General features: G+C 60.6%; 47 protein-coding genes and 2 pseudogenes (1 of these 49 cut by a window edge). 47 read left to right on the forward strand and 2 right to left on the reverse strand.

Going from position 1 to position 55,527, the window contains the following annotated elements; genetic code table 11:
• The 41 genes from J1G18_RS23275 to fliJ form a co-directional block, all read left to right on the forward strand.
• A protein-coding gene (locus J1G18_RS23275; RefSeq protein ID WP_007965507.1) for a flagellar basal body rod protein FlgF crosses the window boundary here: on the forward strand, positions 1 to 91 show its 3' end. Its footprint begins 650 nt before the window's first position; 91 of the gene's 741 nt are visible here — the last part of the coding sequence; the start codon falls outside the window, past its left edge; it ends in the stop codon at positions 89 to 91.
• A gap of 45 nt (positions 92 to 136) precedes the next feature.
• Positions 137 to 922 (forward strand): flagellar basal-body rod protein FlgG, encoded by a 786-nt coding sequence (gene flgG, locus J1G18_RS23280; RefSeq protein WP_003222804.1) that lies wholly within the window; start codon positions 137 to 139, stop codon positions 920 to 922.
• Positions 923 to 973: 51 nt separating this feature from the next.
• Positions 974 to 1,669 carry a flagellar basal body L-ring protein FlgH gene (gene flgH, locus J1G18_RS23285; RefSeq protein WP_027613958.1) on the forward strand — a complete coding sequence of 232 codons (696 nt, stop codon included), beginning with the start codon at positions 974 to 976 and terminating at the stop codon, positions 1,667 to 1,669.
• 27 nt (positions 1,670 to 1,696) lie between these two features.
• A complete protein-coding gene (locus J1G18_RS23290; RefSeq protein WP_161794916.1) occupies positions 1,697 to 2,785 on the forward strand; it encodes a flagellar basal body P-ring protein FlgI in 1,089 nt (362 codons plus the stop codon).
• Positions 2,786 to 2,796: 11 nt separating this feature from the next.
• A complete protein-coding gene (flgJ, locus tag J1G18_RS23295; RefSeq protein WP_098967804.1) occupies positions 2,797 to 4,083 on the forward strand; it encodes a flagellar assembly peptidoglycan hydrolase FlgJ in 1,287 nt (428 codons plus the stop codon).
• A 21-nt stretch (positions 4,084 to 4,104) separates the two neighbouring features.
• Positions 4,105 to 6,150: a flagellar hook-associated protein FlgK gene (flgK, locus tag J1G18_RS23300; protein ID WP_135295206.1), complete on the forward strand. Its 2,046-nt coding sequence runs from the start codon at positions 4,105 to 4,107 to the stop codon at positions 6,148 to 6,150.
• Between the two features lie 13 nt (positions 6,151 to 6,163).
• Positions 6,164 to 7,735, forward strand: coding sequence for a flagellar hook-associated protein 3 (locus J1G18_RS23305; protein WP_223008663.1), 1,572 nt, complete (start codon positions 6,164 to 6,166; stop codon positions 7,733 to 7,735).
• Positions 7,736 to 7,844: 109 nt separating this feature from the next.
• On the forward strand, positions 7,845 to 11,438 hold the full coding sequence (locus J1G18_RS23310) for a glycosyltransferase (RefSeq protein ID WP_098967809.1): 3,594 nt from the start codon (positions 7,845 to 7,847) through the stop codon (positions 11,436 to 11,438).
• Between the two features lie 214 nt (positions 11,439 to 11,652).
• Positions 11,653 to 15,306, forward strand: a complete 3,654-nt coding sequence (locus J1G18_RS23315; protein WP_223008665.1) for a beta strand repeat-containing protein — start codon at positions 11,653 to 11,655, stop codon at positions 15,304 to 15,306.
• A 96-nt stretch (positions 15,307 to 15,402) separates the two neighbouring features.
• Positions 15,403 to 17,409, forward strand: a complete 2,007-nt coding sequence (locus tag J1G18_RS23320; protein ID WP_223008667.1) for a calcium-binding protein — start codon at positions 15,403 to 15,405, stop codon at positions 17,407 to 17,409.
• A 255-nt stretch (positions 17,410 to 17,664) separates the two neighbouring features.
• Complete coding sequence (gene rfbF, locus J1G18_RS23325; protein WP_223008669.1) at positions 17,665 to 18,438, forward strand: glucose-1-phosphate cytidylyltransferase; 774 nt, start codon at positions 17,665 to 17,667, stop codon at positions 18,436 to 18,438.
• Positions 18,420 to 19,502: a CDP-glucose 4,6-dehydratase gene (gene rfbG / locus J1G18_RS23330; protein ID WP_223008671.1), complete on the forward strand. Its 1,083-nt coding sequence runs from the start codon at positions 18,420 to 18,422 to the stop codon at positions 19,500 to 19,502. Before rfbF ends, rfbG begins: the two co-directional genes overlap by 19 nt.
• The gene (locus tag J1G18_RS23335) at positions 19,499 to 20,059 is read left to right on the forward strand and encodes a dTDP-4-dehydrorhamnose 3,5-epimerase family protein (protein ID WP_223008673.1); all 561 of its coding nucleotides are present in this window, start codon (positions 19,499 to 19,501) and stop codon (positions 20,057 to 20,059) included. The genes rfbG and J1G18_RS23335 overlap by 4 nt, the downstream gene beginning before the upstream one ends.
• Positions 20,056 to 21,282, forward strand: coding sequence for a class I SAM-dependent methyltransferase (locus tag J1G18_RS23340; protein WP_223008675.1), 1,227 nt, complete (start codon positions 20,056 to 20,058; stop codon positions 21,280 to 21,282). The genes J1G18_RS23335 and J1G18_RS23340 overlap by 4 nt, the downstream gene beginning before the upstream one ends.
• Positions 21,279 to 22,130 (forward strand): NAD-dependent epimerase/dehydratase family protein, encoded by an 852-nt coding sequence (locus tag J1G18_RS23345; RefSeq protein WP_223008677.1) that lies wholly within the window; start codon positions 21,279 to 21,281, stop codon positions 22,128 to 22,130. Before J1G18_RS23340 ends, J1G18_RS23345 begins: the two co-directional genes overlap by 4 nt.
• Positions 22,127 to 23,197 (forward strand): class I SAM-dependent methyltransferase, encoded by a 1,071-nt coding sequence (locus tag J1G18_RS23350; protein ID WP_097090152.1) that lies wholly within the window; start codon positions 22,127 to 22,129, stop codon positions 23,195 to 23,197. The genes J1G18_RS23345 and J1G18_RS23350 overlap by 4 nt, the downstream gene beginning before the upstream one ends.
• 17 nt (positions 23,198 to 23,214) lie before the next feature.
• Positions 23,215 to 23,952, forward strand: a complete 738-nt coding sequence (locus J1G18_RS23355) for a cephalosporin hydroxylase family protein (RefSeq protein ID WP_027614220.1) — start codon at positions 23,215 to 23,217, stop codon at positions 23,950 to 23,952.
• A 55-nt stretch (positions 23,953 to 24,007) separates the two neighbouring features.
• Complete coding sequence (locus tag J1G18_RS23360) at positions 24,008 to 26,923, forward strand: glycosyltransferase family 2 protein (RefSeq protein ID WP_098967820.1); 2,916 nt, start codon at positions 24,008 to 24,010, stop codon at positions 26,921 to 26,923.
• Positions 26,924 to 26,953: 30 nt separating this feature from the next.
• The gene (gene pseB / locus J1G18_RS23365) at positions 26,954 to 27,955 is read left to right on the forward strand and encodes a UDP-N-acetylglucosamine 4,6-dehydratase (inverting) (RefSeq protein WP_098967822.1); all 1,002 of its coding nucleotides are present in this window, start codon (positions 26,954 to 26,956) and stop codon (positions 27,953 to 27,955) included.
• A complete protein-coding gene (pseC, locus tag J1G18_RS23370) occupies positions 27,952 to 29,109 on the forward strand; it encodes a UDP-4-amino-4,6-dideoxy-N-acetyl-beta-L-altrosamine transaminase (RefSeq protein ID WP_098967823.1) in 1,158 nt (385 codons plus the stop codon). The genes pseB and pseC overlap by 4 nt, the downstream gene beginning before the upstream one ends.
• Before the next feature lie 31 nt (positions 29,110 to 29,140).
• On the forward strand, positions 29,141 to 29,761 hold the full coding sequence (locus tag J1G18_RS23375) for a pseudaminic acid biosynthesis-associated methylase (RefSeq protein ID WP_098967825.1): 621 nt from the start codon (positions 29,141 to 29,143) through the stop codon (positions 29,759 to 29,761).
• Complete coding sequence (gene pseF / locus J1G18_RS23380; RefSeq protein WP_098967827.1) at positions 29,758 to 30,453, forward strand: pseudaminic acid cytidylyltransferase; 696 nt, start codon at positions 29,758 to 29,760, stop codon at positions 30,451 to 30,453. The genes J1G18_RS23375 and pseF overlap by 4 nt, the downstream gene beginning before the upstream one ends.
• Positions 30,450 to 31,955, forward strand: coding sequence for a UDP-2,4-diacetamido-2,4,6-trideoxy-beta-L-altropyranose hydrolase (pseG, locus tag J1G18_RS23385; RefSeq protein ID WP_223008679.1), 1,506 nt, complete (start codon positions 30,450 to 30,452; stop codon positions 31,953 to 31,955). The genes pseF and pseG overlap by 4 nt, the downstream gene beginning before the upstream one ends.
• Entirely contained in the window at positions 31,948 to 33,000 is a 1,053-nt protein-coding gene (pseI, locus tag J1G18_RS23390) for a pseudaminic acid synthase (protein WP_223008681.1), read from the forward strand. Before pseG ends, pseI begins: the two co-directional genes overlap by 8 nt.
• 227 nt (positions 33,001 to 33,227) lie before the next feature.
• Entirely contained in the window at positions 33,228 to 34,154 is a 927-nt protein-coding gene (locus J1G18_RS23395; RefSeq protein WP_096796272.1) for a ketoacyl-ACP synthase III, read from the forward strand.
• 85 nt (positions 34,155 to 34,239) lie between these two features.
• A complete protein-coding gene (locus J1G18_RS23400; RefSeq protein WP_135295217.1) occupies positions 34,240 to 35,529 on the forward strand; it encodes a motility associated factor glycosyltransferase family protein in 1,290 nt (429 codons plus the stop codon).
• A complete protein-coding gene (locus J1G18_RS23405; RefSeq protein WP_223008684.1) occupies positions 35,526 to 35,798 on the forward strand; it encodes a hypothetical protein in 273 nt (90 codons plus the stop codon). Before J1G18_RS23400 ends, J1G18_RS23405 begins: the two co-directional genes overlap by 4 nt.
• Positions 35,799 to 36,035: 237 nt before the next feature.
• Positions 36,036 to 36,887, forward strand: coding sequence for a flagellin domain-containing protein (locus tag J1G18_RS23410; RefSeq protein ID WP_007920059.1), 852 nt, complete (start codon positions 36,036 to 36,038; stop codon positions 36,885 to 36,887).
• Between the two features lie 73 nt (positions 36,888 to 36,960).
• Positions 36,961 to 37,320 carry a flagellar protein FlaG gene (locus tag J1G18_RS23415; protein ID WP_027614231.1) on the forward strand — a complete coding sequence of 120 codons (360 nt, stop codon included), beginning with the start codon at positions 36,961 to 36,963 and terminating at the stop codon, positions 37,318 to 37,320.
• An 83-nt stretch (positions 37,321 to 37,403) separates the two neighbouring features.
• A complete protein-coding gene (gene fliD / locus J1G18_RS23420; protein ID WP_223008686.1) occupies positions 37,404 to 38,873 on the forward strand; it encodes a flagellar filament capping protein FliD in 1,470 nt (489 codons plus the stop codon).
• Positions 38,874 to 39,002: 129 nt separating this feature from the next.
• Positions 39,003 to 39,401 (forward strand): flagellar export chaperone FliS, encoded by a 399-nt coding sequence (gene fliS / locus J1G18_RS23425; RefSeq protein ID WP_027614233.1) that lies wholly within the window; start codon positions 39,003 to 39,005, stop codon positions 39,399 to 39,401.
• A gap of 11 nt (positions 39,402 to 39,412) precedes the next feature.
• Positions 39,413 to 39,709 (forward strand): flagellar protein FliT, encoded by a 297-nt coding sequence (fliT, locus tag J1G18_RS23430; RefSeq protein ID WP_007966233.1) that lies wholly within the window; start codon positions 39,413 to 39,415, stop codon positions 39,707 to 39,709.
• A gap of 172 nt (positions 39,710 to 39,881) precedes the next feature.
• A complete protein-coding gene (locus J1G18_RS23435; protein WP_003222863.1) occupies positions 39,882 to 41,357 on the forward strand; it encodes a sigma-54 dependent transcriptional regulator in 1,476 nt (491 codons plus the stop codon).
• A gap of 125 nt (positions 41,358 to 41,482) precedes the next feature.
• On the forward strand, positions 41,483 to 42,676 hold the full coding sequence (locus J1G18_RS23440; protein ID WP_167734192.1) for a sensor histidine kinase: 1,194 nt from the start codon (positions 41,483 to 41,485) through the stop codon (positions 42,674 to 42,676).
• A 5-nt stretch (positions 42,677 to 42,681) separates the two neighbouring features.
• On the forward strand, positions 42,682 to 44,061 hold the full coding sequence (locus tag J1G18_RS23445) for a sigma-54-dependent transcriptional regulator (protein WP_223008688.1): 1,380 nt from the start codon (positions 42,682 to 42,684) through the stop codon (positions 44,059 to 44,061).
• A gap of 232 nt (positions 44,062 to 44,293) precedes the next feature.
• Positions 44,294 to 44,623 (forward strand): flagellar hook-basal body complex protein FliE, encoded by a 330-nt coding sequence (fliE, locus tag J1G18_RS23450; RefSeq protein ID WP_003222869.1) that lies wholly within the window; start codon positions 44,294 to 44,296, stop codon positions 44,621 to 44,623.
• Between the two features lie 15 nt (positions 44,624 to 44,638).
• On the forward strand, positions 44,639 to 46,426 hold the full coding sequence (gene fliF / locus J1G18_RS23455) for a flagellar basal-body MS-ring/collar protein FliF (RefSeq protein ID WP_027614236.1): 1,788 nt from the start codon (positions 44,639 to 44,641) through the stop codon (positions 46,424 to 46,426).
• Positions 46,419 to 47,438 (forward strand): flagellar motor switch protein FliG, encoded by a 1,020-nt coding sequence (gene fliG, locus J1G18_RS23460; RefSeq protein WP_007920042.1) that lies wholly within the window; start codon positions 46,419 to 46,421, stop codon positions 47,436 to 47,438. The genes fliF and fliG overlap by 8 nt, the downstream gene beginning before the upstream one ends.
• Positions 47,439 to 47,442: 4 nt before the next feature.
• Positions 47,443 to 48,249: a flagellar assembly protein FliH gene (gene fliH, locus J1G18_RS23465; protein WP_223008690.1), complete on the forward strand. Its 807-nt coding sequence runs from the start codon at positions 47,443 to 47,445 to the stop codon at positions 48,247 to 48,249.
• Positions 48,239 to 49,597, forward strand: coding sequence for a flagellar protein export ATPase FliI (gene fliI, locus J1G18_RS23470; RefSeq protein ID WP_047599980.1), 1,359 nt, complete (start codon positions 48,239 to 48,241; stop codon positions 49,595 to 49,597). Before fliH ends, fliI begins: the two co-directional genes overlap by 11 nt.
• 6 nt (positions 49,598 to 49,603) lie before the next feature.
• A complete protein-coding gene (gene fliJ / locus J1G18_RS23475; protein ID WP_095139370.1) occupies positions 49,604 to 50,053 on the forward strand; it encodes a flagellar export protein FliJ in 450 nt (149 codons plus the stop codon).
• 35 nt (positions 50,054 to 50,088) lie between these two features.
• Here the strand turns inward: fliJ and J1G18_RS23480 are convergent, their stop codons facing one another.
• Complete coding sequence (locus tag J1G18_RS23480; protein ID WP_095139371.1) at positions 50,089 to 50,436, reverse strand: hypothetical protein; 348 nt, start codon at positions 50,434 to 50,436, stop codon at positions 50,089 to 50,091.
• Between the two features lie 136 nt (positions 50,437 to 50,572).
• Between J1G18_RS23480 and J1G18_RS23485 the strand changes: the two are divergent.
• Positions 50,573 to 50,686: pseudogene (locus J1G18_RS23485) on the forward strand (flagellar FliJ family protein); the annotation flags it as partial.
• A 35-nt stretch (positions 50,687 to 50,721) separates the two neighbouring features.
• Here J1G18_RS23485 and J1G18_RS23490 read toward each other — a convergent pair.
• Entirely contained in the window at positions 50,722 to 51,072 is a 351-nt protein-coding gene (locus J1G18_RS23490; protein WP_166495474.1) for a hypothetical protein, read from the reverse strand.
• Between the two features lie 136 nt (positions 51,073 to 51,208).
• On the opposite strand from J1G18_RS23490, the pseudogene J1G18_RS28125 reads away from it, so the two are divergent.
• From J1G18_RS28125 to J1G18_RS23510, 5 genes and pseudogenes are all read left to right on the forward strand, one after another.
• Positions 51,209 to 51,319: pseudogene (locus J1G18_RS28125) on the forward strand (flagella biosynthesis chaperone FliJ); the annotation flags it as partial.
• 192 nt (positions 51,320 to 51,511) lie between these two features.
• Entirely contained in the window at positions 51,512 to 51,817 is a 306-nt protein-coding gene (locus J1G18_RS23495; protein ID WP_166495475.1) for an STAS domain-containing protein, read from the forward strand.
• A 5-nt stretch (positions 51,818 to 51,822) separates the two neighbouring features.
• Complete coding sequence (locus tag J1G18_RS23500) at positions 51,823 to 53,520, forward strand: fused response regulator/phosphatase (protein WP_223008692.1); 1,698 nt, start codon at positions 51,823 to 51,825, stop codon at positions 53,518 to 53,520.
• A gap of 37 nt (positions 53,521 to 53,557) precedes the next feature.
• Positions 53,558 to 53,905: an Hpt domain-containing protein gene (locus tag J1G18_RS23505; protein ID WP_316851795.1), complete on the forward strand. Its 348-nt coding sequence runs from the start codon at positions 53,558 to 53,560 to the stop codon at positions 53,903 to 53,905.
• Between the two features lie 106 nt (positions 53,906 to 54,011).
• Entirely contained in the window at positions 54,012 to 55,406 is a 1,395-nt protein-coding gene (locus J1G18_RS23510) for a flagellar hook-length control protein FliK (protein WP_098967846.1), read from the forward strand.
• Positions 55,407 to 55,527 lie beyond the last annotated feature (121 nt).

A 55,527-nucleotide genomic window follows, 5' to 3' on the forward strand; every position in this document is an offset into this window, starting at 1 on the left:
CCTGGCCAAGCAGTTCGAGTTGCACGTCAAGATGATGAACACCGCCAAAGACGACGACCAGGCCATGGCTCGGGTCTTGCAGATCAGCTAATTATCAGAACGTCGCGCCGTAAAACAGGCGCACGAGGAGAATCGAATGCTTCCGGCTCTATGGGTTGCCAAAACCGGTCTGTCCGCCCAGGACACCAACCTGACCACCATTTCCAACAACCTGGCGAACGTCTCGACCACGGGTTTCAAACGTGACCGTGCCGAGTTCCAGGACCTGCTGTATCAGATCAAGCGTCAGCCAGGCGCCCAGTCGACCCAGGACAGCGAACTGCCGTCGGGTCTGCAACTGGGTACCGGTGTGCGCATCGTCGGCACCCAGAAAAACTTCACCGCCGGCAGCCTGCAAACCACCGAGCAGCCGCTGGACATGGCCATCGACGGTCGCGGTTTCTTCCAGATCCTGCAGCCGGACGGCACCACGTCCTATACCCGTGACGGTACTTTCCACCTCGACTCCAACGGCCAGATCGTCAACGCCAGCGGTTTCGCCCTGGAGCCGGCCATCGTCATCCCGAACAACGCGCAGAGCTTCACCGTCGGCACCGACGGCACCGTGTCGATCACAGTGCCAGGCAACCCGGCCGCTCAGGTGATCGGCAACCTGCAAACCGCCGACTTCATCAATCCGGCCGGTCTGCAAGCAGTGGGCAACAACCTGTTCCTGGAAACCGCTGCTTCCGGCGCGCCGCAAATCGGCACCCCGGGCCTGAACGGTTTCGGTACCACGCTGCAGAACACCCTGGAAGGTTCCAACGTCAGCACCGTTGAGGAGATGGTCAACATGATCACCACTCAGCGCGCTTACGAGATGAACTCCAAGGTGATCTCCACCGCCGACCAGATGCTCTCGTTCGTAACGCAGAATCTGTAATCAAGTCTATGGGGCGGCCTGAGGTCGCCAGCAACACCGTGAGGTAGGGTCATGAAACGCTTCGTATCTGTTCTGGCATTGGGTGGGGTCGTCTCGCTCGCGGGCTGCGTCGCACCGACGCCCAAGCCCAATGACCCTTATTACGCTCCGGTGTTGCCACGCACGCCATTGCCGTCTGCGGCCAACAACGGCTCGATCTATCAGGCCGGCTTCGAGCAGAACCTGTACAGCGACCGCAAGGCATTCCGGGTCGGTGACATCATCACCATCACCCTGAACGAGAAGACTCAGGCCAGCAAAAACGCCAACTCGCAAGTGGCCAAGAACAGCAAGACCGGCATCGGCCTGACTTCGCTGTTCGGCGGCAGTGGCACCACCAACAACCCGTTGGGTGGCAATGACCTGAGCCTCGACGTCGGCTACAGCGGCGACCGCGCGACCAAGGGCGACAGCAAGGCGGCGCAGGGCAACACCCTGACCGGCTCGATCACCGTGACCGTGGCCGATGTGCTTCCAAATGGCATCATCGCCGTGCGCGGCGAGAAGTGGATGACCCTCAACACCGGCGACGAGCTGGTGCGCATCGCCGGTCTGGTGCGTGCCGATGACATCGCGACTGACAACACCGTGTCGTCGACCCGTGTCGCCGATGCGCGCATCACCTACTCGGGCACCGGTTCGTTTGCCGATGCGAGTCAGCCAGGCTGGTTCGACCGTTTCTTCCTCAGCCCGCTGTTCCCTTTCTAGGTGGCGACTTTGAATTTCAAGAGCCTCATGCTGGCTGCGGCCCTGTTGTCCGCAGCCTTTGGTGCCCACGCCGAGCGGCTGAAAGATATCGCCAGCATTTCCGGCGTGCGTTCCAACCAGTTGATCGGTTACGGCCTGGTGGTCGGGCTTAACGGCACCGGTGACCAGACGACGCAGACCCCGTTCACTCTACAGACCTTCAACAACATGCTGTCGCAGTTCGGCATCAAGGTGCCGCCGGGATCCGGCAACGTGCAGTTGAAAAACGTCGCAGCGGTGTCGGTCAGTGCCGATCTGCCGGCGTTCGCCAAACCGGGTCAGCAGGTCGACATTACCGTTTCTTCGATCGGTAACTCCAAGAGCCTGCGCGGCGGCACTCTGTTGCTGACCCCGCTCAAGGGTATCGACGGCAACGTCTACGCCATCGCTCAGGGCAACCTGGTGGTCGGTGGTTTCGATGCCGAAGGTCGCGACGGTTCGAAGATCACCGTCAACGTTCCGTCGGCCGGTCGTATTCCGGGTGGTGCTTCGGTGGAGCGTTCGGTACCGAGCGGTTTCAACCAGGGCAACAGCCTGACGCTGAACCTCAACCGTTCCGACTTCACCACGGCCAAGCGTATCGTCGACAAGATCAACGACATGCTCGGCCCTGGCGTGGCGCAAGCCATCGACGGCGGTTCGATTCGTGTGACGGCGCCGCTCGATCCGAGCCAGCGCGTCGACTACCTGTCGATCCTCGAAAACCTTGAAGTCGATCCGGGTCAGGCGGTGGCGAAAGTCATCATCAACTCGCGCACCGGCACCATCGTCATCGGCCAGAACGTGAAAGTTTCGCCGGCCGCCGTGACTCATGGCAGCCTGACCGTGACCATCACCGAAGACCCGATCGTCAGTCAGCCGGGCCCGCTGTCCAATGGGCAGACGGCCGTCGTGCCACGTTCGCGGGTCAATGCTCAGCAGGAAGCCAAGCCGATGTTCAAGTTCGGCCCGGGCACCACCCTCGACGAGATCGTGCGGGCGGTGAACCAGGTTGGCGCGGCACCGGGTGACCTGATGGCCATTCTCGAAGCACTGAAGCAGGCCGGCGCGTTGCAAGCCGACCTGATCGTGATCTGAGGACGGCGACCATGGATATGCGCAAAGGCAGTCTGGTGGGCACGGGCGATTCGGGTTCGTACTCCGACCTCAATCGTCTGAACCAGCTCAAGGTCGGCGACAAAAACAGCGATGCGAACATGCGCAAAGTGGCGCAGGAATTCGAATCGCTGTTCCTTGGCGAAATGCTCAAGTCGATGCGTTCGGCCACTGAGGCATTGGGTAAAGACAACCCGATGAACACCCCGGCGGCCAAGCAATATCAGGAAATGTACGACCAGCAACTGGCGGTGTCGCTGTCCCGCGAGGGCGGTGGGATCGGGCTGGCCGACGTGCTGATGAAGCAGATGTCGAGGAATAAACCGCTGGCACCGGGTGAGGCTGCAGCCGCGTCCGCCGCCAAGCAAGAGGCGGCGAAAGCCGCTGCGGTGCAGACCCCGATTGCCGCCGGCACCACCGCCACCAATGGGCCGTTATCACGGCTCAATGGCGAGCGTCCGTTGTGGGCCTCGCGTTCCGGGCGTGTGGCTACTACCGAAGCCTCGCACAGCAATGACATGGCAATGATCAACAAGCGTCGTCTGGCATTGCCGCCGAAACTGGCCGATCGTTTGCTCGCCGGTCTGGTGCCGTCCGCCACGCCGACCGCCACCAATGCCTTGCCACAACGTGCCGTGACCACGGCCGCCACCGGCGCCGGCCCGCTGTACAACGGCGACTGGCTGAGCCGTGCCGAAGACGCCAAGGCGTCCGGCGGGCAGATGCAGATTTACGGTCGGGCGATGGCGCAGATTCCGCTGGCGCCGGCCAAGCGCGCCTTCAGCTCCGCCGACGAATTCGTCAACACCATGTTGCCAATGGCCAAAGAAGCCGCCGCGCGTATTGGCGTCGATCCGCGTTATCTGGTGGCGCAAGCCGCACTGGAAACCGGCTGGGGCAAATCGGTCATGCGTGCCCAGGATGGCAGCAGCAGTCACAACCTGTTCGGCATCAAGGCCAGCAGCAACTGGACCGGCGATTCGGCCCGGGCAATCACCAGCGAGTTCCGCAACGGGCAGATGGTCAAGGAGACGGCGCAGTTCCGTTCCTATGCCTCGTACAAGGACAGTTTCCACGATCTGGTGACTTTGCTGCAGACCAATAATCGCTATCAAGATGTGGTGAAGTCGGCCGATAACCCAGAACAGTTTGTACGCGAGTTGCAAAAGGCCGGTTACGCGACCGACCCGAACTACGCGACGAAGATTTCGCAGATAGCCAAGCAGATGAACAGTTTCGAAAACTACGCTGCGGCCGGCGTTTCAACGACGCCTCTATAAACACACGGTAAGGTTTGAATCATGAGTTTGCTCAATATCGGGATGTCGGGGTTGTCCGCGAGTTCTTCCTCTCTCGCGACCACAGGTAACAACATTGCCAACGTCGACACCGCCGGTTATTCACGCCAGCAAACCGTGCAGAGCACCAAGTCCTCGCAGCAGTTCGGCAACGTCTTCATCGGTACGGGGACGACCCTGGCCGATGTGCGCCGGGTCTACAACTCTTACCTCGAAAACCAGCTGCATACCGCCACCTCGCTCAATAGCGAAGCGGCTGCGTACGGTGCCCAGGCCACTGCGCTGGATGCCTCGATGTCCGATACCAACACCGGCCTGACCGGTGTGCTGCAAAAGTTCTTTACCTCGATGCAGGGCGTGGCGACTTCTGCCACTGATGACACCTCCCGTCAGTCGGTGCTGACCGGTGCGCAGGCCCTGACCAGCCGTTTCAATGCGCTGGCCAAGCAGCTGAACGATCAGAACACCACGATCAATGGCAACCTGGGCGACATGACGTCCCAGGTCAACAAGCTGGCGACTTCGATTGCCAACCTGAACCAGAAGATCGGCGAGATTTCCACCAGCGGCGGCCAGCCGAACGATCTGCTCGACAGCCGTAACGAAGCGGTGCGTCAGCTCTCCGAGCTGACCGGTGCACAGGTCGTCGAGCGTGGCACCAGTTTTGACGTGTACATCGGCACCGGCCAGCCGCTGGTGATCGGCAACACCACCAACACCCTGAGCACCGTGCCGAGCAAGGACGATCCGACGCGCATGGCGATTCAGCTGGACCGCGGCTCAAGCGTGATCGACATCACGTCGGCCATGAGCGGTGGCGAAATCGGTGGCCTGCTGACCTATCGCAAAGAAGTGCTCGACCCTTCGCTCAATGAGTTGGGGCGTGTCGCGCTGGTGGTGGCCGATCAGGTCAACAGCCAGCAAGCCCAGGGCATCGACAAGAACGGTGACTTCGGCGCCGCGATCTTCAACAACATCAACAGTGCCGCGCTGGTCAGCCAGCGCAGCATTGCGCAGTCGACCAATAGCGCCGGCTCGGGCAACCTCGATGTCACCATCAAGGACACCGGCAAGCTGACCACCAGCGATTACCAGGTGACCTTCACCAGCGCCACCAACTATTCGGTCAAGCGCTCCGATGGCACCGACATGGGCTCGTTCAGCACCACGACCACGCCACCGCCGGTGATCGACGGCTTCACCCTGGCCCTCAACGGCGGCGCCCTGAGCGCTGGCGACACCTTCAAGGTGACACCGACCCGTAACGCGGCAAGCACTATTCAGACGGTACTGACCGATCCGAAGAAAATCGCTGCGGCAGCACCGCTGACCGGCGTGGCCAGTGCCAACAACTCCGGTACCTACACCCAGCCGACGCTGACCGATTCGTTCAACATCTACAACCCGGCGTCGCAGACCGAGTTGCAGAATGCGCTCAAATATTCGACGCCGGTCAAATTGGTGTTTGGTGCGGTCGCCAGCGGCAGCCAGTCGTACAACATGGTTGACGCCAAGGGCAACACCATCGGTTCGGGCACCATCGTGCCGGGGCAGGCCAACACCTTGAACCTCAAGGTCGGCATGGTCGACTCCACCGGTGCTCCGGTGATGGACACCACGGTCACGCCGAACGTGCAGAAGACCTTCACCGTACAGACCACCGTGGGCGCGACGCCGAAGTCCGGCGAAACCTTCACCATCAACCTGACCGGCGCGGCGTCTTCGGATAACCGCAACGCACAGACACTGGTTGGCCTGCAGACCAAGCAGACCGTGGACACCGGCAGCGGCAGCAAGGGCATCAGCCTGACCGACGCCTACAACAAACTGGTGACCAACGTCGGTACCAAGGCTGCGCAGAGCAAGTCCGACAATGAAGCCACCTCGGTGATCCTCGATCAGGCCAAGGGCGCGCGTGATTCGCTGTCCCAGGTCAACCTCGATGAAGAGACCGGCAACCTGGTCAAGTATCAGCAGTACTACACAGCGTCTTCGCAGATCATCAAAGCTGCGCAGGAAACCTTCGCCACGCTGATCAACAGTCTTTAAGGAGTCGTAATTCATGCGCATTTCCACCGCCCAGTATTACGCGACGCAAGCTGCTCAATATCAGCGCAACTACAGCAAGACGGTCGCGACCGCCAACGAAGCGAGCAGCCTGCAGCGCATCAACACCGCTGCCGACGATCCGATCGGCGCCGGTCGCCTGCTCAAGCTGGGTCAGCAAAGTGCGATGCTCGACCAGTATCAGGGCAACATCGACACCACCAAGAGCTCGCTGACCGTGCAGGAGTCGACGTTGAACTCCATCACCACGGCTCTGCAGCGCGCCAAGGAAATCGGCCTGGCCGCCAACAACGGTATCGCCACCGACGACAACCGCAAGGCGTACGCGGCGGAACTGAGCCAGATCCAGCAACAAGTGCTGGGCCTGATGAACTCCAAGGATGCCAACGGCAACTACCTGTTCTCCGGTTCCAAGACCGATACCGCGCCGTACTCGCAAAACGTCGACGGCACCTACACCTATAACGGTGACCAGACCCAGATCAACCTGGGCATTGGCGACGGTATGTCGGTCGCGACCAATACCACCGGTTGGGACGCCTTCCAGCAGACCATCAACACCAGCCGCACCCAGACCACCATGACCGCTCCGGCGCTGGATGACGGTCGTGTGGTGCTGTCCAACGGTACGGTCGGCACCGCAGCGACCTACAACGCCAAGTTCACGGCGGGCCAGCCATACACCGTGGATTTCATCAGCAGCACGCAGTTGAAAATCACCGATGCCCTGGGCAACGACGTGACGTCCGAGGCCAGCCAGAACGGCCTGATCAGCAACAGCAATGGTGCCAACCAGACCGTCAGCTTCCGTGGCGTCGACATGAAGTTGAACATCAACCTCAAGGCCGGCGACACCAACCCGGATGCGGTCATCGCCGGTCACAGCTTCCAGCTGTCGGCCACGCCTGATTCGTTCACTACCGCGCGCAGCCCGGGCAACCCGTCGACGGCGGTCATCACCGGCTCCAGCGTGACCAACCAGGCGGCGTACAGCGCGGCCTTCCCGTCGGGCGGCGGCGCGGTGCTGAAGTTCACCAGCGCCACCGATTTCGACCTGTACGCGGCCCCTGTGACCGCTGACAGCAAACCGGTGTCGTCGGGCACCATGGTCGGCAGCAACGCCACGGCCGCCGGTGTGACCTTCGCCATTGGCGGTACGCCGGGCGCGGGCGATCAATTCTCGATCCAGTCCAACAACCACCAGACCCAGAACGTGCTCGACACCCTGGGCCAGATGGTCACGGCGCTGAACCTGCCGGTCGACGGTGATCCGGTGGTCAAACAGAAATTCCAGGGGGCCATGGAGGCGGCGCTGGGCAACATCGACAGCGCGTCCAACCAGATTGGCGCTGCGGTGACCTCGATCGGTGCGCGCGGTCAGTCGCTGGATGACCAGGACACCACCAACCAGAGCCTGATCCAGGCCAACACCACGACCCAGGGTTCGATCCGTGATTCGGATCCGGCCGAGGTGATGACCCGCCTGACGTTGCAGCAGACCATGCTGCAAGCCTCGCAACTGGCGTTCAGCAAGATCAGTCAGTTGGGTCTGTTCAACAAGATCTGACATTGGACGGGCGCGCAGGCGCCCGTTTGTCTCGTCCTTCAGTTAATGTTTTTTTGCGGTTTCATGGGCTCGCTTTACCGAGCGGGCTCGTACCGCCTGTGAGCCCGCCGTGAATCCACTTCCTCTCGTCAGTCTGGTCATTCCCGCCTTCAATCCGCGCTTCTTCGAGCGGACCTTGAACAGTGCGGTGAGCCAGACTTATGGCCAACTCGAAATCATCGTTTGCGACGACAGCCGCGGCAGCGAGATTGAAGCCATCGTTGCGGCGGTAGTTGAGCAGTCCGGCGTCGCCGTGCGTTACGTGCGCAATCCACGAACGTTGGGGCTGGTCGACAACCTCAAGGCTTGTCTCGAGCAGGCGCAGGGCGAGTACATCAAGTTTCTGTGCGATGACGATCTGCTCTATTCCGCGTGCATCGAGCAGCAGGCCCATGAAATGCAGCGTGCAGAAGTCAGCCTGGTGGTGGCGCAACGGCTGCTCTGGGACGCAAACGACATCATTCTGCCGGCGCGCATCGAAAACACGCCGTTGTCGCCAGTCAGTGGCTTGCTCAAGGGCGACGACGTACTGGGCATCTTTGAAAAATTCCCGGTCAACGTGCTCGGTGGCTTCAGCAATGCGCTGATGCGTCGTGCCGACGTCGTCGAGCTGTTGCCGGCATTGACCGAGGACGGCGCCTGCTTCGTCGCAACGCTGGATTTTGCCCTGTATGTCTGCCTGCTGCGGCGCGGCAATCTGGCGGTGTCCAACAGCGTACTCAGTGCCGAACGCCTCTACCCGGAGCGTCTGAGTGCACAGCAACCGATGAAGGATGCTGCGCAAGTCGAGCGCGAGTGGATTTCGCAAATGCTCAAGGCGCGCAGCGGTGAATCGGCGCCTGCGCCGGGATGGGTGCGTTATGTTCCGTTGTCCCGCGCTGATGAGTTGCCCCGGGTCTGGCAAGAGTTGCCCCTGAGTCGAACCCTGGGTACCAAGCAGAGCCGTCAGGAGTGGGGAGTCGGCGTCAACAGCTTCAGCTTCGGCGAACTGTACGCGCAGTGGCTGGCATGTCGGGTGCTCACCGAGCAGCAACGCCACTGGTTGCCGGAAACGCTTGCCAGTTGGCCCTGCCAGCCGCGCATCGTGCCGATCATCATTGACGGGCAGGGCAGTCGCGATGGCCTGGAGCGCACATTGGAGGCGCTCGCCGCGCAGGATTATCCGCCAGAGCTGATCCTGGTCCTGTCCGTTTCGTGTGCCGAGGCGCGCCTTGATGGGCGCGTGTTCCACATGCCGTTGCAGGATGACGGGCTGGAGCAGATTAATACGTTGCTGCCGCAGCTCGAAGGGGCCGACTGGTTCTATCTGTTGCAGCCAGGCGATCGCCTGGTGGCGCCGGCGTTGCTGGTCATGGCCGACCGGATCGCGCACACCCCAACCCTGACATGTCTGTACAGCGACGAAGGCAGCCTGCGCAGCGGCGAGTCGGCAGAGCCTGCGTTCAAACCGGATTTCAACCTCGACCTGATGCGCAGTTATCCCTATGTCGGGCGCGCCCTGGCATTCAAGCGCGAGCGATTTCTGGCGCTCGGCGGCTTTGCGCCGACGTTTGCCGAACTGGCACCGCATGATGCGCTGTGGCGGATGGTCGAGAACGACGGCTTGCACGTCGTGGGACACATCGCCGAAGTGTTGCTCGAGTCCAAATTCGATCTCTCCCAGTGGCTGACCGAGCCCGGTGTCGTGGCGCAAAGCCCGCGGATTCTCGAAGCGCATCTGCAACGCCTGGGGATTGCCCATGACATCCGCCGTGGCGGCAGCGAACTGCTCAACCGCGTGGATTATCAGCATGCGCGACGACCGCTGGTGTCGGTGGTGATTGTCACTCAAGACCAGACGGCTGCACTGCAGCGCTGTGTTGAAACGCTGCTGGAAAAGACCGCTTACACCGAGTACGAATTACTGTTGGTCGACAACGGCAGCGAAAGCGCCGAGGCGCGGGTGTGGCTGGACGGCATGGCGCAACTGGGCAGCGAGCGAATTCGTGTGCTGAGCTATCCGCAAAAGGGTAATGCGGCGGCCGCGCACAACTTTGCGGTCAGCCATGCGCGTGGCGAGTATGTGTTGCTGCTCAATGCTTTTGCGGTGATCACTCAGGCCGACTGGCTCGACGAACTGCTCAATCATGCGCAACGCCCGGAAGTCGGCGTAGTCGGTGCGAAGCTGTTCAACCCGGACGGTGGTGTGCTGCACGCGGGGCTGATTCTCGGTTTGAACGGCCCGGTCGGTCTGCCGTTCTATGGCCAGCCCGTGCAGTCGGACGGGTACATGTTCCGCCTGCAAGCGGTGCATGACCTGAGCGCGGTTGGCGGCGATTGCCTGATGATTCGCAAGTCGGTCTTCGAGGTTGCCGGTGGGCTCGACGAACAGGATCTGAAGCAGACGTTGAACGTCGTGGATCTGTGTTTGCGGGTCGGCCGCGAAGGCTACCTGGTGGTATTGAATCCCCACGCCATGCTCGCAGTGGGCGCACGCCCGAGCGCCGCGGCGACGACTGAAGACGAAGCGCTGTTCGCCGAGGAAAGGGAAACCTTCTACCAGCGCTGGTTGCCAACCATCGCCCGCGATCCGGCCTACAACATTAACCTGACTCTGCAGGGTGTCGGTGCCACCAACTTCAGTCTTGAGCCTGGCCTGCGAACCGGTTGGAGTGCCTTTTCCAAAGCGCAGTTGCCGAATGTGCTGGTGGTGCCGATCAACGCCTCGGCCATCGGCCATTACCGCATGAGTCAGCCGATGATCGAGTTGCAGGCGGCTAACAGAGTCGAGGGGCGCATTTGCTACGGTTTGCCGTCGATCATTGATATCGAGCGCCAGTCGCCTGATGTGATCGTGCTGCAAGGGCGCTATTCGGAACACGCCATCGATGAAATCCCGCCTCTGAAAAAATACTTCAATGCGCGGCGCATCTTCGAGCTCGATGACTACGTCATCGACGTTCCCCATCGCAATGCGCACATCCGCAACATGCCGAGCAAGCAGGACATGGAGCGTATGGTGCGACGAGCCATCGGTCTGTGTGATCGTGTGGTCGTATCGACCCAGCCCCTGGCTAACGTGCTGTCCGACATGCACCACGACATTCGTGTCGTACCGAACATGCTGTCCAAGGACTTGTGGAGCCACTTGCGCAGTCAACGCCGCACCTCGAAGAAACCACGGGTCGGTTGGGGCGGCGGGACCAGTCACCACGGTGATCTGGCGGTGATCGCCGATGTGGTGCGCGAATTGGCCAACGAAGTCGACTGGGTTTTCTTCGGCATGTGCCCGGACGATCTGCTGCCGTACATGCATGAGTTCCATGGCGTGATCGATCTGGAGGTCTACCCGGCGAAGCTGGCCAGCCTGAACCTGGACCTGGCCCTCGCGCCGCTGGAATTCCACGTCTTCAATGACTGCAAAAGCAACTTGCGGCTGCTGGAGTACGGTGCCTGCGGCTATCCGGTGATCTGCACCGACACCGAGGCCTACCGTGGTTATCTGCCATGTACCCGGATCAAGACCAACAGCACGGACGAGTGGCTACAAGCGATCCGCATGCACCTGGCCGATCCGGATGCCAGTTACCGCATGGGTGATGAATTGCGTGAGGTGGTGCTGCGTGACTACGTGTTGCGTGGCGATAACCTGCGGTATTGGGAGTATGGCTGGCTGGCGGATTGATCTGCGTTCGGCTACCGGAAAAAGGCGACCTGAAGGTCGCTTTTTTTTGTCCGTGAAATGCGTGTCTGCGTTAAATGCCGACGGATTTGCGCGCGGATTAAAGCTTTGGTTTTTCCCTGTCGATATCAACGTATTCTCGATTTATCAATGTGCTTGGCGGGGGATGATCGCCACGCAAGCAGGGGCCGGTTCATAACAAGGCAAGGAAGAAGTAATGGCAGTTATAAACGGAACAAACGGCGCGGATACGCTGACCGGTACCAGTGGGGATGATGAAATCAATGGCCTGGCCGGCAATGATCTGATCAGGGGAAGTGCCGGAGCAGACAAGATCGATGGCGGTACCGGGACTGATACGGTGGACTATTCCACATCGGCTGATGGGATCAACGTCGACATCCGCTCTAATGCTGTCGGTCTTGCGGGCATCGGCGGCGACGCTCAGGGTGACACCCTGAGCGGCATTGAAAAGGTGATCGGCACGGCGTTCAACGACACCTTCAATCTCGATACGGCCACCGCGACGTTCGAGGGCGGAGCGGGGGATGATGTCTACGTTCTCAACGGCAGTGGCGGCACGGTTATCGAACAGTCGAGTGGCGGTAACGATGAAGTACGCAGCAACTTCGCCCAGATTTACCTGAGCGCCAACGTCGAGCGTCTGACCTATACCGGAACCGGTTCATTCACCGGTTGGGGCAATGCCAGCGACAACGTCATTACAGGAGGCGTTGGCAACGACTTCCTGTATGGCGGCGCGGGTGCTGATCAGTTTATCGGTGGTGCCGGTATCGACACGGTCGGCTATACCGATAGCACTGTCGGTGTCAGCATCAACCTGAAAACCGGCGTCAATTCCGGGATCGCGGCGGGGGATACCTACACCGGCATTGAACGAATCCTCGGCTCGAACGGCAACGATACATTCGTCGCCGATAGCCGGGTATTTGCCTTTGACGGCGGTGCGGGAACGGCTGACGTGGTGGATTACTCGACGTCTGTCGAGGCGATCAATGTCGATATCCGAGCTAATGCTGTCGGTCTCGCGGGCATTGGCGGCGACGCTCAGGGTGACACCCTGAGCGGCATTGAAAAGGTGATCGGCACGGCGTTCAACGACACCTTCAATCTCGATTCGGCCACTGCGACGTTCGAGGGGGGAGCGGGGGATGATGTCTACGTTCTCAACGGCAGTGGCGGCACGGTCATCGAACAGACGGGTGGCGGTAACGATGAAGTACGCAGCAACTTCGCCCAGATTTACCTGAGCGCCAACGTCGAGCGCCTGACCTATACCGGTAACGCGGCATTCACCGGTTGGGGCAACGCCAGCGACAACGTCATTACGGGGGGCATTGGCAATGACACCCTGTATGGCGGCGCGGGTGCCGACCAGTTCATCGGTGGTGGGGGTATCGACACGGCTGGCTATGCCGACAGCACTGTCGGTGTCACCTTGAATTTCAAGACCGGGGTCAACAGTGGCATCGCGGCGGGCGATACCTACACCGGCATTGAGCGAATCCTCGGCTCGGGCTTCAACGATACCTTCATCGCCGACAGTCGGGTGTTTGCATTTGACGGCGGTGCGGGAACGGCTGACGTGGTGGATTACTCGACGTCTGTCGAGGCGATCAATGTCGATATCCGAGCTAATGCTGTCGGTCTCGCGGGCATTGGCGGCGACGCTCAGGGTGACACCCTGAGCGGCATTGAAAAGGTGATCGGCACGGCGTTCAACGACACCTTCAATCTCGATTCGGCCACTGCGACGTTCGAGGGGGGAGCGGGGGATGATGTCTACGTTCTCAACGGCAGTGGCGGCACGGTCATCGAACAGGCGGGTGGCGGTAACGATGAAGTACGCAGCAACTTCGGCCAGATCTACCTGGGCGCCAACGTCGAGCGTCTGACCTATACCGGCAACGCTTCATTCATCGGCTGGGGCAATGCCAGCGACAACATTATTACCGGTGGTGCCGGCAATGACCTGTTGTATGGCGGCGCAGGTGCCGATCAATTTATTGGTGGCGCCGGCATAGATACCGCCAGCTACGGCGACAGTACTGTTGGCGTCAGCATCAATTTGAAAACCGGTGTCAACAGCGGCATCGCAGCGGGCGATACCTACACCGGCATTGAGCGAATCCTCGGCTCGGGCTTCAACGATACCTTCATCGCCGACAGTCGGGTGTTTGCATTTGACGGCGGTGCGGGAACGGCTGACGTGGTGGATTACTCGACGTCTGTCGAGGCGATCAATGTCGATATCCGAGCTAATGCTGTCGGTCTCGCGGGCATTGGCGGCGACGCTCAGGGTGACACCCTGAGCGGCATTGAAAAGGTGATCGGCACGGCGTTCAACGACACCTTCAATCTCGATTCGGCCACTGCGACGTTCGAGGGGGGAGCGGGGGATGATGTCTACGTTCTCAACGGCAGTGGCGGCACGGTCATCGAACAGGCGGGTGGCGGTAACGATGAAGTACGCAGCAACTTCGGCCAGATCTACCTGGGCGCCAACGTCGAGCGTCTGACCTATACCGGCACCGGGTCATTCACCGGTTGGGGCAACGCCATCGACAACATCATTACAGGGGGCAATGGCAACGACATCCTGTATGGCGGCGCGGGTGCCGACCGGTTCATCGGTGGTGCCGGTTTTGACACTGTCGGCTACGGCGACACGACTATTGGCGTCACCATCAACCTGAAAACCGGGGTTCACACAGGGATTGCAGCAGGGGATACCTACACCAGTATCGAAGCTTTGACCGGCACGATAGCCGGTGACATTTTCATCGCCGACGGCGCGGCCATGGCTTTTGACGGGTTAGTGGGTGCGGACATGGTCAGCTATGAACAATCCGACAGCGCCGTGACCATTGATTTGAAAACTAAGGTCAATGCGGGTGACGCGGCCGGCGATACCTACACCGGAATCGAGTTTTTCCAGGGCAGCAGCTTCAACGACACCCTGTCCGGAACCGCATTCGGTGACAACTTCATTGGTGGCTCCGGTGCGGACCTGATCGATGGGCGTGAAGGGCATGACACTGCCTGGTACATCAACAGCAAGGCCGCTGTGAACATCAATCTGCAGACCAACGTCAACGAAGGCGCCGATGCTCAAGGTGATGTGCTGCTCAATATCGAGCGAGTGATCGGCAGCCAATTCGACGATACGCTGACCGGAAGTTCGGCAGTCGATTTTCTTGAGGGCAGCACAGGCAACGACGTGATTTATGGCGGCGACGGGGCCGACTTCATTTATGGAGGCCTGGTTTCCCTGGCCGGGCCGTTAGCCAGTTCGGCACCCAATGCAGGGGCTGAGGCTGATGCGCTCTATGGCGGCAATGACAACGACACGATTCTCACCGCATCCAACGACACTGGCAGCCGTGCGTATGGCGAAGCGGGCGATGACACCATCACCGTAACTCATGGCATCGCTGATGGTGGTGAAGGCAATGACAAGCTGATCGGTACCGGCCTGGGCTTCTCGCTGTTTGGCGGCGTGGGCAAGGATAATCTGGTATTGCAGTCCGTCGGTTCGGCCTTCGGTGGTGAAGGTGACGATATCTACACCATCGACACTTCGGCATTGGTCAACATTCAGGACGACGGTACCAGCCGTGGCGACAAGATTGTGCTGTCGTACATTCGCGCTTCGGAACTGCAAGTCGACCGTGTCGGTGACGACCTCTACCTGCACCGTTACAGCGTTTCAGCCGGACAGACGCCGGATGAGGGCGTGCGCCTGAAGGATTGGTTTGCCGGTTCCGACACTATCGAGCAGATCGTGACGGCCGATAATCAGACCATCAATCTGCCGGCCAACAGTGATGCATTCGCGATGTTTGGCTGACCACTGAATCGCACACCTGCAATCGCAATGCGGCCGCAGGTGTGCGCTTGGCAGCTGAAGGACCAACCTGGTTTCAACCAAGCAAGGAAGAAGCAAATGTCAGTGATTTATGGAACGAGTGAAGCCGATGTCATGGGCGGCAATGAAGGCAATGACGAACTCTACGGACTGGAGTCGGATGATCAGATCTGGGGTACCACGGGGTCCGATCTGCTGGATGGCGGGGAGGGGTTCGATTCAGTGAGTTATCAGATGATGCCGAACGGCGTCAGCGTCGATTTCCGAGAGGGGCTGGCCACTGTCACCAAGGCGGACGGCTCCGTCGATACCCTGGTCGGCATCGAAAAAGTCATCGGCAGCTTTGACAATGACACCTTGGTCAGTTCGGTCAGCGGTATCACGCTGGAAGGTGATAACGGCGATGACGTGTACATCGTCGGTAGCGAAGGTGTGACCATCGTCGAAGCGGAACGCGGCGGTTACGACGAGCTGCGCACCAGCGTCAACACCCAGAGGATGGATCCGTTCCTGGACAAAATGATCTTCACCGGCACCGGCGACTTCAAGGGCTACGGCAATGCCGAGGCGAACGTGATTGTCGCCGGTGCAGGCAATGACGTGCTGTGGGGTGGCGACGGTGGCGATCAGTTCATTGGCGGCGAGGGCTTCGACACAGTCAGCTATACCGACAGCCTTGAAGGCGTCAGTATCGAGCTCTCGAGCATGTGGGGCGCCACCGGCATTGCATTCGGCGATACCTACTCGAGCATCGAGGCCGTGCGGGGTTCGAATTTCAACGATGTGATCTTCGCCGGCGCAAGCCCAATGGTCATGGACGGTGCCGATGGCTTTGACGCCGTCGATTACAGCCGTTCCAACGATGCGGTCAGCATCGAGTTTCGTGATGGCGAGGGCTTCGGTTCTGGCGGCTACGCCGAGGGCGACACCTTGATCAATGTGGAAAAGGTTGTCGGGACTAACCTGGACGATCACTTCACTGCTAACTCGGGCGGCGTGACCTTCGAAGGTGGCTGGGGCAGTGACGTCTATACGATCAACAGCGAGGGTGTGACCATCGTCGAGACAGACTCAGGCATGGGGTTTGACGAGCTGTACACCAGCCTGTCGGTCATGAAGATGGACCCGTTCATCGAGAAAATGACCTACACCGGTACAGCCGATTTCACCGGTTATGGCAATGATTCCGACAACTACATCTTCGGCGGCAGCGGCGATGACCTGTTCTACGGTGGCGCCGGACGGGATGTGTTCGTCGGCGGCGCGGGAACGGATATCGTCAGCTATGACGACAGCGATACGGGTGTGGTGGTCAACCTGTGGAGGATTGGCCAGAACGGTACGGCCGAAGGGGATATGTATTACGACGTCGAAGGTCTGCAAGGCAGTCGTTTCAACGATGTGATGGATGCCGGCCGCGAGGACGCGATCCTGGAAGGTGGCAACGGCGACGATGTGATCAATGGCAACGATGGCAACGATCACCTTTACGGCGGACTGAAGTCCGGTCTCGACGGTGATGTCGCGCAGGCGGACACACTGTCTGGCGGTTCGGGTGATGACGTCATCGTCAGCGCTGTGAATGACCTGGGTACAGTGGCCCACGGCGACGGAGGCAATGACACCATCACGGTCCACAACGGCAGTGCCCTTGGTGATGACGGTCATGACGTGCTCACCGGCACCGGCAACAGTTATCTGTTGTCAGGTGGCAGCGGCAACGACGTGCTGAATCTCAATCTTCCGGGGCAGTCCGGTACTGGCGGCACCGCACTGGGCGGTATGGGTGACGATATCTACATCGTGAACAGCACCGGGCTGGTATCGATTCAGGACGAGGGCTGGGATCTCAACGACACCCTGATCCTCAACACCATCACCAACGCCAGCCAGTTGAACGTCACCCGCATCGGCGATGACGCCTACCTGCACAGCGCCAACGACGGCAGCAGCGGTGTGCCGGACAACGGCGTGAAACTGGCGGGATGGTACGCCGGGTTCAACAACATCGAGCACCTGCAGACTGCCGACGGCCAGGTCTACGACCTGCCGGCGACGGTTGATGGGTTCGCCATGTTCGGCTGATCACTCGATCTGTTGATGCACCGCAATGAAAGGGATGAATCCGCTGCTGGATTCATCCCTTTTTTCATGCCTTACGGCGCACCCGACGCAGCGCTCGCGGAGCTGGCGCGTTTCCTGCAAGTCCCCCTCAAATCGCCATAAAACGAGCGCTCGCGGTCATCGCAGCGGCGCCGCAGGCGGCAAAAGGGTTAGCCAGACGGCCCGCATCGCTCAACAAAGCCATGCGCAGCCCGGTGACGAACGAGAGGGGAGACGATGAAGGCAGTTATTTTGGCGGGTGGCCTCGGCACGCGCATCAGTGAAGAGTCGCACCTCAAGCCCAAGCCCATGATCGAGATCGGCGGCAAGCCAATTCTCTGGCACATCATGAAGCAGTATTCCGCTCACGGGATCCACGACTTCGTGATTTGCCTTGGCTACAAGGGCTATGCGATCAAAGACTTCTTCGCCAACTACTTCCTGCACACCTCCGACGTCACGTTCGACATGCGCAATAACCGCATGGACGTGCACCAGAACTACAGCGAGCCGTGGAGCGTCACCCTGATCGACACCGGCGAGGAAACCATGACCGGTGGCCGTCTGCTGCGTGCCGGCCGTTACCTCAAGGATGAAGAGGCGTTCTGCTTCACCTACGGCGACGGCGTTTCCGACATCAACATTGCTCAACTCGTCGATTACCACAAAGCCCACGGTCGCCTGGCCACCGTCACCGCGGTGCAGCCGCCGGGACGTTACGGTGCCCTTGAGCGCCAGGGCGATCAGGTGCTCGGTTTCACCGAAAAACCGCGTGGCGACGGTGGCTGGATCAACGGTGGCTTTTTCGTGCTGTCGCCCAAAGTCCTGTCCTACATCGCTGGCGATGAAACCACCTGGGAAGCCGAGCCGCTGGCGCGTCTGGCAGAGGAAGAACAGTTGAACGCCTTCGAACACGAAGGCTTCTGGCATCCGATGGACACCCTGCGCGACAAGAACCACCTCGAAGCGCTGTGGCAGAGCGGGGAGGCCCCATGGAAGCAATGGGCCTGAGTGCGGATTTCTGGCGCGGCAAACGCGTACTGATTACCGGCCACACCGGTTTCAAAGGCAGCTGGCTGACCCTGTGGCTGCAAAGCCTCGGTGCGCAAGTCAGCGGTTTTTCGCTGGATCCGTCGACCGAACCGAGCCTGTATGAACTGGCGCGGGTTCACGAAGGGATCAACGATCAACGTGGCGATCTGCGTGATCTCGGCGCGTTGCTGGAGATCATCGCCGACACCGAGCCGGAGATCGTCCTGCATCTGGCTGCGCAGCCGCTGGTGCGTGAAGGCTATCGCGATCCGCTGGGCACTTACTCCAGCAACGTCATGGGCACGCTGAACCTGCTCGAAGCGATCCGTCAGGTCGGTTGCGTGCGCGCCTGCGTGCTGGTGACCACCGACAAGGTTTACGCCAACAAGGAATGGCTGTGGCCGTACCGCGAAGACGAAGCCCTCGGTGGCCACGATCCCTACAGCAGCAGCAAGGCTTGCTGCGAACTGTTGGCGCAGTCTTACGCCGCGTCGTTTTTCCCGGCTGACAAGTATGCCGAACACAGTCTGGCCCTGGCCACCGCGCGCGCCGGCAACGTCCTGGGTGGCGGTGACTTCGCCCCGGAGCGTCTGATTCCCGATGTGCTCAAAGCCTGGACTGCCGACGAGCCGGTGACCCTGCGTTATCCGCAAGCGGTGCGCCCGTGGCAGCACGCGCTGGAACCGCTGGCTGGTTACCTGCAACTGGCTGCCGGCCTCTACGAACAAGGCCCGGAATACGCCGGGGCGTGGAACTTCGGTCCGGGCGAGGCGGACATGTGCAGCGTCGGCGAAGTGGTCGAACTGCTCGCCAGTCGCTGGCCACAGGCACGCGGTCTGCGCATCGAAAAAAGCGAACTGCACGAGGCTGGTCTGTTGCGTCTGGACAGCAGTCGCGCCCGTCAGGTGTTGGGCTGGCAGCCACGCTGGACCTTGCAGCAATGCCTGACCCAGACCCTCGACTGGCATCTGGCGTGGCAGAACGGCGATGACATGCGCAACGTCACTCTCGGCCAACTGAACCTGTACCGAGGCGCGCTGTGAGCGAGTTTTCCTTGAAACCGTTGCCGCTGGCCGGGCTGTTCAGCGTCCAGCACAGACGCTTCGAAGATCAGCGCGGGCATTTCGCCCGGCTGTTTTGCGAAGGCAGCCTGAGCGCGTTCGGCAGCGAATTTCACATCCGCCAGATCAACCATTCCTGCACCCGTGAAAAGGGCAGCGTGCGCGGTCTGCATTACCAGAATGCCAATGCGCCGGAAGCCAAGCTGATCACCTGCCTGCGCGGTGAAGTGTGGGACGTGGCGGTGGATCTGCGTCCTGACTCCGAGACCTTTCTGCACTGGCACGCCGAGCACCTCAAGGCTGGCGACGGTCGCAGCCTGTTGATTCCGGCCGGGTTCGCCCACGGTTTCCAGACCCTGACCGATGACGCCGAACTGCTTTATCTGCACAGCGCCGATTACGCGCCGGAGCATGAGGGCGGCTTGTCGGTGAACGATCCACGGCTGGCGATCGCCTGGCCGTTGCCTGTCAATAATTTGTCAGCGCGTGATTCCAGCCATCCTGCGCTCGATCAACACTTTGCCGGAGTGCGTCTATGAACTGCCGTGGGTGCGCCGCACCGCTGAGCCTGCCGCTGATTGACCTCGGCACCTCGCCACCGTCCAACGCCTACGTGCATGCCGAGCGCCTGGAGCAGGCCGAACAGTGGGTGCCGCTCAAGGTCGCCGTGTGCCAGCAGTGCTGGCTGGTGCAGACCGAGGACTACACCCGCGCCGACAGCCTGTTCGACGCCGAGTATGCCTATTTCAGTTCGTTCTCCAGCACCTGGCTGGCCCACGCCGAGCGTTATGTCGCCGAGATGGTCGAGCGCTTTGCTCTGAGCGCCGACAGTCGTGTGGTCGAAATCGCCGCCAACGACGGTTACCTGCTGCAGTACGTCGCTGCTCGCGGCATTCCGTGTCTGGGTGTCGAGCCGACCCGCAGCACCGCGCAAGCGGCGCGGGAAAAGGGTCTGCAGATTCGTGAAGTGTTCTTCGGTCGCGACAGCGCTGCGCAGCTCCACAGCGAAGGCTGGGGCGCCGACCTGATGGCCGCCAACAACGTGCTCGCGCATGTGCCGGACATCAATGATTTCCTTGGTGGTTTCGCCACGCTGCTCAAGCCGACCGGCGTCGCCACTTTCGAATTTCCGCAACTGCTGACGCTGATGGCTGGCGCGCAGTTCGACACGCTGTACCACGAGCACTATTCCTACCTGTCGCTGACCGCCGTGCAGACCTTGTGCGAGCGCAATGGTCTGGAAGTGTTCGACGTCAGTCAGTTGAGCACTCACGGCGGTTCGCTGCGGGTGTTCGTGCAGCGCCAGGACGGAGAGCGTCGTGCTGTGCAGCCGGCGGTGCAGCAACAGTTGCAGGCCGAGCTGGATGCCGGGGTGAAAACCCCTGAGTACTACGCGACCCTCGCGCCGGCTGCCGAACGCATCAAGCATGAACTGCTGCGCTTTCTGTTGCAGGCCAAGGCCGACGGCAAGCGGGTGGTCGGTTACGGCGCGGCGGCCAAGGGCAACACCTTGCTCAACTACGCCGGGGTCAAACCGGATCTGCTGGCGTGGGTGGCCGATGCCAACCCGCACAAGCAGGGCAAGTTTTTGCCGGGCAGTCGGATCCCGATTGTCGCGCCGGCGCAGATCGACATCGAAAAACCGGACTACGTGCTGGTGCTGCCGTGGAACCTGTTGCACGAAGTCAGTCAGCAACTGGCGCAGGTGCGCCAGTGGGACGGGCGCTTCGTAATCGCCGTGCCTGAGATGAAAGTCCTGTGAACGTCCTGGTCACCGGGGCCACGGGCTTCGTCGGCCGGCATCTGGTCGCGGCGTTGCTCGCCCGTGGCTGCGCGGTACGTGCGGTGGCGCGTAATATCGAGACTGCGGCGAGCATGCCGTGGATCAGCGACGTCGAATTCGTTGCGGCGGATATTCACGCGGCGGATCTGGACATTGCGGCGCTCACCGACGGTATCGACGTCCTCGCGCACCTGGCCTGGCCGGGGTTGCCGAACTATCGGGCGCTGTTTCATTTCGAGCACAACCTGATGGCCGACTACCGCTTTATCAAAGGCGCGGTCGAGGCGGGTGTGGCGCAAGTATTGGTGACCGGCACCTGCTTCGAGTACGGCATGCAAAGCGGCCCGCTCGACGAAAGTGTCGAGCCGCAGCCGAGCAATCCTTACGGTCTGGCCAAACACACGCTGCAGCTGTTTTTGCAAAATCTGCAGCAGGAAAAACCGTTCACCTTGCAGTGGGCGCGTCTGTTCTATCTGCATGGCGAAGGGCAGAACCCCAACAGTCTGCTGGCAGCGCTGGACCGGGCGATCGATGCCGGGGAGGCGTCGTTCAACATGTCTGGCGGCGAGCAACTGCGCGACTTTTTGCCGATCGCCAGCGCCGCCGATTACCTCGCCACGATCGTCCATCAGCGCGATTTCAACGGCGTGATCAATTGCGCCAGTGGCCAACCGGTATCGGTGCGCGCACTGGTTGAACAACGGCTGCGCGAGCGCGGTGCGGCACTGAATCTGAACCTCGGCCATTACCCTTATCCGACCCATGAACCGATGGCGTTCTGGGCCGTGACCGAGCGTTTGCAACAGCTACTGGGAGAGCCGCAATGAGGCACGAGTTGTATCGGGTCACCGACCTGCCGGTGTTGCAGAACCGCACCTTCGCCGACCCGGAGTCGGCAAAGGCTTCGGCCAGCGCCGACATGCTGCTGGTGCAGGACGAGCGCAGCGGCCTGATCTTCAACGCCGCGTTCGATGCCGACAAGCTCAGCTATGACGCTGACTATCAGAACGAGCAGGCCCATTCGGGCCAGTTCCAGAAGCACCTGAGCGACGTCGAAGGCATCATCGCCAAACACTTCAAGGGCCAGGAGCTGATCGAAGTCGGCTGCGGCAAGGGTTACTTCCTTGAGTTGCTCAAGGGCCTCGGTTATTCGATCACCGGGATCGACCCGGCCTACGAAGGCGAAAACGCCGACGTGATCAAGGCGCCGTTCACCCGTGGTCTTGGCCTGGCAGCTGACGCCATTGTCCTGCGCCATGTGCTGGAACACATCGAAGACCCGGTGAGCTTTCTGGCGGTGATCGCCGAAGCCAACCAGGGCGGGCAGATTTACATCGAGGTGCCGTGCTTCGACTGGATCCTCGAGCACAAGGCCTGGTTCGACCTGTTCTACGAGCACGTCAATTATTTCCGCCTCGATGACCTGCGCCGGATGTTCGGCACCGTGCACGAGGCCGGTCATCTGTTCGGTGGCCAGTACCTGTACATCGTCGCCGATCTGTCGACGTTGCGCCTGACCCCGGAGCAACCGGTGCCACGCCTGACGCTACCGGACGGTTTCACCGCCAGCCTTGAGCGCGCGGTGCAGATCATTCAGTCCGCACCCGAGCAGGGTTCGGCGATCTGGGGCGCATCGTCCAAAGGCGTGATCTATTCGCTGTTCCTGCAACGCGCGGGTGTCGCGGTGGATCGTGTGGTGGATATCAACCCGGCCAAACAGGGGCGTTATCTGCCGCTGAGCGGCGCGCGAGTGTCCTCGCCGCAAGAGGCGATGGATGCGCTGCCCGAAGGCGCCCACCTGTTTGTGATGAACTCCAATTACCTCGAAGAAATCAAGCGGATGACCGGTGGACGCTACGTCTATCACGCCGTCGATAGCGCTTCGTTCCAGTGACCATTGAGACTTTGAACATGACCGACAACAGCATCAACCAAGCCTTCGAAGCCGAATGCCGCGAGCAGATCGCCCAGCAGGGTGACGACCAGAAACTCACTGGCCTGGCCCGTGATTTCTTCAACGAATCGGCCAAGCACAAATACAGCTACCACTTCTCGTGGATGGGCCGCCCGATCATCCAGCTGCCGCAGGACATGATGGCGATGCAGGAGATCATCTGGCAGGTCAAGCCGGATCTGGTCATCGAGTGCGGCATCGCCCACGGCGGTTCGATCATCTACTACGCCTCATTGCTGGAACTGCAAGGTCACGGTGAAGTGCTGGGCATCGACCTCGACATCCGCCCGCACAACCGTGAAGCGATCGAAAGCCACCCGATGGCCAAGCGCATCAAGATGATCGAAGGTTCGAGCATCGACCCGGCCATCGCCGCTCAGGTGCAGGCTGCGGCCAAAGGCAAGAAGGTCATTCTGGTGCTCGACTCCAACCACACCCACGACCACGTGCTCGAAGAGCTGCGCCTGTATGCGCCGCTGGTCTCGGTCGACAGCTACTGCGTGGTGATGGACACCGTGGTCGAAGACATGCCGGCCGATTTCTTCCCGGATCGTCCATGGGGCCCGGGCGACAATCCGAAAACCGCGGTGTGGAAGTACCTGGAAGAGAACCAGGACTTCGAGATCGACCAGCAGTTGCAGAACAAGCTGCTCATCACCGTGGCGCCGGACGGCTATCTGCGTCGCGTTCGTTAATTCGCACCATCACCAAAGCGTTATCTCGGCGAGTCGCCGGTTGTGGAGAGAAGTTATGCAAGGCAAGTACAGTTCTGAACTGGCGCTACCGCTCAACGAGCTGTTGACCGTGGTGCTGATTACTCACAATCGGCCGGCGTTCCTGCGTCGGGCGGTGAAGTATTACAGCAGCTTGCCCTGCCGGATCATGGTGCTCGACTCGACGGTCGAGCGGCCTGAAGGGGATTTTTCTGCCGTCGATTATCACCATGTACCGCAGTTCGCCTACTGGGGCATGCAGGCCAAACTGGCTTATGGTGTGGAGCAGCTGACCACGCCGTATATGGTGCTGGCGGCTGACGATGACTTCATCCTGCACGATTCGCTGGCCGAGTCCGTGAACTTCCTGCAGGCGAATCAGGACTACGGCATGTGCCACGGCTATTGCCTGATGTACCTGTCTCTGGCCCATGGCGTGAACTACTACCGTCGTGACAAGAAAGTCCAGGAAGACTATTCGTCCGAGCGGGCGCAGGATCGTGTCATCGATTACATGAGCCAGTACATTCCGCCGTTCTACGCGGTGACCCGTACTGACCTGATGAAAAACTGGCATTCGGCGTTGCCACCGGGTACCAATTTCCAATGGCAGGAAATCGGTCACGTCTATTACCTGCTGGCCAGTGCCAAGGCGCGGATCCTGCCGATGCCTTATGTGGTGCGTGAGATCAACTACGGTGTCTCCGAGCACAATACCGATGTGTATCACTCGCTGACCTACGCCGACGGCAAATCGGTCGCCGAGCGAGAGGCCTTTGCCGAGTTTCTCGCCTCTCTGCCAACCGCCATTCAAGAGCTCGACGCCGGACAGCTCAAGGCGTTTGTCCTGCAGAGTTTCGAGGCCATGGCCGACAGCTTGAAGACTGGGCGCGCACTGACTGCAGAACTGATTTTCGAATCCACTTGGAACCAGAACCTCAGGCATCCAGATCGTCGTTTCGGCCCGTTGCAGTACGTCGAGATGCCGTTTTACAACCAGCCGTTCTTTGATCGTCTGGAGCAGTTCGAATTCATGCTGCACGCCATGCCCGCCGGCCGTATGCAACTGGAAGGACTTGAAGGCATATGGACGCGTCAGGCGCACTTGCTGCAGGCACGCAACAACGATACCCCGGAAAGTGTGGTGGACCGTTTGTGGCAGGCGCATGACCTCAATGCTTTCAACCGGACCGTCGTCAAACGCCTTGCCGCGCATCTGAATGACATGGGTGAAGACGAAGCCGCCCAGTCGGTGCACGAATGGATCGCTCGGCTTGAAGCGCTGACGGTTGAAGATAATCAGGCAGTCTTTGAAAAAATGAAGTCCGGTCGCCTGCTGCAGTGGCTGGCCGCGCGTGAGCCGTCGGCGCAACAGGTCGAGTCGATCACTCGACAGCTGTCGGCCCATGACGGTGGCCCGCAGTTCGGCATTTTCCTGCTGGATCTGGATGACCAGATCGACAAGGTGCAGGTCTCGCTCGACAGTCTGCTCGAGGGGCACTGCAAAGCGTTCAAGATTGTGGTGTTCACCACGGGCGAACCGCCGGTAGCGACCACCGCGCAAAACACCCTGCACTTCGTGCGCGTCACCCAGAGCAACTATGTCGACAAGTTGAATCAGAGCGCCCAACAGTCACCGTGCGACTGGCTGCTGCTGGCGCAAGCGGGCGACGAGTTCACCGCTGGCGGCTTGTTGCGGGCCAGTCTGGAACTGATGTCCGCCACAGGTGTGCGTGCCGTGGCCACCGATGAAATCCAGCGCAAGGAAAACGGTGCGCTGGTCGACGTCTTCCGCCCGGGCTTCAATCTGGACCTGCTGCAAAGCATTCCAGCGCTGATGGCGCGTCACTGGTTGATTCGCCGCGAAGTGTTGCTCGAAGCCGGTGGTTATCAAGCGGACTTCAGCAAGGCACTGGAGCTGGATCTGTTGCTGCGCATCATCGAACAGGGCGGCATTGGCGGCCTGGCGCACCTCGACGAGCCACTGCTGATCACCCAGGCCTCGGTGCTGGAAGAGAATGCCCACGAACGTCAGGCGCTGCTGCGTCACCTGACCAATCGCGGATACAAGGCCAGGGTCACCTCGGCGACGCCCGGTACCTATCAGATTGATTACCGTCACGCCGAACAGCCGCTGGTGTCGATCATTGTGCCGGCCATCGATGACCTGCCGGCACTGCGTCGCTGCCTGGAAGGCGTGTTGCTCAGAACCCGTTACAGCCGCTATGAAGTGCTGATTGCAGCGAATCCGAATCAGTCGGCCGAGGTCAATGACTGGCTGGGCACGCTGCGTAACCCTAAAGTCAATGTGCTGCGTGCCGATCAGCCGCTCGGCGAGACGGCGTTGTACAACGCCGCCAGCGAGCAGGCGCAGGGTGAGTATCTGGTGCTGTTGGCCGCTGACAGCGAAATCGTCAATCCGAACTGGATCGACTCGTTGCTCAATCACGCGCAGCGTCCGGAAGTGGCTATCGTCGGTGCAAAACTCGTTGATCGTGACGGCAAGATCGCCCATGCCGGTTTGATTGTTGGTCTGAACGATGGCGTTGGCTCGCCTTTTATCGGTGAAAAACACGCCGCTGAAGGTTACATGCAGCGCCTGGCGGTCGAGCAAAACTATTCGGCGGTGTCGAAGGTGTGCCTGATGATCCGCAAAGAACTGTTCAATGCACTGGGTGGTCTGGACGAAGTGACGTTCGCCGACGGCTTGAGCGATGTCGATCTGTGCCTCAAGGCCGGTGATGCGGGTTACCTCATTGTGTGGACGCCGCTGGTGCAGGTTGTGCATCCGGGCCTCTTGCCGCAAGCGCCATCAGCCCTGGCTGCATTGCGTGAGAAGTGGGGCGGCGCCTTTGCGCAGGACAGTGCCTATAACGCCAATCTATCCCTCATCGGCAAAGGTTTTACCTTGGGTGAAAGCACGCCGGTCAACTGGTCGCAGTTACTCGCTTGAGTTCGTCGGACAAGCAACAGGAATCAGCACATGTTCAACGGTAAATCGATCTTCATCTCTGGCGGCACCGGCTCGTTCGGGCGCAAATTCATCGCCCGTCTGCTTGAGCAATACCAGCCCAAGCGCGTGGTGGTGTTCTCCCGCGATGAACTCAAGCAATACGAAATGCAGCAGACGTTCAACGCGCCGTGCATGCGTTACTTTCTCGGTGACGTACGCGACGCCGACCGTCTGCGGCAGGCCATGCGCGGCATCGACTACGTGGTGCACGCGGCGGCGCTCAAGCAGGTGCCGGCGGCGGAGTACAACCCGACCGAGTGCATCCGCACCAACGTCAATGGTGCGGAGAACATCATCGCCGCCGCCATCGACAATGGCGTGAAGAAAGTCGTCGCGCTGTCCACCGACAAAGCGGCCAGCCCGATCAACCTGTACGGTGCGACCAAGCTGCTGTCGGACAAACTGTTCGTCGCCGCCAACAACATAGCCGGCGAACAACAAACGCGTTTTGCCGTGGTGCGCTACGGCAACGTGGCGGGCTCGCGGGGGTCGGTGGTGCCGTTCTTCAGCAAGTTGATTGCCGACGGTGCGCAGGAGCTGCCGATCACCGACGAGCGCATGACCCGATTCTGGATCACTCTGGATCATGGCGTGCAGTTTGTCCTCGACAGCTTTGCGCGGATGCACGGCGGCGAAGTGTTCGTGCCGAAGATTCCGTCGATTCGCATCGTCGATCTGGCGCGGGGCATGGCCGAGCATCTGCCGCACAAGAACGTCGGTATTCGTCCCGGGGAAAAACTGCATGAACTGATGGTGCCGCTGGACGATGCGCGGATGACCCTGGAGTTCGCAGACCATTACACCATCCAGCCTTCCATCCGCTTTACCAGCGTCGATGTCGATTTCTCCATCGACAAGCTCGGCGAACGTGGGCGGCCGGTGAGTGAAGATTTCGAATACCGCTCCGACACCAATCCGCACTACCTCTCGGTCGGGCAGATCGCCGAGCTGCACGCGAAGTTGTCGGCATGATTCCCTACGGTCGGCAGAGCGTTGATCAGGCGGACATCGATGCAGTGGTCGAGGTGCTGCAATCGGACTGGCTGACTCAAGGGCCGACTATCGAGCGTTTCGAGCAGGCGGTGGCCGAACGATGCCAGGCGGATTTCGCGGTAGCGGTGTGCAACGCCACCGCGGCGCTGCACATCGCTTGCCTCGCGGCCGGCCTTGGCCCGGGTGATCGCTTGTGGACCACGCCGAACACTTTTCTGGCCTCAGCCAACTGCGGGCGCTATTGCGGCGCCGACGTGGATTTCGTCGACATCGATCCGCTGACCTGGAACCTCGATGCCTTCGCCCTCGCCGCGAAGCTCGATCAGGCCGAGCAGGACGGCACGCTGCCGAAAGTGTTGGTGGCGGTGGCGTTCTCCGGGCAGAGCTGCGACCTGCGCAAGATTGCCGAACTGGCCGAGCGCTACAACTTCACCGTGATCGAAGACGCCTCGCACGCGGTGGGCGCCAGCTACGCCGGGCGCCCGGTGGGTTGCGGGGAATTTGCGGCGATGACCGTGTTCAGTTTCCACCCGGTGAAGATCATCACCAGCGCCGAAGGTGGCATGGTCCTGACCAATCGCCCGCAACTGGCCGAGCGTCTGCAACGCCTGCGCAGCCACGGCATGACCCGCGATCCGCAGCAGATGAGCGAACCCAGCCACGGCCCGTGGTATTACCAGCAGATCGAGCTGGGCTTCAATTACCGGATCACCGAGTTGCAGGCGGCGCTGGGTCTGTCGCAACTGGCCAAACTGGACAGCTTCATCGCCCGTCGCCGCGAACTGGCGGCGCGTTACGACCGGTTGCTGGCCTACCTGCCACTGAGCTTGCCCAGCGCGCAGCCGGAGGCGGAATCGGCGTGGCACCTGTACGTGGTGCGCTTGCAGACCGAACGCATCGGCCTGACCCACCGTCAGGTGTTCGAAGGCTTGCGTGCCGCCGGCATCGGCGTGAACCTGCACTATATTCCTGTGCATTTGCAGCCGTACTATCGCGACCTGGGTTTTGCCGAAGGCGACTTCCCCGAAGCCGAGCGTTATTACGCCGAGGCGATCAGCCTGCCGCTGTATCCGTTGCTCAGTGATGAGCAGCAGGATCATGTGGTTGAGCAATTGCGCCGGCTGACCGAATAAACCCCGCTGCGGCGGCGAATGAGACTGTGCAATGCGTGATCTGAGTGAGCAGGAAAAATTCTGGCAGGGCGATTTCGGCAACCAGTACGTCGATCGCAACGTCGGTCAGCCGTTGGTCGCGGCCAACCTGGCGTTGTTCGCCAAGGCCCTGAGCCGCGCCGGGCGCATCGACAGTGTGGTTGAGCTGGGCACCAATGCCGGCAACAACTTGCAGGCGCTGCGTCAGCTGCTGCCGCACAGTGAATTGTTCGGCGTCGAGATCAATGAAAGCGCCTGTGCCCAGGCGCGGACACTGGGCATCGCGCAGATCTGGCACGGCTCGCTGTTCGATTTTCCCCGCGAGCGCAGCTACGACCTGACCCTGAGCAAAGGCGTGCTGATCCATCTGGCGCCGGAGCTGCTGCCGACCGCCTATGCGCAGTTGTATGCGTTAAGCCAGCGCTACATCCTGATCGCCGAATACTACAATCCGGCACCGGTGGAAGTGTCCTATCGCGGCAACAGCGGCAAGCTGTTCAAGCGCGATTTCGCCGGGGAAATGCTCGATCGTTATGCCGATCTGCACTTGCTCGATTACGGCTTTGGTTATCACCGTGACCCACAATTCCCGGTGGATGACATCACTTGGTTTCTGCTGGAAAAACGTCCTTGAACAGCGTCGCAATCATCCCGGCCCGTGGCGGCAGCAAGCGCATCCCGCGCAAGAATCTGTTGCCGTTCGATGGCGTGCCGATGATTGTCCGCTCGATCCATACGGCGCTCGACAGTGACCTGTTCGAACAGGTCGTGGTCAGTACCGATGACGCGGAAATTGCTGAGTTGGCGCTGGCCCACGGTGCGCAAGTGCCGTTCCTGCGCCCGGCTGAACTGGCGGATGATTTCACCGGCACCGCTGCGGTGATCGTGCATGCCTTGCAGCAACTGCCAGCCTTCGATTACGCCTGCTGCGTGTACGCTACGGCGCCGTTGTTGCAGGCGCGCTTCCTGCGGCAAGGATTTGAGCTGTTGCAGCAGCACCCGGACAAAGCCTTTGCGTTCTCCGTGTGCAGCTTTGGTTTCCCGGTGCAGCGGGCGCTGACGCTGGACGGGCAGGGCGCATTGACCGCGTTGTACCCGGAATTTCGCAACACCCGCTCGCAGGATCTGCCTGAAGCTTTTCAGGACGCCGGCCAGTTTTACTGGGGCCGTCGCGAGGCGTGGCTGCGCGGTGACGTGTTGTATTCAAGCGCCAGCCTACCGGTGCTTCTGCCGCGGCATCTGGTGCAGGACATCGATACGCCGCAAGACTGGAAACGCGCCGAATACCTCTACGCCGCGCTCAAGGCCGGCGGAGAGCTGCAATGAGAGTGCTGATCCGAGCCGACGCTTCGCCGACCATCGGCAGTGGCCACATCGCCCGTTGTCTGACGCTGGCGCGAGTGCTGCGCAAGCAAGGCAGTCATGTCGCCTTTGCCTGCCGCCGGTTACCGGGGCATCGGCTTGATGCCTTGGCTGCCGAAGGTTTCGAGACCTTCGCCTTGCCGGACGCCTACCCCGACGAAGACCCGCAGCAAGACATTGAATCGATGCTGCCGTGGCAGGCGGACGTTGAGGCGCTGGATGCCTTGCTGGCAGGTCACGCCGCATTCGACTGGATCATCGCCGACCACTACGGCCTCGATCATCATTGGCAAACCGCTGTCCGTCGTTGGGCGCCACGGATTGCGGCGGTGGACGATCTCGCCACCCGCCGTTACAGCGTTGATCTGCTGCTCAATCAGAACCTGTCCGGTCTCTGCGCAAACTATGCGCCGCTGCTGCCCGAAGACTGCCGCACCTTGCTCGGTCCGCGCTACGCCATGCTGCGCGAGGAGTTCGTCTGTCCGGCCATTGCGATCAAGCCCAAGGCGCACCGGGTGCTGGTGAATTTCGGTGGTTTCGATGCGGCGATGCAGACCCATCACGCGATGCTGGCGCTGCAGGACTTCGCAGAGCTGGAAGTGGATTTCGTCGCCGGTGCAGACAATCCTGCGTGGGCGCAAATGCAGGCACTGGCCGCAACACGGCCGCATTGGCGCCTGCACAGTTTCGTCAGCGATTTCCAACAACGCATGACCGAAGCCGATCTGTTTATCGGCGCCGGCGGCGGCACCAGTTGGGAGCGTGCAGCCCTCGGCCTGCCGACCCTCTGCATCGCGGTATCGAACAATCAGCAGGCCAACGGCGAAGTCATGGCGGCGGCGGGGGCGCATGTGTTCATGGGCGCCCGCGAGCAGGTCAGCGTCGAACAACTGCGCGACGCCATCGGTTTTGTCGTCGACAATTTTTATCTGCGCCAGAGCCTGGCCGAGCGTTCGCGGCAACTGGTCGATGGGCGCGGTGCATTACGCGTGGCGGCGGCGCTGGCCGGTGCGGTGCTCAAACTGCGCCCGGCGACCCTCGATGATGCGCAGTTGCTGTTCGACGGGCGCAATGCCGAGGCTGTGCGGCGCTGGTCACTGGACACGGCTGCAATCGAATGGCCGCAGCACCTGAGCTGGCTGAATGCGAGCCTGCGCAATCCGCAGCGTCTGCTGTTGATTGCGCAGGCCGATGACGGCGCGGTCGGCGTCTTGCGTTATGACCTGCGCGGCTTTGAAGCCGAAGTGTCGCTGTATCTGCTGGAAGGACGGCTCGGTCTCGGCTGGGGCAGGGCGCTGCTGGCGCGAGGCGAGGCGTTCGTCCGCGAGCACTGGCCGCAGATGACCGTTGTCACCGCTCAGGTGCTGCCGGGCAATCGCCCCTCTTTGAATGTGTTTCGTGACGCCGGATTCACCCAGAGTGCCTGCGCGTTCACCAAGGTTTTGAAGGATCACCGCGATGAGTAGTTTCAAGATTGGCGAGCGTCTGATCGGTGCCGATGCGCCGCCGTTCATCATTGCCGAGATGAGCGGCAACCATAACCAGTCGCTTGAGGTGGCCCTGCAGATTGTCGAAGCCGCCGCCAAGGCTGGCGCGCACGCCTTGAAGTTGCAGACTTACACCGCGCAGACCATGACCCTGGATCTGGCCGAGGGCGAGTTTTTCATCAAGGACCCGAACAGCCTGTGGGCCGGCACTTCGCTGTTCGACCTGTATGAGAAAGCTCATACCCCATGGGAGTGGCACGCGCCGATTTTTGCCCGGGCCAAAGCGTTGGGCATGCTCGCGTTCTCGACGCCGTTCGATGACACGGCGGTGGACTTTCTCGAAAGCCTCGATGTGCCGGCGTACAAGATCGCCAGTTTCGAAAACACCGACCTGCCGTTGATCCGCCGTGTGGCCGCGACCGGCAAACCGCTGATCATCTCCACCGGCATGGCCAGTATCGCCGAGCTCGACGAAACCGTGCGCGCCGCCCGCGAGGCAGGGTGCAAGGATCTGGTGCTGCTCAAATGCACCAGCACTTACCCCGCGACCCCGCTCAACAGCAATGTGCGCACGATCCCGCATCTGCGTGAACTGTTCGGTTGCGAGGTGGGTCTTTCCGATCACTCCATGGGCGTTGGCGTATCCGTGGCCGCTGTGGCGCTCGGGGCGACGGTAGTGGAGAAACACTTCACCCTCGACCGTTCGGCGGGCGGGGTCGACGCCAGTTTTTCGCTGGAGCCGGCGGAACTGGCCAGCCTGGTGGTCGAAACCGAACGCGCCTGGCAGGCCATGGGCCAAGTGCATTACGGCGTCACTGAGGCCGAGCGCAAGTCGCTGGTCTATCGCCGTTCGCTGTACGTCACTGCTGACATGGCGGCCGGTGAAGCCTTTTCCGGGGACAATCTGCGCGCCATTCGCCCAGGTCTCGGTCTGCCGCCCAAGCACACCGAGGCCGTCCTCGGTCGCCGCGCTCGTCAGGCGATCAAACGTGGCACGCCGCTGGACTGGTCGTTGGTCGAATAACCCGATCTGCAACCGATTCGGCAAAATAGCGTGACCTGCGAGTCATAACGCGCATCTTCACTGTATTGTATTGACCGGGGAGATGGCGCCTGGCCGTGTAATCGGTTCCAGTGATAGCCCTTTGCGCTCCCCGTGGCTGCCCGTTGTGGCGGCCGTTTTCTGTTTGTCGGCGCCCCTCGAATCCTTGCGAGCGGTGGTTTTGGGCTGTTTTTTATTGGGAAGCCGTAATGATTGGCATAAAAAGCATTGCGAGCTACGTTCCTGTAGCCGGCGTGGACAATTACGCACAAGGTGCAAAATTCGAGAAGGATGAAGAATTCATCCTCGGCAAAATCGGTTCGGCCTTCCTGCCGCGCAAAGACGCTGAACAGGAAACCTCCGATCTGTGCGTGGAAGCGGCCAATGCGCTGTTTGCCAGCAACCCTGAACTGAAGCGTGAATCGATCGACGCGCTGATCGTCGTCACCCAGAACGGTGACGAAGAAGGTCTGCCGCACACCGCTGCCATCGTCCAGGACAAACTCGGTCTGCCGACTAATGTCGCGGCATTCGATATTTCCCTGGGCTGCTCCGGTTACGTCTACGGCATCTACGCGATCAAGGGCTTCATGGAAGCCGCCGGTCTGAAGAACGGCCTGCTGATCACCGCTGACCCGTATTCGAAAATCGTCGACCCGGAAGACCGCAACACCACCATGCTCTTCGGCGATGCCGCCACCGCGACCTGGATGGGCGAAGATCCTTCATGGGCGCTGGGCAAGGCCAAGTTCGGCACCGACGGTTCCGGCGCACCGCACCTGAAAGTCACCGATGGCGTGTTCTTCATGAACGGCCGTCAGGTGTTCAACTTCGCGCTGCTCAAAGTCCCGGCGCACTTGCACGAATTGCTCGACGACTCCGGCCTCAAGGCTGACGACATCGACGCCTTCTGCATTCACCAGGGCAGTGCGGCGATTGTCGATGCCGTGGCCCGACGTTTCGAAGGCGAGCCGGAGAAGTTCATCAAGGACATGGTCGAGACCGGCAACACCGTGTCGTCGAGCATTCCGCTGCTGCTGGAAAAACACGTACTCGATTCCGACTGGCAGCGCATTGCCCTGAGCGGTTTCGGTGTCGGTCTGTCGTGGGGCTCGGCGATCATCTATCGTCCTTGAGTCGGTCAAAAACGGCGGATACAAAAATAGCGTTCAAGGTTACCCTTGAGCGCTATTTTTTTGCCTGAATGGAGCGCTAGGCGGCATGAGCGAGTTTTTCCAACCCAACGCCCAGGTCATCCAGCAACGCTGGCCGGCGTTGTTCGAGCGGCTGATGGCGGAAGACACCTCAGTCGTTCAAGCCGAACTGGTGCAGGGCTTGGGCTCGACGCTCAGTGTCAATGGCATTCAACTGACCAGTCGCCACGACCGCGTCCACGAAGCCCGCATCCAGGCTGCCAGCCTGGCGGAAAAATCGCAGTTGCATGTCTACGGCACTGGCCTCGGCGATTTGCCAACGGTGCTGCTGGAGCGCGCTGGCCTTGAGCGGTTGTACGTGCATATCCTCAATGGCGCGGTGTTCGCGCTGGTGCTGCAACTGCTCGATCAGCGCCCGTGGCTGGAAGATCCGCGTGTGCAGCTGTTCTATGCCGGTGATCTGTCAGACATCTGCACACCGTTTTTCGCCCTGCCGGCCGAGATGCTGCTGGCTGATGATTTCAACGCGAAGATCCGCGATCGGCTGGTCAGCGAAGTGCACCTGAATTTCAACAATCGCGAGTTCGATCCAAACTTGCCGTTCATTCAGCAGCGTCTGCAGGACTGTTTGCCGGTGTTGCTGGGCGATGATGATGTGGCGCAGTTGTTCGGCACGGCCAGTGGCCGGGAAATCTATGTGATCGGCACCGGGCCGACGCTGGAAGGGCATTTCCAGCGTCTGGCGGCGGTGCATGCGCAGGCTGAACGTCCATTGTTGATGTGCGTCGATACCGCTTACCGGCCACTGCGCGAACACGGCATCGTCCCGGATCTGGTGGTCACCATCGATCAGCGCATCAGCTTCCGGCATTTGCCGTTCGAGGACTCCGCCGGCATCCCGCTGGTGTATCTGCCTATGAGCGATCCTGCGGTGCTGACCGCCTGGAAAGGCAAGCGCTATGGCGGTTACTCGGCCAGCCCGGTGTACGCCGCGTTGCGTGAGCAATATCCGCGCGGACAACTGCATGTCGGTGGCAGCGTGATTCATCCGGCGGTGGATCTGGCGGTGAAGATGGGCGCGTCGCGCATTACCCTGTTTGGCGCTGACTTCGCCTTCCCGATGAACAAGACCCATGCTGGCTGGAATGACGGTGATCTGGGGCCAGGGGTCGATCAGGCGCGGCATTGGGTGCAGGACGGCCATGGCCAGCGGGTCAGCACCCAACTGAACTTTCGCGGCTATCTGTGTGTGCTGGAGCGCTATATCGCCGCGCATCCGCAGGTGCAGTTTTTCAACAGCAGTCGCGCGGGCGCACTGATCGCCGGGACGCAGTTCAATCAGGAGTTTGTGCAATGACAACGATTGAGCAGTGCGTCGACGAGTGCCGCCACTGCGCCGGGCTGTTTCGTCTAGGACGTGATGTCGAGGCGGCGCTGGATATGGTCGAGGTGTTCGAGGGCGCGCAGCAGTTGCTGATAACTGCGTCTGCGCCGATTCAGCAGGACTGGTCCTTTGTGCTCACGCACATGCTCGATTGTCAGGAGCGTCAGGACTGGCTGGGGTTGGCTGACTGGATGGAGTACGAGTTGATCGAAGTGTTGCAAAAAGCACGATCGGCAAACTGACCGACCGCGCTGGCCCGCGGCTTTGCGTGCGGGTCGGTTTTATGGCGTCATTTTTTCGCAGGTGGGAGGGCGCTAAGCCCTTGTTTTCTCGGGGGTGGCAGGGTGATGGCAAATTTTTTTCAAAAAGCCCTCAAGCAACTTGCCAACCCGACGATAACTATTACGAAGGTTCTCTAGGCCATTCCAGGCGGTTGCCAGGGCCGGAAGCCGCAGTACCCAACCAACGAGGAATTCGTCATGGCTTTAACAGTAAACACCAACACCACGTCGCTGAACGTTCAAAAGAACCTGAACCGCGCTTCCGACGCTCTGTCGACTTCGATGCAGCGCCTGTCTTCCGGCCTGAAAATCAACAGCGCTAAAGACGACGCTGCTGGCCTGCAGATCTCGAACCGTATGTCTTCGCAGATCCGTGGTAACACCCAAGCCATCCAGAACGCCAACGACGGTATCTCCGTTGCTCAGACCGCTGAAGGCGCTCTGCAAGCGACTACCGACATTCTGCAGCGTATGCGTGAACTGGCTGTTAAAGCACGTAACGGCACCAACGGCACTGCTGACCAGACCGCTACCAACGCTGAATTCGCTCAGATGTCTGACGAAATCACCCGTATCTCGGCTTCGACCAACCTGAACGGCAAAAACCTGCTGGACGGTTCGGCTGGTACTGTGACCCTGCAAGTTGGCGCAAACACTGGTTCGGCTAACCACATCGACCTGGTACTGAGCTCCAAGTTCGACGCCGTCAGCCTGTCGGTTGGTAGCGGTACTCTGTCCCTGACCGGTGCTACCGTAACTGGCGCTTCGCAGAACATCGACAACGCGATCACCGCAATCGACGCCGCTATCGCTGCAATCGGTGCAACTCGTGCCAGCCTGGGTGCTTCGCAAAACCGTCTGACCAGCACCATCCAGAACTTGCAGAACATCACCGAGAACACCACTGCTGCACAAGGTCGCGTACAAGATACCGACTTCGCCGCAGAGACTGCTAACCTGACCAAGCAGCAAACCCTGCAACAGGCTTCGACCTCTGTTCTGGCTCAAGCCAACCAACTGCCTTCCGCTGTACTGAAGCTGCTTCAGTAATTTCGGAATGAGTTTGGGCGGGAGGGTGCGCTGGTCGCGCTCTCTCGCTTTTTTACGTTAGGAGGTGATGAGCATGGACATGAGCGTAAAGCTTAACGTGTCTTATCCGGCTCCCAAGCCAGCGACGCCTGTTGCTGATAAGCCGTCGGAGACGCCAAAAGTTGCACCGGCCGACGCTCCGGTCGCTGACAGGAAAAGTCAGCAAACGGATGACGCCAAGTTGAAACTGGCCGTGCAAGAGATCGAGAAGTTCGTTCAATCGATCAAGCGTAACCTGGAGTTCTCGATCGACGAGCACTCTGGCAAGGTCATCGTCAAGGTGATCGCAAGCGAGACGGGTGAGGTCGTACGCCAGATCCCCTCCGCAGAAGCACTCAAGCTCGCAGACAGCCTCGCCAACGCAAGCCATGTGTTGTTCGACGCCAAAGTCTGATAGCTGGCATGAATAGTGTTTGTCTTTCTTGAATGACGCCTGGATGGGTCAAAAGTCTGGCAACAATCTGAAGGGAGATGCACATGGCAAGTCCAATTCTACCGGGTTCCGGACTGGGTTCCGGCCTGGACATCGGCGCGATCGTGACCGCGCTGGTCAACGCCGACAAGTCGCCGAAGCAGACGCAGATCGATTCCGCGACCAAAACCAATACCCTGAAGATTTCCGGTGTCGGCACGTTGAAGAGTGCGCTGACCGCGTACCAGACGGCGATGACCAACCTGGGCAGCAAGACCAACCCGGCATTTGCCGGCTTCACGGCGACCTCGAGCAACACAGCGATTCTCGGCGCCACCTCCGATAACACCGCGGTGTCGGGGACTTACAACGTTGTTGTCAATCAATTGGCCACTGGCTCGAAAGTCGCCAGCGCTTCTTTCGCCGGCGGTGCTGCCAGTGCCATTCCGAGTGGTACCCTGAAAATCAGTCAGAATGGCACTGATTACAATGTCACGATCCCGGCCAATGCGACCTTGCAGAGCACCCGTGACGCAATCAACACGGCTCAGGGCTCAAATGGTATTTCTGCCAACATCGTGACCGACAGCAGTGGTGCTTCGCGCCTGGTGATCAGCTCGAACAAGACGGGCGCCGGTACCGACCTCTCTGTCAGCGGGATTGCCGGTCTGGAGATCGACGGTACTCAGCCGATGGGTACCAATCCGGCGGCAGGCGCCTCTGGCAACGTCAATGGCCTTGCACAAGATGCCAAGGTGACCATCGACGGCCTGCAGGTTTCCAGCAAGAGCAATACGGTCAGTGGTGCAATCAGCGGCCTGACCCTGAATCTGACCACTGTCAGTCCTGAAGTTGGTGGCGTTGCCACGCCGACCGTTGTCAGCGTCGATACCAACACCAAGGGGCTGCAGGCGTCGGTTCAGGCGTTTGTTGACGCCTACAACACCCTGAAGACCACCATCGACACGCTTTCCAAGGCTACGCCTGATGAAGACGGCAAACTGACAGTGCAGGCGGCGTTTACCGGTGACTCGTTGCCGCGTTCGCTGATCGCCGACATCCGTGGCCAGTTGACTGCTCCTGCTGGTGCAAAGGGGTCTTTGTCCTATCTGTCGGAGATCGGTGTTATGACCGACCGCAACACCGGCAACCTGACGTTTGATACTGCTGCGTTCACCAAAACCATGGCTCAGCCCGGCAAGGCTGGCCAGGTGCAGCAGATGTTCACCGGGACCGACGACACCAACGGTCTGCTGGCGCGCATGAACAAGGCAGTGGATCCGTATCTGAAGGCGCCTGCCGGTAGCGCCCCTACTGCCGTAGGCCTGCTTGATCAGCGCATGTCCATCCTGAACAACAACACCCGGAACCTGACCAGTCAGCAACTGGCGCTGGATCTGCGAGTTGCCAACCTGACCAAGACGTTGACTGCCAAGTACAACGCCATGGACTTGCTGGTAGGGCAGATGAAGGCGACGGCGAGCAATATCACGTCGTTCTTCAGCTCGCTGAACGCTCAGCAGTCCGCGAAGTAACCTGCAAGAACGACAAAAACCCGGCTACGCTTTATCGGCGTGCGCCGGGTTTTTGTCTTTTGATCTAAAGTTCTGTGATTCGTTGGCGATACACTGGTTATACGAGTCATTGTGGCAATGAGGTAGAACATGAACCCAATGTTAGCCCTTCGGCAATATCAGAAAGTCGGCGCGCACGCCCAGACATCCGAGGCGAGCCCGCACCGTCTGGTGCAAATGCTGATGGAAGGCGGGTTGGCCCGCATCGCTCAGGCCAAGGGTGCCATCGAGCGCAAGGATATTCCTGGCAAGTGCACCTCGATCAGCAAGGCCATTGGCATTGTCAGCGGGCTGCGCGAAGGTCTGGATCTGGAAAAGTGTGCCGATGAACTGGCCGATCTGGACGGGCTGTACATCTACATGATGAAGCGTCTCGCCGAGGCCAACATCAACAGCGATCCGCGCATTCTCGATGAGGTCGCCGGCTTGCTGAGCACGGTAAAAGAAGGCTGGGATGCCATCGCCCCCGAGCCTGCTCCGCAGTTTTAAAGGAGAGCACCATGAGTCTTGTATTGCAGCGAATCGCCGATACCCGTGAAGCGCTGGTCAGTGCGCTGGCCGAACGCAACTGGGAAGCCATTGGCGAGCTGGATCTGGCTTGCCGTTCCTGCATGGAAGACGTCATGGCCGAGGCCTCGCTGGATGAGGAGGCCTTGCGCAGTAACCTTGAGGAATTGCTCCATGTCTACAAGGAGCTACTTGAGGCGGCCATGGGTGAGCGCCAGGCGATAGCCAACGAGATGTCGCAGATCACCCAAGCGCAAAAGGCGGCAAAGGTTTACCATCTGTTTGGTTAATTAACCCCCAGTTAATCCAGACATGTGCGCCATAAATTTGACTGTGCACGGTTTTTTGACTTAACTAGTGGCTGTTTTCAGATTTCAGGCGTCTACAGGCACAAGGTGTCCTGCAAGCGTCTCGCTTGCCCCATTTTTCGGGCATTGAGTTGACTAGGGAAGTTGCTATTGCATGTGGCGTGAAACCAAAATTCTGCTGATCGATGACGATAGCGTCCGCCGCCGCGACCTGGCGGTGATTTTAAATTTTCTCGGCGAAGAAAATTTACCCTGCGGCAGCCATGACTGGCAGCAGGCTGTCGGCTCTTTGTCATCGAGTCGTGAAGTCATCTGTGTACTGATCGGGACGGTAAATGCTCCGGGTGCACTTTTGGGCTTGTTAAAGACACTCTCGACGTGGGATGAGTTCCTTCCGGTTTTGCTGATGGGCGATAATTCTTCCGTCGACCTGCCGGAAGACCAGCGCCGCCGGGTGCTTTCGACCCTGGAAATGCCGCCCAGCTACAGCAAACTGCTCGACTCCCTGCACCGTGCCCAGGTCTATCGCGAGATGTACGACCAGGCCCGCGAGCGTGGCCGTCATCGCGAGCCCAACCTGTTCCGCAGCCTCGTCGGCACCAGCCGGGCGATTCAGCATGTCCGGCAGATGATGCAGCAAGTGGCCGATACTGACGCCAGCGTGCTGATCCTCGGCGAGTCCGGCACCGGCAAGGAAGTGGTTGCGCGCAACCTGCATTACCACTCCAAGCGTCGCGACGCGCCATTTGTGCCAGTCAACTGCGGGGCGATCCCGGCAGAGCTGCTGGAAAGCGAACTGTTTGGCCACGAGAAGGGCGCCTTCACCGGTGCGATCACCAGCCGTGCCGGGCGTTTCGAACTGGCCAACGGCGGTACGCTGTTCCTCGACGAAATCGGCGATATGCCGCTGCCGATGCAGGTCAAGCTGCTGCGCGTGCTGCAGGAGCGCACCTTCGAGCGCGTGGGCAGCAACAAGACCCAGAGCGTCGACGTGCGCATCATTGCCGCGACCCACAAGAATCTCGAAAGCATGATCGAGATCGGCACCTTCCGCGAAGACCTCTACTATCGCCTGAACGTGTTCCCGATCGAGATGGCGCCGCTGCGTGAGCGCGTCGAAGACATCCCGCTGTTGATGAACGAACTGATCTCGCGCATGGAACACGAAAAGCGCGGTTCGATCCGTTTCAACTCGGCGGCGATCATGTCGCTGTGCCGTCACGGCTGGCCGGGCAACGTCCGTGAGCTGGCCAACCTGGTCGAGCGCATGGCGATCATGCATCCGTACGGGGTGATCGGCGTGGTCGAGTTGCCGAAGAAATTCCGCTACGTCGACGACGAAGACGAGCAGATGGTCGACAGCCTGCGCAGCGATCTCGAAGAGCGCGTGGCGATCAACGGTCATACGCCGGACTTCACCGCCAACGCGATGCTGCCGCCGGAAGGCCTGGACCTCAAGGACTACCTCGGCGGTCTGGAACAGGGCCTGATCCAGCAGGCGCTGGACGACGCCAATGGCATCGTCGCGCGTGCCGCCGAACGCCTGCGCATTCGTCGCACCACGCTGGTGGAGAAGATGCGCAAGTACGGCATGAGCCGGCGCGAAGGAGACGAACAGGCGGATGATTGACGCCTGTTTTTCAACGCCTTCATTTATAAGCAGTTTTTTTTAGGCACGGGTATTGCTACATCCCTCGCAACGTTCCGTTTAACTGACGGTCAGCCAAGCGAGAGAACACAATGCCCCACGCCCAGATGTCATCTGCCTCCCATGCCGAGGGGCAACCGTCGTCCGTAGAGCAGGCGAGCCGTCAGGGTCTGGAGCACGCGTTCGCGCTGTTCAATCAGATGTCCAGTCAACTGACCGATTCCTACAGCATGCTTGAAGCCCGGGTTACCGAGCTCAAGGGCGAGCTGGCGGTGGTCAGTGCCCAGCGCATGCAGGAGCTGGCCGAAAAAGAACGCTTGGCCAACCGTCTGCAAAACCTCCTCGATCTGTTGCCCGGTGGCGTCATCGTGATCGACGGCCACGGCATGGTGCGCGAAGCCAACCCGGCGGCGATCGATTTGTTGGGGCTGCCGCTGGAAGGCGAGTTGTGGCGCCACGTCATCGCCCGTTGCTTCGCCCCGCGTGAAGACGACGGTCATGAAATTTCTCTGAAAAACGGTCGACGCCTGTCGATTGCCACCCGCTCGCTGGATGCCGAGCCGGGGCAGTTGGTGCTGCTCAACGACCTGACAGAAACCCGCCACCTTCAAGATCAACTGGCGCGCCACGAGCGTCTGTCGTCGCTGGGACGGATGGTCGCCTCGCTGGCCCATCAGATCCGCACACCGTTATCCGCCGCTTTGCTCTACGCCAGTCATTTGACTGAGCAGGAATTACCGGTCGCCACCCAGCAGCGTTTCGCTGGCCGCCTCAAAGAGCGCCTGCATGAGCTGGAGCATCAGGTGCGCGACATGTTGGTGTTCGCCCGTGGCGAGCTGCCGCTGACTGATCGCATCACCCCCAATGCCTTGATGCAATCGCTGCAGGCGGCGGCGCTGACCCATGTGCAGGATCTGCCCATTCGCTGGCAGTGCGACAGTCATGTCGGCGAATTGCTGTGCAACCGCGACACGCTGGTCGGGGCGATTCTCAATCTGATCGAAAACGCGATTCAGGCCAGCGATGGCAACGTGCGCCTTAAAGTGCACTGCTACACCCGCGACAACAGCCTGCGCCTGTGTGTCAGCGACAGCGGCAGCGGCATTGATCCGCTGGTGCTCGAGCGTCTCGGCGAACCGTTTTTCACCACCAAAGTCACCGGCACCGGGCTGGGCCTGACCGTGGTCAAGGCAGTGGCGCGGGCACATCAGGGAGAATTGCAGCTGCGCTCGCGAGTCGGGCGCGGCACGTGCGCGCAGGTGATCCTGCCGCTGTTTTCCGCTGTACACGGAGCTGAGTGAACGTCATGGGCATCAAGGTTTTGCTGGTCGAGGATGACCGCTCGTTGCGCGAAGCGCTGGCCGATACGCTGTTGCTGGCGGGCCACGACTACCATGCAGTCGGCAGCGCCGAAGAGGCGTTGCAGGCGGTCGAGCGCGAAGCGTTCAGTCTGGTGGTCAGCGACGTCAACATGCCCGGCATGGATGGCCATCAACTGCTCGGTTTGCTGCGTGCCCGGCAGCCGCAATTGCCGGTGTTGCTGATGACTGCGCACGGCGCGGTCGAGCGTGCGGTCGATGCGATGCGTCAGGGCGCGGCGGATTACCTGGTCAAGCCGTTCGAACCCAAGGCGTTGCTGGATCTGGTGTCGCGGCATGCTCTGGGCTGCATCTTTGTGACGGAGGGTGAAGGTCCGGTGGCGGTCGAGCCGGCCAGTGCGCAGTTGCTCGAACTGGCGGCGCGGGTGGCACGCAGTGATTCCACGGTGCTGATCTCCGGCGAGTCCGGCACCGGCAAGGAAGTGTTGGCGCGTTACATTCACCAGCATTCCCATCGTGCCAATCAGCCGTTCATCGCGATCAACTGCGCGGCGATTCCTGACAACATGCTTGAAGCCACGCTGTTCGGTCACGAGAAGGGCTCGTTCACCGGCGCCATTGCGGCCCAGGCCGGCAAATTCGAGCAGGCCGATGGCGGCACCATTCTGCTCGACGAGATTTCCGAGATGCCCCTGGGCCTGCAAGCCAAGTTGCTGCGGGTGCTGCAAGAGCGTGAAGTCGAGCGCGTCGGCGCGCGCAAGCCGATCACCCTGGATATTCGCGTGGTCGCCACCACCAACCGTGATCTGGCTGGCGAAGTGGCGGCGGGGCGTTTTCGTGAAGACTTGTTCTACCGCTTGTCGGTTTTTCCCCTGGCCTGGCGTCCACTTCGCGAGCGCACTGCCGATATCCTGCCGCTGGCCGAGCGGTTGCTGAACAAACACGTCAATAAAATGAAGCATGCGGCGGCGAAACTTTCGCCAGAAGCCCAGGCTTGCCTGACCCACTACCCGTGGCCGGGCAACGTGCGTGAGCTAGATAACGCGATTCAACGCGCGCTGATTCTGCAGCAGGGCGGTTTGATCCAGCCGCAGGATTTCTGCCTGACCGGCGCAGTGACCTACACCGCGGCGCTGGTGCAACCGCTGGTGCGCGAAATCGAAGTCGAGGCTGAATCCGCCGGGGCGCTGGGCGATGACCTGCGGCGCCGGGAGTTTCAGATGATCATCGACACCCTGCGCACCGAGCGTGGCCGGCGCAAGGAGGCTGCGGAAAAGCTCGGTATCAGCCCGCGTACCCTGCGTTACAAACTGGCGCAGATGCGTGATGCCGGGATGGACGTCGAAGGTTATCTGTTCGCTACCTGAAAGTTGTCGCAGTCAATTGTGGGAGCGAGCTTGCTCGCGAAAGCGGTGGGGCAGTTGCGAAAATGTCGACTGATTCTCCCTCTTCGCGAGCAAGCTCGCTCCCACAGTGATTTCACGGTGCCTTGATGGGCTTTTATAGAATAAGTCCGCCGAGCTGGCACCCTTGTTGCTAACACCTGTGTACCCGCCGAGTGAGTGTCAAAAAATTGCGGGCCGCCCAAGAGAGTAGACCATGAGCCAAGGTATTGAATTCAATCGGTTGATGATGGACATGAAGGCCATGAAAATGGACGCCATGGCCACGCCGAAATCGACTGCCGCCGTCCCTGAACTGGCAGGCAGCAGCTTTTCCGACATGCTCGGTCAGGCCATCAACAAAGTCAGCGATACCCAGCAGGCGTCGACTCAGTTGGCCAACGCATTTGAAATCGGCAAGAGCGGCGTCGATCTGACGGACGTGATGATCGCCTCGCAGAAAGCCAGCGTGTCGTTCCAGGCTCTGACCCAGGTGCGCAACAAACTGGTTCAGGCATATCAAGACATCATGCAGATGCCGGTTTAAGGACGAGATTGAGTCATGGCAGAAGCAGTCGCCGATAACGTTCCGGCCAAGGCCACCCCGATAGACGGCAAACCGCCGCTGTTCGGCCTGTCCTTCCTGGAAAACCTCTCCGAGATGACCATGCTGCGTCAGGTAGGCCTGTTGGTCGGCCTGGCTGCGAGCGTGGCGATTGGCTTTGCCGTGGTGCTGTGGTCGCAGCAGCCGGATTACCGTCCGTTGTACGGCAGCCTTGCCGGCATGGACGCCAAGCAGGTCATGGACACCCTGGCCTCCGCCGACATCCCTTACACCGTCGAGCCGAACTCCGGCGCCTTGCTGGTCAAGGCTGACGACCTGTCCCGTGCGCGGATGAAACTCGCGGCCGCTGGTGTCACTCCCAGCGACGGCAACATCGGTTTCGAAATCCTCGACAAGGAACAGGGTCTGGGCACCAGCCAGTTCATGGAAGCGACGCGTTACCGTCGCGGCCTCGAGGGCGAACTGGCGCGCACCATCTCCAGCCTGAACAACGTCAAGGGCGCCCGTGTGCATCTGGCGATTCCGAAGAGCTCGGTGTTCGTGCGTGATGAACGCAAGCCAAGCGCTTCGGTACTGGTCGAGTTGTACTCCGGACGTTCGCTGGAGCCGGGTCAGGTGGTGGCGATCATCAACCTGGTGGCGACCTCCGTGCCTGAGCTGAGCAAATCGCAGATCACCGTCGTCGATCAGAAGGGCAACCTGCTCTCCGATCAGGCGGAAAACTCCGAAATGACCATGGCCGGCAAGCAGTTCGATTACAGCCGCCGCATGGAAAGCATGCTTACCCAGCGCGTACACAACATTCTGCAGCCGGTACTGGGCAACGATCGCTACAAGGCTGAAGTGTCGGCCGACATCGATTTCAGTGCCGTCGAATCCACCGCCGAGCAGTTCAACCCGGACCAGCCGGCGTTGCGCAGCGAGCAGTCGGTCAACGAACAACGCACCGCCAGCAATGGCCCGCAAGGTGTGCCGGGTGCCCTGAGCAACCAGCCGCCGGCGCCGGCGTCGGCCCCGCAAACCACCGGTGGTGCGCAAGGCTCTACCGGCATGATTCAGCCAGGTCAGCCACTGGTCGATGCCAACGGTCAGCAGATCATGGACCCGGCCACCGGCCAGCCAATGCTCGCGCCGTACCCGGCGGACAAGCGTCAACAATCCACCAAGAACTTCGAGCTCGACCGTTCCATCAGCCACACCAAACAGCAGCAGGGTCGCCTGAATCGTCTGTCGGTGTCGGTGGTGGTCGACGATCAGGTCAAGGTCAATGCGGCCAACGGCGAAACCACCCGCGCGCCGTGGAGCGCCGATGAACTGGCGCGTTTCACCCGTCTGGTGCAGGACGCGGTCGGCTTCGATGCCAGCCGTGGCGACAGCGTCAGCGTGATCAACATGCCGTTCTCCGCCGAACGCGGTGAAGTGGTTGCCGATATTCCGTTCTACTCCCAGCCATGGTTCTGGGACATCGTCAAACAAGTGCTGGGTGTGTTGTTCATCCTGGTGCTGGTGTTTGGTGTGCTGCGTCCGGTGTTGAACAACATCACCGGCGGCGGCAAAGGCAAGGAGCTGGCCGGTCTGGGCAGCGACGTGGAACTCGGTGGCATGGGCGGCCTGGACGGCGACCTGGCCAACGACCGCGTGAGCCTCGGTGGTCCGCAGAGCATTCTGTTGCCGAGCCCGAGTGAGGGTTACGACGCACAACTGAATGCAATCAAGAGCTTGGTGGCCGAGGATCCGGGTCGCGTGGCTCAGGTCGTGAAAGAGTGGATTAACGCAGATGAGTGATAACCGAGCCGCAACCGTCAAACTGAACAAGGTCGACAAAGCCGCGATTCTGCTGCTGTCCCTGGGTTCGACCGATGCCGCGCAAGTGCTGCGCCACATGGGCCCGAAAGAGGTTCAGCGGGTCGGTGTGGCCATGGCCCAGATGGGCAACGTCCATCGCGAGCAGGTCGAGCAGGTCATGAGCGAGTTCGTCGACATCGTCGGCGACCAGACCAGCCTCGGCGTCGGCTCCGACGACTACGTGCGCAAAATGCTCACCCAGGCGCTGGGTGAAGACAAGGCCAACGGCCTGATCGACCGCATCCTGCTCGGTGGCAACACCAGCGGCCTCGACAGCCTGAAATGGATGGAGCCGCGCGCCGTTGCCGACGTGATCCGTTATGAACACCCGCAGATCCAGGCAATCGTGGTTGCCTACCTCGACCCGGATCAGGCCGGTGAAGTGCTCGGCAACTTCGACCACAAGGTGCGTCTGGACATCATCCTGCGCGTCTCGTCGCTGAATACCGTGCAACCGGCGGCGCTGAAAGAGCTGAACCAGATTCTCGAGAAGCAGTTCTCCGGCAACTCGAATGCCTCGCGCACCACCCTGGGTGGCATCAAGCGTGCGGCGGACATCATGAACTTCCTCGACAGCTCGATCGAAGGCCAGCTCATGGACTCGATCCGCGAAGTCGACGAAGACCTGTCCGGTCAGATCGAAGACCTCATGTTCGTGTTCAACAACCTCGCCGACGTCGACGACCGCGGCATCCAGGCGCTGTTGCGCGAAGTGTCCTCCGACGTGCTGGTGCTGGCCCTCAAGGGCTCGGACGAAGGCGTCAAAGAAAAGATCTTCAAGAACATGTCCAAGCGTGCGGCCGAACTGTTGCGCGACGACCTTGAGGCCAAAGGCCCGGTGCGCGTCAGCGACGTGGAAACCGCGCAGAAAGAAATCCTCACCATTGCCCGTCGCATGGCCGAAGCCGGCGAAATCGTGCTCGGTGGCAAGGGCGGCGAGGAAATGATCTAAGCCCATGGACAAGCATGACGAGTCAGTGACGGATCTGATCCGCGCCCGCGATGTCCGTGGTTTCGAATCCTGGGCACTGCCCAGCTTCGATCCGCCGAAACCGGAACCCGAGCCGGAACCGGAGCCCGAACCGCCGGAAATGGAAGAAGTGCCGCTGGAAGAAGTCCAGCCACTGACCCTGGAAGAACTCGAAAGCATCCGTCAGGAGGCTTACAACGAGGGCTTTGGCATCGGCGAGAAAGAGGGTTTTCACAGCGCCACGCTCAAGGTGCGTCAGGAAGCCGAAGTGGCGCTGGCGGCGAAACTGGCCAGCCTCGAGCAACTGATGACCCATCTGTTCGAGCCGATTGCCGAGCAGGACACGCAGATCGAAAAGTCGCTGGTCGACCTCGTGCAACACATCACCAAACAGGTGATCAAGCGCGAGCTGGCCATCGATTCCAGCCAGATCGAACACGTCATGCGCGACGCGCTCAAGCTGCTGCCGTTGGGCGTGGACAACGTGCGTCTGTACGTCAATCCGCAGGACTTCGAGCAGGCCAAGGCCTTGCGCGAGCGTCATGAGGAATCCTGGCGCATCGTCGAAGACGACTCGCTTTTGCCGGGCGGTTGCCGGGTTGAAACCGAGCACAGCCGCATCGACGCCAGCATCGAGACCCGCGTGACCCAGGTCATGGCCAAACTGTTCGACCAGTTGCACGAACAGGCTCTGCACCCGGCCGCGCCGGACCTGAGCCTGGACATTCCTGAAGAAAGCCAACTGACGGCTGCGCCTGAAGAGCCGCTCGCGGACACCCCCGATGCGCCTTGAACGCACCAGTTTCGCCAAGCGCCTCAGCACCTATGCCGAAGCCACTGAAATCGCCGGCGCGCCGATTCTCGAAGGCCGCCTGCTGCGCATGGTCGGCCTCACCCTCGAAGCCGAAGGCTTGCGTGCCGCCATGGGCACGCGCTGCCTGGTCATCAATGACGACAGCTATCACCCGTCACAGGTGGAAGCGGAAGTCATGGGTTTTTCCGGCAGCAAAGTCTTTCTGATGCCGGTCGGCAGCGTCGCCGGTATCGCCCCGGGCGCCCGTGTGGTGCCGCTGGCCGAAACCGGGCGCCTGCCGATGGGCATGAGCATGCTCGGTCGCGTACTCGACGGCGCCGGACGTGCGCTGGACGGCAAGGGCGGGATGAAGGCTGAAGACTGGGTGCCGATGGACGGCCCGACCATCAACCCGCTCAACCGCGACCCGATTCACGAACCGCTGGATGTCGGCATCCGTTGCATCAACGGTTTGCTGACGGTCGGGCGTGGTCAGCGTCTGGGCCTGTTCGCCGGTACCGGTGTCGGTAAATCGGTGCTGCTGGGCATGATGACCCGTTTCACCGAGGCCGACATTATCGTCGTCGGTCTGATCGGTGAGCGGGGTCGAGAAGTTAAAGAGTTCATCGAGCACATCCTCGGTGAAGAAGGCCTCAAGCGTTCGGTGGTGGTCGCCTCGCCGGCGGACGATGCGCCGCTGATGCGTCTGCGCGCGGCGATGTACTGCACGCGCATCGCCGAGTATTTCCGCGACAAAGGCAAGAACGTCCTGTTGCTGATGGATTCGCTGACCCGTTTCGCCCAGGCCCAGCGGGAAATCGCTTTGGCCATCGGCGAGCCGCCAGCGACCAAGGGTTATCCGCCTTCGGTGTTCGCCAAACTGCCGAAACTGGTGGAGCGCGCCGGTAACGCGGAGAAGGGCGGGGGTTCGATCACTGCGTTCTACACCGTATTGTCCGAAGGCGATGACCAGCAGGACCCGATTGCCGACTCGGCGCGGGGCGTGCTCGACGGCCACATCGTGTTGTCCCGGCGTCTGGCCGAGGAAGGGCACTACCCGGCCATCGACATCGAAGCGTCGATCAGCCGGGTGATGCCGGCCGTGGTCTCGGCGGAGCACATGCAGCGCGCGCAGTACTTCAAGCAGCTGTGGTCGCGCTATCAGCAGAGCCGCGATCTGATCAGCGTCGGCGCTTACGTCGCCGGTGGCGACCGCGAGACCGATCTGGCGATCTCGCTGCAACCGCAACTGACCCGCTACCAGCGGCAGGGCCTCAACGACAAGATCAACATGGGCGAGAGCCAGGCTTACCTCGAAACCCTGTTCGCGCCTGCGGCGGGCGGGTAACCGGCCATGGCCGTGAGCCGAGCTGCGCGTCTGGCACCGGTGGTAGAAATGGCCGAACAGGCCGAGAAAACCGCCGTGCAACGCCTGGGTTACTTTCAAGGCCAGGTCAAAGTCGCTGAAAGCAAACTCGCCGACCTCGACGCCTTTCGTCTGGATTATCAGGAACAGTGGATCGTGCGCGGCAGCGACGGGGTTTCCGGGCAATGGCTGCTGGGCTATCACGGCTTTCTGGCACAACTGGACACCGCGATCGACCAGCAGCGCCAGAGTCTGGTCTGGCACCAGAACAACCTGATCAAGGCGCGCGACGCCTGGCAGCAGGCATTCGCCAAAGTCGAAGGCCTGCGCAAACTGGTGCAACGCTACCGCGAAGAGGCGCAACGCCTCGAAGACAAGCGCGAGCAGAAGCTGCTGGACGAGTTGTCGCAGCGCTTGCCGCGGCACGATCCGTATTAACGTGCCGCAGCAGTAGTGCTAGAGGATGGTCTGAGTCATTTGTCCAATATTTCGAAATTCAACGTTCTGGAAATACCCAGAAGCCTGGAGTGACGTATTACGGTGAAGAACGCCTGTATCTGTTTGCCCACAAACATCGAATGATTGCCACTGTCGATATATTTAGGGAATTCAAAACTATCAGCTGTGGGTGTAAGCATATCTAAGAAGGGATAGCCGATGTCGGCCATAAGGTAAAACATAAGTAAGTCGCCGTTTTGACCAGGGTAGCGCGAGATAACGGCGGATTTCCGAGATGCGTATTCTGCGTATGTGATGATGGTTGGTGACGCGGTGTTATGCAGGGACGGTTTTTCGAAAAGTTCAACTTTAGGCGATTTCATGATGCAGTCCTTTGACCTGAGCGCAGCGAAATTGCTGCCGCTTGATTAAGGGCTATGCCTCTTTCCTCGGTCTACTGTCAGATCTGACAGTGGCGACAAGCGGCAGTCGCGGAGTGGCTGCAGGGCCTCGGTTCTCCTGCGCAAACTGGTGCAGCGCTACCGCGAAGAGGCGCAACGCCTCGAAGACAAGCGCGAGCAGAAGCTGCTGGACGAGTTATCGCAGCGCTTGCCGCGGCACGATCCGTATTAACGTGCCGCAGCAGTGGTGCTAGAGGATGGTCTGAGTCATTGGGCTAATATTTCGAACCTGAGCATTGCGGAGAAACCCACGAATGTAGAGTCACGGGTTACGACGAAGAACGCATGTACTTGTTTGCCCTCAAGTTCCGAAAACCTGGTGCGGTCGACGTTCGTGCCCCATAGCTCCTGCTCACTATAGATCTCAATAATATCCAGGCTGGGGTAGGGTGTGTCGGCTATAAGGTAAAACGTAAGCGTTTCGCCTATTTTATTAGGGTAGCGCGCCACCACGCTGCATCTAAGCTCTCCACCTAGGAATTCATCGTAGGTCATGATGTATGGTGACTGGGTGTTATGCAGGAACGGTGCTTCGAAAAATGCATTAGGCGAGTTCATGATGCAGTCCTTTGACCTGAGCGCAGCGAAATTGCTGCCACTTGATTAAGGGCTATTCATATTTTCTCGGTCTACTGTCAGATCTGACAGTGGCGACGAGCGGCAGTCGCGGAGTGGCTGCAGGGCCTCGGTTCTCCTGCGCAAACGGGTACCGCGCTACCGCGAAGAGGCGCAACGCCTCGAAGACAAGCGCGAGCAGAAGCTGCTGGACGAGTTGTCGCAGCGTTTGCCGCGCCACAACCCTTTTCAAATTGCCCAAAAACTCCCTGTGGGAGCGGGCTTGCTCGCGAAGGCGGTGTGTCAGAGACACCAATGTTGACTGACACACCGCTTTCGCGAGCAAGCCCGCTCCCACATTTGGTTCTGCGCTGAGCCTTGCCCCAACCCTGCCCAGGTGCTAAACCTTGTACACGTTCGTCAATGACAAGGAAGCCAGTCAATGTCAGTCGTTACAGAAGTCTCTCCGGATGGTCAAAAACTGACGATTTCGGTCAAGGGGCGGTTCGATTTTGGACGCCATCAGGAGTTTCGCGAGTCCTATGAGCGACTTGACCAGAAACCCGACTCCATCGTGGTTGATCTGAAAGATGCCACCTACCTCGACAGCTCCGCGCTGGGCATGCTGCTCCTGCTGCGCGATCACGCCGGCGGCGACGACTCGGATGTACGCGTGATAAACAGCAACTCCGACGTGCGCAAGATCCTCGCCATCTCCAACTTCGACAAACTGTTCGACATCAGTTGACGGCCATGCAGGCGCAAGAGCCGCTGACGATCCTGATCGCCGAAGACAGCGCCGCCGACCGGTTGCTGTTGGCGACCATCGTCCGCCGTCAGGGCCATGAAGTATTGACGGCGGCCAATGGCGCCGAAGCGTTGGAGATGTTTCGTCGACAGTCACCGCATCTGGTGCTGATGGACGCAATGATGCCGGTGATGGACGGCTTTGAGGCGGCGCGGCAGATCAAGGCGCTGGCGGGGGAAACCCTGGTGCCGATCATTTTCCTGACCTCACTGACCGAGAGCGAAGCGCTGGCCCGTTGTCTGGAGGCGGGGGGCGACGACTTTCTGGCGAAGCCCTACAACCAGGTGATCCTCGCCGCCAAAATCAAGGCGATGGATCGCTTGCGCCGCTTGCAGGCCACGGTGCTGCAACAGCGTGACCTGATCGCCAGACATCACGATTACCTGCTCAATGAACAGCGCGTGGCCAAAGCCGTTTTCGACAAGGTCGCGCATTCCGGTTGCCTGAGCGCGCCGAACATCCGCTACCTGCAATCACCCTATGCGTTGTTCAACGGCGACCTGCTGCTGGCGGCCTACACCCCGGCCGGCGACATGCATGTGCTGCTCGGTGATTTCACCGGCCACGGCTTGCCGGCGGCGGTGGGGGCGATGCCGCTGGCCGAAGTGTTTTACGGCATGACTGCCAAGGGCTACGGCCTGGCCGAGACCCTGCGCGAGATGAACGCCAAACTCAAGCGCATCCTGCCGGTGGACATGTTCTGCTGCGCGACCATGCTTTGCCTGAGCTTTCAGCGGCGTTCGGTAGAGGTGTGGAACGGCGGCATGCCTGACGGTTATCTGCACCGGATCGCCACCGGCGAACGGGTGCCACTGGCGGCGCGCCATTTGCCGCTGGGGGTGCTCAGTCCGCAAGCGTTTGATGATCGCACCGAAGTACAGACCATGGCCGTGGGCGACCGGGTGTTCCTGCTGTCGGACGGGGTGATCGACACCACTGACGCCGACGACCGCTTGTTTGGTGTCGAGCGTTTGCAGCAACTGTTTGCCGCCAATCGTGAGCCGGACAACCTGTTCGCCGAGATCGAGCAGGCCTTGCACGCCTTTCGCGGCGAGCCCCGCGACGATGTGAGCATGGTCGAGATCAGCTTGCTGGAGGCGGCGCAGGTGATGCCGTCGGCACCGGTGTATTCCGACAGTGGTCAATCCTGTCCGCTGGATTGGTCGGTAGGTTTCGAGTTTCGCGGGGCGACGCTCAAACGCTTCAATCCTTTGCCGTATCTGCTGCAGTTGTTGCAGGAAGTGCACGGTTTGCGCACCCAGGGCGGGGCGATCTACAGCGTGCTCGCCGAGCTGTACTCCAACGCGCTGGAGCACGGTGTTCTTGGTCTGGATTCCAGCCTGAAGCGTGATGCCAGTGGCTTCGCTCGTTACTATGAACAGCGCAACGAGCGGCTCGAAGCCCTGCAGGACGGTTATGTGCGCGTGCATCTGCAGGTGAAGCCGCAAGGTGCCGGGGGTTGTCTGGTGATCCGCGTCGAGGACAGCGGCAAGGGTTTTGACGTGGCGCGGGTGATGGAGCGGCCGCTGGAGGGTGTCCGTCTGTCGGGGCGCGGCGTCAGTTTGATCCGGCAATTGGGGCATAACGCCAGTTGGTCGGACGAAGGTCGCAGTGCTTGCGTGGAGTTTTTCTGGGAGGGTTGAGGCATAATTCGCCGATTCTTGATCAAGGAGTGAACAAGTGACTGACACACATATTGATCGCGAGGCGCTGTGCGTACTGCGCGAAGTCATGGAGGAGGGTTATCCGGAGCTTCTGGATACCTTTCTGGCCGATTCCGAAAGTCGCTTGGCTGAGTTGCAGAACACGGCGGATGCCAAGGCTTTGTCTGAAGTTGCCCACAGCTTCAAGGGCAGCGCCAGCAACATGGGAGCTGTCCGGTTGGCGGCGCTCTGCCAGGAGCTGGAATCGGAAGCCAAAAATAAAATCCCCTCGGACATTGCCAGGCTGGTGGCTGACATCAGTCGCGAGTTCGCCGATGTTCGCCCGATCTACGAAGACGAACGCCAGCACGCCCTGACCCATTGAACCCTGCCGTCCGGCGCTTTTCGCAAGCGCCGGACAAAACTGGCCCGACACTTGCAATAATCCTCGTCAACTGTACCTACGATCCCAGTGCAGCGGAGACCGTGTCATGCCTGCGACCCCCAATGTTCTTCTTCAATCTGCCGCCCAGGCCAAGGCGCAAGCCGCCGCCGCGAAAACGCCGGTCATGGCCGCAGACACCGGGGACAAGGCCTCAAGCTTCGCTCAGGTGTTCGCCGATCAAGGCCCGAAAAAGACTCTTGCGAACTCTGACAGTTCGTTGAAACCGGCGCGCGACAAGGTTGCCGACAACAGCGACAAGAAAGATTTCGCCAAGGATAAGTCTGCCGCCACGCAACAGACCGTTGCCGATAGCGGCAATGCCTTGCCTGCCGACAAGACCGCGTCGACCACCTCCGATGATCAGGCCGCCGCTGACAAGGCCGCCGCCGATGCTGCTGCCGACAGCGCGCAGACGCCAGTGGCCGACACCACCCCGGTGGATCCGGCGCTGGATCCGGCACTGGCGCAAACCGTGCAGCCGCTGGTGACCGCGCCGGTGGTGGCAGCGCCAGTCGCTGCAACACCGGAACCGGCCAAAACCGAAACGCCGGTCGTGGCCGCCACTTTGGCGCCAGCCGTGGTCAAAGATCCGGCGGCATCAACCGATAGCGCGTTCGACCCGGCGGCCGATCCACTCGACTCGTTGCCGGCGCTGCGTATGGCGATGGAGCAGGGCGGGCACATTTCCGCCAGCAGCCAGGCCCAACCCAAAGCTACACCGGCCCAGGCTCAGGCCGACGGTGAATTGACTGCGGCGCAGAACTTCGCTGCCGGCATGGCGAGCATGCTCGACGTGCAGGCCGACAAGGACAGCACCAGTCAGAATGGTGAAAAGGCCTTCAGCGGCCTGATAGACGATGGCCTGAAAGATCTGAAGGCTGCTACCAGCGACACCCGTGTCGATGATTTCGCCAACCGTCTGGCGGCGCTGACTCAGGCGGCCACTCCGAAAACCGCGAACGCGGTGCCGGTGAATCAACCGATCGCCATGCATCAGAGCGGCTGGACCGAAGAAATCGTCAACCGCGTCATGTACCTGTCCAGCGCCAACCTGAAGGCGGCGGATATTCAATTGCAGCCGGCGGAACTCGGGCGTCTGGATATTCGGGTCAACATGGTGCCGGATCAGCAGACCCAGGTGACCTTCATGAGCGCGCACCCAAGCGTGCGCGAAGCGCTCGACGGTCAGATGCATCGCTTGCGTGACATGTTCACCCAGCAGGGCATGGGCCAGGTCGATGTCAATGTCTCCGACCAGAGCCGTGGCTGGCAGGGTCAGCAGGGTCAGGAACAGGCGCAGCAGGGCCAGAGTGGTCGCACCAGCGCCGCGGGCGGACGTCTGGATTCGGCGGAAGAAGAGCTGACGCCGGCGGCCGTGGCGGAAGCTGCTGCGCAAACCACCAGCGTGATCGGCAGCAGCGCCGTCGACTATTACGCCTGAGCAAAATCAAGAGCCCCTCACCCTAGCCCTCTCCCACAGGGAGAGGGGACCGATTGGGGGATGCTCGCGAAGTACGCCGACCGGATACTTGCGCTGTGAATCCATAATCGACTCGGTCTTT

Origin of the sequence: Pseudomonas sp. MIS38, assembly GCF_019891575.1 — a bacterium.
Lineage (GTDB): Bacteria > Pseudomonadota > Gammaproteobacteria > Pseudomonadales > Pseudomonadaceae > Aquipseudomonas > Aquipseudomonas putida_A.

Excerpts from the sequence above, each read along its gene's own strand:
- pseG (WP_223008679.1), top strand. The coding sequence starts at position 30,450 with ATGAGAGTGCTGATCCGAGCCGACGCTTCGCCGACCATCGGCAGTGGC.
- J1G18_RS23445 (WP_223008688.1), top strand. The coding sequence starts at position 42,682 with ATGGGCATCAAGGTTTTGCTGGTCGAGGATGACCGCTCGTTGCGCGAA.
- J1G18_RS23440 (WP_167734192.1), top strand. The coding sequence starts at position 41,483 with ATGTCATCTGCCTCCCATGCCGAGGGGCAACCGTCGTCCGTAGAGCAG.
- flgG (WP_003222804.1), top strand. The coding sequence starts at position 137 with ATGCTTCCGGCTCTATGGGTTGCCAAAACCGGTCTGTCCGCCCAGGAC.
- J1G18_RS23480 (WP_095139371.1), bottom strand. The coding sequence starts at position 50,436 with ATGAAATCGCCTAAAGTTGAACTTTTCGAAAAACCGTCCCTGCATAAC.
- flgJ (WP_098967804.1), top strand. The coding sequence starts at position 2,797 with ATGGATATGCGCAAAGGCAGTCTGGTGGGCACGGGCGATTCGGGTTCG.
- J1G18_RS23320 (WP_223008667.1), top strand. The coding sequence starts at position 15,403 with ATGTCAGTGATTTATGGAACGAGTGAAGCCGATGTCATGGGCGGCAAT.
- fliH (WP_223008690.1), top strand. The coding sequence starts at position 47,443 with ATGGACAAGCATGACGAGTCAGTGACGGATCTGATCCGCGCCCGCGAT.
- fliI (WP_047599980.1), top strand. The coding sequence starts at position 48,239 with ATGCGCCTTGAACGCACCAGTTTCGCCAAGCGCCTCAGCACCTATGCC.
- J1G18_RS23375 (WP_098967825.1), top strand. The coding sequence starts at position 29,141 with ATGCGTGATCTGAGTGAGCAGGAAAAATTCTGGCAGGGCGATTTCGGC.
- fliG (WP_007920042.1), top strand. The coding sequence starts at position 46,419 with ATGAGTGATAACCGAGCCGCAACCGTCAAACTGAACAAGGTCGACAAA.
- fliF (WP_027614236.1), top strand. The coding sequence starts at position 44,639 with ATGGCAGAAGCAGTCGCCGATAACGTTCCGGCCAAGGCCACCCCGATA.
- J1G18_RS23495 (WP_166495475.1), top strand. The coding sequence starts at position 51,512 with ATGTCAGTCGTTACAGAAGTCTCTCCGGATGGTCAAAAACTGACGATT.
- flgK (WP_135295206.1), top strand. The coding sequence starts at position 4,105 with ATGAGTTTGCTCAATATCGGGATGTCGGGGTTGTCCGCGAGTTCTTCC.
- J1G18_RS23340 (WP_223008675.1), top strand. The coding sequence starts at position 20,056 with ATGAACTGCCGTGGGTGCGCCGCACCGCTGAGCCTGCCGCTGATTGAC.
- J1G18_RS23415 (WP_027614231.1), top strand. The coding sequence starts at position 36,961 with ATGGACATGAGCGTAAAGCTTAACGTGTCTTATCCGGCTCCCAAGCCA.
- J1G18_RS23405 (WP_223008684.1), top strand. The coding sequence starts at position 35,526 with ATGACAACGATTGAGCAGTGCGTCGACGAGTGCCGCCACTGCGCCGGG.
- J1G18_RS23400 (WP_135295217.1), top strand. The coding sequence starts at position 34,240 with ATGAGCGAGTTTTTCCAACCCAACGCCCAGGTCATCCAGCAACGCTGG.
- flgH (WP_027613958.1), top strand. The coding sequence starts at position 974 with ATGAAACGCTTCGTATCTGTTCTGGCATTGGGTGGGGTCGTCTCGCTC.
- J1G18_RS23435 (WP_003222863.1), top strand. The coding sequence starts at position 39,882 with ATGTGGCGTGAAACCAAAATTCTGCTGATCGATGACGATAGCGTCCGC.
- J1G18_RS23510 (WP_098967846.1), top strand. The coding sequence starts at position 54,012 with ATGCCTGCGACCCCCAATGTTCTTCTTCAATCTGCCGCCCAGGCCAAG.
- J1G18_RS23355 (WP_027614220.1), top strand. The coding sequence starts at position 23,215 with ATGACCGACAACAGCATCAACCAAGCCTTCGAAGCCGAATGCCGCGAG.
- pseI (WP_223008681.1), top strand. The coding sequence starts at position 31,948 with ATGAGTAGTTTCAAGATTGGCGAGCGTCTGATCGGTGCCGATGCGCCG.
- J1G18_RS23500 (WP_223008692.1), top strand. The coding sequence starts at position 51,823 with ATGCAGGCGCAAGAGCCGCTGACGATCCTGATCGCCGAAGACAGCGCC.
- fliE (WP_003222869.1), top strand. The coding sequence starts at position 44,294 with ATGAGCCAAGGTATTGAATTCAATCGGTTGATGATGGACATGAAGGCC.
- fliT (WP_007966233.1), top strand. The coding sequence starts at position 39,413 with ATGAGTCTTGTATTGCAGCGAATCGCCGATACCCGTGAAGCGCTGGTC.
- J1G18_RS23350 (WP_097090152.1), top strand. The coding sequence starts at position 22,127 with ATGAGGCACGAGTTGTATCGGGTCACCGACCTGCCGGTGTTGCAGAAC.
- pseB (WP_098967822.1), top strand. The coding sequence starts at position 26,954 with ATGTTCAACGGTAAATCGATCTTCATCTCTGGCGGCACCGGCTCGTTC.
- J1G18_RS23360 (WP_098967820.1), top strand. The coding sequence starts at position 24,008 with ATGCAAGGCAAGTACAGTTCTGAACTGGCGCTACCGCTCAACGAGCTG.
- rfbF (WP_223008669.1), top strand. The coding sequence starts at position 17,665 with ATGAAGGCAGTTATTTTGGCGGGTGGCCTCGGCACGCGCATCAGTGAA.
- fliD (WP_223008686.1), top strand. The coding sequence starts at position 37,404 with ATGGCAAGTCCAATTCTACCGGGTTCCGGACTGGGTTCCGGCCTGGAC.
- J1G18_RS23305 (WP_223008663.1), top strand. The coding sequence starts at position 6,164 with ATGCGCATTTCCACCGCCCAGTATTACGCGACGCAAGCTGCTCAATAT.
- J1G18_RS23490 (WP_166495474.1), bottom strand. The coding sequence starts at position 51,072 with ATGAACTCGCCTAATGCATTTTTCGAAGCACCGTTCCTGCATAACACC.
- rfbG (WP_223008671.1), top strand. The coding sequence starts at position 18,420 with ATGGAAGCAATGGGCCTGAGTGCGGATTTCTGGCGCGGCAAACGCGTA.
- J1G18_RS23410 (WP_007920059.1), top strand. The coding sequence starts at position 36,036 with ATGGCTTTAACAGTAAACACCAACACCACGTCGCTGAACGTTCAAAAG.
- fliS (WP_027614233.1), top strand. The coding sequence starts at position 39,003 with ATGAACCCAATGTTAGCCCTTCGGCAATATCAGAAAGTCGGCGCGCAC.
- J1G18_RS23315 (WP_223008665.1), top strand. The coding sequence starts at position 11,653 with ATGGCAGTTATAAACGGAACAAACGGCGCGGATACGCTGACCGGTACC.
- J1G18_RS23290 (WP_161794916.1), top strand. The coding sequence starts at position 1,697 with ATGCTGGCTGCGGCCCTGTTGTCCGCAGCCTTTGGTGCCCACGCCGAG.
- J1G18_RS23395 (WP_096796272.1), top strand. The coding sequence starts at position 33,228 with ATGATTGGCATAAAAAGCATTGCGAGCTACGTTCCTGTAGCCGGCGTG.
- pseC (WP_098967823.1), top strand. The coding sequence starts at position 27,952 with ATGATTCCCTACGGTCGGCAGAGCGTTGATCAGGCGGACATCGATGCA.
- fliJ (WP_095139370.1), top strand. The coding sequence starts at position 49,604 with ATGGCCGTGAGCCGAGCTGCGCGTCTGGCACCGGTGGTAGAAATGGCC.